Here is a 44,829-nt window from a genome sequence, read left to right as displayed (position 1 = left end):
TGTCATTGTGTTTACGGACAAGCAGGCTGTCGCCTGCAGTGAATTGGCCGTTTACACAAAATTCTGCACACCCTCCTTTCTCGCCCTTGGAGATACCGAGCCAGGTGCGTGGGGGCGTCGTGTCATTGCTCGTACACATGCGAAGCGCCGTGAAAATGACCCAAAGCTTGGTGCATTGAGCGAGCTCGACTACCTTTGTGCAGTTGATGACTTCAGCCGCATGGGAGCACTACGCTTGCGTAATGCTCGTGGCACTTACCTTGAGTCTGCAGCAGGCAGGCGAACAACGCCTCCAATGCTCGAGCTTGAAAAGATGCTCAGTGCTTCACGGGCTGTTGAACTCGGCAAGGAGACCCCCTAGGACTTGACCTACCTGTGGGGCAAGGGTACATCACTGGGAGGCATGCGCCCCAAATGCAGCATCCTGGACGAAGAGGGACAGCTCGCATTGGTCAAGTTCCCAAGTATCAAGGACGCGCGCAATGTGACCCGTGCGGAGGTGCTGGCACTCAAGCTAGCAGCTCTTGCGGGCATCACCGTCTCGAAGGCACATGTCGCGACGGTGCAAGGCACGCCTGTGGCGGTCATCCGGCGCTTTGACCGTACCCCTGAGGATGCACGCATCCCCTACATGTCAGGAGCCACCTTACTGCGGGAAAGTCGACAGGATGAGCACGCTTACACCCAGGTTCTTGATGCAATGAAGGGAGCCTGCGCCAACTACGTCGCGGATTCTCAAGAACTATGGCGTCGTCCGGTGTTTAACCACCTCATCACCAATGTCGACGACCACCTGCAAAACATTGGCTTCCTCTACATGAGCGATAACAAATGGCAACTCTCGCTAGCGTTCGACATCAACCCGATGCCGGACATGGACCGGGAGTCCAAGGCCTGGCTGAGCGAAGACACGGGACCTATCACCAGCGTGCAGCAGTTGATGGGGTAAGCACCGCGGTTTGCCCTGTCTCGTGAACAGGCTCGCGCAATTGTGCGTAAACAGGTGGAGGCAATTTTCCAGTGGCGCATGGTAGGACAGTCCCCTTACGCCGGCATGGCAAAGCAAGAGCTCGATGAGTTTGCGCCTGCGTTCGAACATCCAAGCTTTGACGACGCCAGGAAATTGGTGGGCCTCTAGGCAGTAACGGCGTGCCTAGCTCAGTAAAGAGACGCAAGCGAGAGAAGAACCTTTAACATGCGAAGTCGGGGTGCGCACTCTGGTTACGGCGATGGACCGACTTGGAAAAGTGCCGTCGCTATTTGCCTTAGATGAAGAAATGCCTCAGCCTCTAACCTTCATCAACAAATGCGGATACGCACCCTCCACATCTTGAAGTGTAGATAGGCCATTTTTCGCCAAAATCCTGGTTACGCGACGTGGCAGCAGACCAGCCAGTAGTATTTCAGAGGTTTGAGTTAGAAGTTTAAGCATGTCGAAGCCATCATGGGCCAGTGCATCGTTCTCCAATAAACCTATCAACGAAGAGGATTGTGGCTATTCCGCAAAGGCTGGGCAAAGGCAATCGGAACTGGCACTGCCCGCTGGAGATGATATATAGCGATGGCACTTCAATTTCTTGTTCATAGAGTTAATGGCATCGCCTCTTTAAGGTGTCTTACAATCAATGCTCAAATTAGAGGAGCATTAGAATTGGTTTCATCACGTCTTATTGCAAAAATTGAATCTGAAGAGCCTTCAATGCGCCTTGCGGTACTTATTGACGCGGACAATGCGCAGGCTGCGGTGATTGATGGTTTACTGGCGGAGATTGCACTCTTTGGTGAAGCAACTGTCAGGCGAATTTACGGTGATTTCACTGCACCGACAAGCGCGTCTTGGAAGAAAGTACTTCAGAAGCACGCCATCAAGCCTGTCCAGCAATTCGCCTACACAACGGGCAAGAATGCTACGGACAGCACCCTAATCATTGATGCGATGGATTTGCTGTATACGCGCAAGTTTGATGGATTCTGCCTTGTAACCAGTGATAGTGACTTCACCGGCCTCGCCACTCGTATTCGAGAAGAAGGACTTACGGTCTTAGGGTTTGGAGAGCAAAAGACGCCTGAGGCCTTTCGCAGCGCTTGCCACAAGTTTGTTCTCACTGAAGTGCTTCGCCCCGCTCTCACGACACACTCATCAGCCATAGAAGCTAAGGCTACCGATTTGAGTTCTGCGCAGAATAGTCCCTCGATTGCAGTTAAGGTTGACTCGCCATCTACCAATTCAACTGGTCAGCCTTTTCCACGTCACTTCGTTCTTCAGGCACTTGAACAATCAAGTAATGACTCTGGATGGGCCCATCTCGGTACTTTTGGCGGATACTTGACAAAACTGCAGCCTGATTTTGATTCGCGTATTTATGGATTTAAAAAACTTTCTGATTTAGTGCGAGCTAAGACGGATATTTTTGAAACCAAAGAAATTATGCCTTCAGGCCAATCACAATCAGTCTTATACATTCGAGCAAAAAGTTAGCTCGACCACTAACAGAATTCGAATTACATTTTTAATTCAAGGATTTAATCAAATGCGACTATCAAATATGCGCAAATGCATTTGAAATTGACTTTCAGTCCCTAAATATAAAATAATCTGACAAATTTTATTAACCTGCATCAAAAAAATGGGCCACATTTTTGGAGGAATGTGCCCCATTGAAAAGCCTGTTAGGACTTTGACATTGTCCTTATATCAGTAGCTGGGTCAAGACTAACGGCTCTTATAAGGATTTTAACTCGCTACATGTATGGCAGCTGTCGACGCGCAAGCCCCAACAGCTGCACCCGCCCCAGTAATGACTGCCGTACCTGCAGCCATCCCGCCTCCACCTGCAGCAAGCGCTCCGCCGCCAATAGCGGCCAAAGACGCGTTCGTGAGTGCTGCACCAGAAAGAGTGCTAATTGCAGTACCAGTACTGGCTGCACCCAAGACACCAATTCCTCCTGCAGCCGCGGCCAAAGTTGGAGCTGCAACCAGTGCTACCCCCCCGGTTGCCACGGTTGCTCCAACTGCAAGCAGTGTCTTGCCAGGGTTTTCAACTACCACATCAACAACGTCGCCAGCAATTTCAGCCGCGCCAGTAATTACATCGCCAGCAATATCAAATGCGCCGCTGACAACATCCCCGAAAAAATCAAAAAGCCCCATGTTAATACCCTCGTTACAGGTTAATGAATGTCGACATGCATTCTCACTGAAAAATGCCTGTCATTTTCAAGGTTCAAGACCTTCGCCAACCATAGCATAGATTGACATTCAATTCATGCTTAAATCGAAGTCCAATGCGCGACTCAATCAATCTTGGACAGTTCGCGACAATTGGATTTGAGTGCACTTGGAGTTTTTAAGGCTCAACACCCCGAGCGGTTTGGGCTTCTGGTCGCGGGGGCGATGACCTCTCCCGTGAACCGCACAGTCTGTACTGTCATGCAAAGGCGCTACTTTTCTCCTTTTTATCCGAGCGGCAAATGCTCGAGCTTGGAGAGTGCCACAAGCTGCGCTTATTACCGTCAGTGATGACAGGCTGCAACTTACTTTGCATGGGATATACCGCCAGTTCTTACGGGAGTGACGGAGCCATTTTCGAGTCAGCGACTACACCTGTATTCAGTCTTAGAAAGGCTGGTAGCATATGGTGTGGTCTCCTGGTAGATTGCCGGATTGGCGGATGATTGTTTGATACCCATCAACTTGGTTTTCGATGCACAGCAGGAAGTGCTGTACATCCCGCAGGCTGAAAGCGACGGAGACCTCATATGCCACGGAGACGCCGGGGCGCAATACGTCAGTATTCGTTACTCCAGACGACTGGCTGAAGCAAGCATAGAGCCTTGGAAGGGCTGCAAATACGACAGCTTTGCCAACGCGCCTTGGCCGAGACTATCAACGGCCTCCACTTGGACGAATTTATCCATCGCCAATGGATGCAGTTGCTAAAGTAGTTCCTCAACTCGATAGCCTTTTTATCGTGCGGATGCAGCACCTGTGTACGTCACAGGTGTTCCCTTGCTCAGTCGGAGCGAAGTCAGTCCCGGCGAATCTTAGCGGATGGACAAGCTTGAAACGCATGCGGAAAAATGCTGTACCTCGTTATCCGCAATATTTTGTGTTGCAATTCGGGTATGCTATCAATTGTCAGCATTATGCTTACAAGATGATATGAGCTCTATGAAGTCCCAGATGGTCAGTGTCCGAGTCCAACCACAGATTCGAGTCGCGCTCCAGTCCGCAGCCAACAGAGAAATGCGTAGCTTGGCTAACATGATAGAAGTCATGGTTGTTGCGTACTGCCGAGCACATGGCTACGCGCTGGAGGGTGTTTCTAACGAGACCTTGCCCAATTCCTTCACGTTGGAGCCTCAACGTGATTGATGCTCGTGAAGAGTTGCTTACGCAGCTCGGTTTTCGGTTTGGAGCGAATGGCCCGCATGCAGCCCGAACGATGATGCTGGATGACCTGTGTATCTTGCTGTCAAACACAGAGCGTCAGGCGACTCGGGAAGACTACATCGCAGCTATTCTTGGTGACAATGTGTTGGGCAAGCCCACTCGTAAATCTCGAGAGCTGGCTTTGAAACATATGACAACGCTGTATGGGCTAGACGAACAGAACGTCGTCTTGCGCGCTCTTCGTCATCTCTGGTTTTCCGATGACGCTGCCCAGCCTATGCTGGCCCTCATCGTTGCGCTTGCTCGAGACCCTCTTCTAAGAAGCACCCGACAGTTCATCCTGAACCAGTCTATTGGCTCACACGTCGCTCGGGAGCACATCCAGGATTGTCTCAGCGCGACCTTTCCGGAAGGGTTCAGTGTAGCCTCACGGAAGTCATTCGCCCAAAACGTAGGCGGAACGTGGACAGCAGCTGATTATCTCCACGGTCACAAGCGCAAATTGCGCGCTCGCCCCGCAATACATCCAGAATCCGTATCAATGTTGCTTTTCATGGAATTCTTGGAAGGACGAACTGGACAGCGCTTATTTTCCTCAGAGTGGGCAAATTTGCCAGGAGTTCCGGTAACTGAGCTTGAGGTGCTAGCTAGTTCCGCTTCTCACAAAGGCCTTTTGGTCTTCATGAATGCAGGTGGGGTGAAAGAGGTGCGGTTTCCCGACTTTGTTACAGCGGAAGAAGAAAAAATCCAGCAGAGGGTTTCCCATGTCATCTAAAGTTTCCAAGCTTATATCTACCTACCGCCAGCATCTCACCGTCCATGGCAAGGCGGGTTGGCCGCCATTCAACGTGTCATTCTTGCGGTCTATGACAAGACAGATGAACTCCGCCTGCGTGCAAATGTCGAGGAGTTCAGCTTGGTTGTTTGGCGGTGAGCGCATCAATGACCACCATTTGAAACGCGCGGTGAAGGATTCTGCAAGGGAGAGAAAAACATGAAGCTAAAAGAAATCAGGCTTGTCAATTTTCGCGGCATTGAGGACATGACATTGCCACTTACCAACAGAACTTCAGCAGTTTTGGGGGTGAACGGTGTGGGGAAATCATCTGTACTAGATGCTTTGGCTATTGCCTTGTCGAATATGACGGAGCGTATTGCAGGCCAAGCTCCCAAGGCTCGGGATATCTCGCCAGACGACATCAAAAATGATGCTGATTACGCGCGTATTCAAGTCACGGCCGACCTGGAAATCCATATGTCAGCCAGCCCAGTTGCGGCGAATGATGTTGGTAGCGCTGACGTTGTCGTGCCACTCACGAAAACAGTCACCACTTGGGCCATAGCGCGTAATAGAACAGCTGGCAAACGCACTGCGGAGCGTAGCAGCGACCTCGACCAACTGAACGAGCAGACCCGTTTGTTCAATGACCGCATGCTATATGCCGAAGCTAATCACAAGCCTACCCATTTACCGTTAGCAGTGTATTACGATGTACATCGAGCCGTGCTGGATGTTCCGTTGCGGGTGAAACAAAAGCTCAAGAACACTCCTCGTGAGGCTTACTACGACGCCTTGGGTCATGGAGGCGCCGATTTTCGAGGATTCTTCGCTTGGTTTCGTGACCGCGAAGATGCAGAAAATGAGCGCATTCGCGACGACCCTAAGTATGTAGACCGCGATTTGCATGCTGTGCGCGCCGCAGTAGAAGCCTTTACTCGCTTCACAGAATTGCGAATTCGACGCAAGCCTTCGCTGCGCATGACAGTAAAGAAGGATGGGGTGGAACTGAATGTGCTGCAGTTGTCGGACGGGGAAAAATGCCTGCTAGCGCTGGTGGGTGACTTGGCGCGCCGATTGAGCCTGCTCAACACAGACAAAGATAACCCATTATTGGGCGAAGGAGTAGTATTGATTGACGAAATTGACTTACACCTGCACCCTAAGTGGCAGCGTTCTGTCGTAGCATCTTTAGAGCGGACCTTTCCAAACTGTCAGTTCATTATTACCACTCACTCGCCGCAGGTGGTGGGGGAGTTACCGCCGGAAGCTTTGCTTCTGTTGCGCAATGGAGAGTTTCTAGGTCATGCGGAGCGCTCTTTGGGTCTACGTAGTGGAGAGGTGCTTGAGGAGTTGATGGAGGGTGCATCCCGTAATGAAGTGGTGAATAAACGGCTTCGTGACATTCGTGTCTTGCTAGATGCAGACAGGATTAATAGTTCCAAAAAATTCCTGAATTTGCTACACGAAAAAGTGGGCGACATTCCTGAAGTATTGGAATTGAAGGCAGCTATCCAGAGTCTGCAATGGCTGGAGGATGACGGCGAATGAAAACCATCCTAAAAGGACCACGGCCTCAGGAGTTGATTAATTGGGAGCTGGAAAACGCAGCTCTGCCTGAGAATTTGATTTATGGTGAAGGAGGGTTCCCGTCGGAGGCTGTACGTCAAAGCCTGTTAGCGGAGCAGTTCCATCTGTGTGCTTACTCTATGCGTTGTCTTCCAACAGCATCAGAGTGTGAAGCTCAAAAAAAGGACACGCGAAGCTCATGTCACATAGAACACCTGCTTCCTCAATGTCGCAATGTAGCTGGTGAGGATGTAGATTACGGGAACATGGTGGCTTGTTACCCGTCGAGTCAATCTAAGGTTGCTTGTGAGTTTGGTGCCCACGCTAAAGCGGATTTTGACCCCAGTAAGGGTGGGTTTGTGTCGCCACTTTCGAAGAATGCACAAGAACACTTCAGGTTTGATGAGTTTGGAAACATTCAGGGCAATACAAGCGATGGCTCTGCCACCATTAAAATCTTAAACCTTACCAGCAAAGCATTGGTCAACGACCGTGCAGCCGTTATCAAAGGCTTTTTGCAACCCAAAGGGAGGAAGCTGTCGGCACAGAGTGCACGTCGTTTGGCGCAGCATATCTTTAAACCTGATGCTCGGTCGTGTTTACCCGCCTACTGCGTCGCAATTGCCCAAGTCGCTGTGCAGCATGCCGAACGAGAAGAGCGCAGGGCAGCCCGTATGAAGAAAAAAGGAAGGGCATGATGTCGCATAGCCTCCAATCACCCACGTTGCAACAGCTTGCTCAGACTTTGGCTGATGCCTTGCAAACGGCGGCCAGGGTAAATTCACATACAGCAGTATCTTCTGCTGCTGTGCTGTGGCCCGACAAGGAGCGGCAATGGCAAGCAGCTATGCCATCGCTTAAGCAGCTGATGCCCTGGCTTTTCGAGCTCGGTAGCTACGCCCCGGAACTGCGAAAAGGAACCGCAGTCTGGCTCAAATGCGCGATTGCAGGCGTACTGCCGGAGGTTCAATTCCAGGGTGTGCCGGTCGTATAGGCGTTGTTGCAAAAATCAGGCTGTCGGCTGCGGTAGGCTCAGGAGATGAGTGAGACGAGCTGGGGTCGGGGCAAGTACCGCACAACAAACTGGAAGACGTACAACGCAGCGTTGAAAGAGCGAGGGGACCTGAGCATCTGGCTGGATAGGGAGATGCAGTGGCTGGCCGTGCCTAGCGGCAAGCGTGGGCGCAGTCAAAGTTTCTCAGATGCGGCCATCCAGTTTTGTCTGACCATCAAGTGCTTGTTTGGCCAGCCCTTGCGCCAGACGCTGGGCCTGGTGCAATCGCTATTGCGTATGGCAGGCCTGCCTTGGCCAGTGCCCGACTACAGCACGGTGTGTGGCAGGCAAAACAGCTTGAATGTGCAGGTGCACTACCGAGCAAGCGAGAAAGGCTTACACCGGCTGGCCGCCTCCACGGGCATCAAGTTCTTGGGCGAAGGTGAGTGGAAGACCAAAAAGCACGGTGCCGAGCGCCGCCGCCAGTGGCGCAAAGTGCATCTGGGTATTGATGCCCAGACGCTGCAGATTCGGGCCATCGCAGTCACAACCAATGAAGTGGGCGACTCGCCAATGGCAGCTGACCTGCTAGGCCAAATCCCAAGCAATGAAGAGATAGCTAGCTTTACCGGTGATGGGGCGTACGACACGCAGGATGTACATAAGGCGTGCTACCTGCGGGGAGCCATTCCAATCATCCCGCCACGCAAAGGAGCGAAGCTGCGCAAAGGGCTGGCATTTACTCACCGCAATGAAGCGGTCAAGGCGTGTAGGCTGTTGGGGCGGGCTATCTGGAAACGCTGGAGCGGCTACCACCGAAGGTCTCTGGTGGAGACCAAGATGAATTGCTTCAAGCGCCTGGGCGAGAAGGTGATGGCCAGGACGTTTGAGCGCCAGGTGACCGAGCTCCACATCCGAGCTTCAATCCTCAATCAATTTACCACTCTGGGCACACCCCAGACGGTCGCTGCTGCGTAAATCCGTCTGGGGCTTGGGGTGGCTCGACCTCCGGGGGATTTATGCAACAAAGCCCCTTGAGGGTATAGACCTGTTTACCTTGAGCATCCTGATAGGTAGCAATCACCTCGAAGGATGAGCCACTTGTGGTCTTTTTGGTTGGCGTTCCTTTCAATTCGGAGCCAATGAGCGTCAGTCCTGGAGGAATGGTTCCCGTTCCAAGTGCCCATGAAACGTCGGTGGGCTGAATAGTGTCAGCCCCATCCCCTGACGCGCCCAGCAGTGTTGAGAAATCCATGCTGTAGGCGCTACCCACCACGGCATCTCTGAGCTGCGCTTGTTGAAGCGTGAGCGTTAGTGGCTCTTTGGGCTCCGGCTCAGTTGTTTCACCTCCACTGCTGCCCGTGGTGGCCAGGGACGGGATAGGTATGTGAACTTTGTAGACGGTGGCTGCATTTGTGGAGGTCCCAAACAATGCAAGGACAGCAGAGGCGATGAGAGAGGCGGCAATCGGGCGCATTGAAACGGCAGGTTAGGTTAATGAACACCTGTCGTAAAGCAACATGGCTTATCGCAGTTCTGTTCTCACTCTCTATCCCTGAAGCTTCAGCAGTTGTGCTCAACCCTGCCTTGAAGCCATTGACTGTTGCGGGCCATAATACTCGCGGCTGCCAACCTCTGCCTGTCCTTGTTCAACCAGAAGGTCAGGCCGCTAAGGCAGTCAATGTCACACTGTACGCTTTCCTGTTTGGGATAGCGTAATGCACCTTTTTTGAGTATCGCTGAGGCTTGCAATTATCATTCGTATGTAACAAAAAACTAAAACGTCGTACATACATGCTTTCTTTTGCTCCAGGTGCCCGTGCTGTTATCCGTGATGAAGAGTGGTTGGTGCGGCGGGTTGACCCGTCAACGGATGGTGGGTGGCTCTTGACTTGCGATGGCATCTCTGAATTGGTCCGAGGACGTGAAGCACTGTTTTTGACAGAGCTTGAAGGCCCCATTGAGGTGCTGGACCCGGCGCAGACCAAGCTGGTGGCCGACACCAGCCCTACCTACAACGCCACCATGTTGTATTTGGAGAGCATGCGCCGGCGTAGCATTGCCAATGATGAGCGCATCCATTTGGGGCACAGAGGGGTGATGAACCTTGTTCCCTATCAGCTCGACCCTGCTTTGCAAGCGCTTCACCAGCCGCGTGCGCGTATCTTGATTGCCGATGCGGTGGGCTTGGGTAAGACGCTGGAAGCGGGCGTGCTGGCGACCGAGCTCATTCAGCGCGGCCGTGGCAAGCGCATCTTGGTGGTCACCCAAAAAGCTATGCTCACGCAGTTTCAAAAGGAATGGTGGAGCCGTTTTTCGATTCCCTTGGTGCGACTGGACTCCTTGGGCTTGGCGCGTGTACGCAACCGCATCCCGGCCAATCACAACCCTTTCAACTATTTCGACCGCAGCATCATCTCCATGGACACACTCAAGAGCAATCTTGAGTACCGCAACTACCTGGAAAACGCATGGTGGGACATCATCGTCATTGACGAATGCCACAACGTGGCTGCGCGGGCGGGTGAATCAGGCCTGTCTCGGCGCGCTCGCTTGGCGCTTTTGCTCTCTAGTCGTTCAGACACATTGATGCTGCTGTCGGCAACGCCCCACGATGGTTCAGCGCGCAGCTTCGCGTCGCTGATGAGCTTGCTCGACCCCACGGCCATCTCTGACCCTGACCACTACACGCCGCAAGACTTCCGCAGCAAGGGCTTGGTGATTCGGCGCTTCAAAAAAGACATTCGTGACCAAGTCTCCTCGGACTTCCAAGAGCGCATCACCACCTGCTTACGCCAAAGCGCCTCCGCTAAAGAAGAGGCCGCCTACCGCGCCTTGCTGGACATTCGCTTCACCCAAGGCGGCAATCACAAAGCGGGCCGCCAGCAAGAGCTGCAGCGCATAGGCATGCAAAAAGCGCTGTTCTCCAGCCCCAAGGCCGCCTTGGAATCCACGCAGCGACGCATTGCCTTGCTGGAAGGTCGCCCAGCCATCTCGGATGACGAACGCATTGAAGTCATTGGCCTGCAAGAGTTTCGGGAAACCTTGCTTACCCTGGTCAACGACACCAGCGCCAAAAGCTTTAGCCGCTACCAAAAGCTGTTGGAGCAGCTGCAATCTAGTGAATTCGGCTGGAGCAAAGACGATGCAGGCGACCGCTTGGTGATTTTCTCGGAGCGCATTGAAACCCTGAATTGGCTCCAAGAGCAGCTCATGCGGGATTTGAAGCTCAAACCCAAGCAATTGGAAGTGCTGCACGGCAGCATGAGCGACATTGAGCAGCAAGAGCTGGTCGAGCGCTTTGGCCGCAAAGACGACCCCATCCGAGTGCTGGTCTGCTCAGACGTGGCCAGTGAAGGCTTGAACCTGCACTACTTCTGCCACCGCTTGGTGCACTTTGACCTGCCTTGGTCCTTGATGACCTTCCAGCAGCGTAATGGTCGTGTGGACCGCTACGGTCAGCAGCATCAGCCGCACATCGTCTACCTGTTCACAGAAACCGTTAACGAGAAGATTCGCGGCGACCTGCGCATTCTGGAAATTCTGGAGCGCAAGGACGAGCAGGCCAATCTCAATTTGGGCGACCCATCGGCCTTCTTGAATGTTTACGACCCTGAAAAGGAAGTCGAAAAAGTCAGTGACTACATGGCCCAAGGGGCTACGCCAGAGCAAGTAGAGGCCGAGCTTGACCACGTAGCCACCACCACCAGCGACAACGATGCCGACTTCTTGATGGAGCTGTTTGGCGGCGGTACCGATGCAGCCCCAGACCCAGACACCACCGCCACATCCGCCCAGCCATCGGCCCAGCACCCCGGCAGCAGCATCGACCACATTGACGAGCCCGCCTCGCTGTTTGACAGCGACTACCACTACGCCAAGGCCGCGCTTACGCAGCTCAATAAAGAGGCCAACTTGTGCCAATGGCAGCCTGCCGATGAAACCCAGATGATTGCTTTGACGGCCCCGCGTGACCTGCAAGAGCGCCTCAAGCTATTACCCAAAGAAGTCCAGGCAGACAACGACTACTACACCCTCACGGCAGACCGGCAACGCATGGCCCAAGCCATTGAAACCGCACGCCAAGCCCGGGCAGAGGAAGAAAGCTGGCCCCAGCTGCATTACCTGTGGCCGCAACACCCCATCATGGAATGGTTGGGCGACCGTGTGCTTACCCAGTTTGGTCGCCACTGTGCCCCAGTGTTGGAGTGTTTGAAGCTGCAGCCCCAAGAGCAAGCCTTTATCTTGATGGGCTTGGTGCCCAACCGCAAAGGCCAGCCGCTGTTGGTGCAGTGGCAGGTAGCCTACCGTGTGCCCGATGCACAGGGGCAAGGCGCTTTTACCCTGCAATCGTTTGACGACTTTGTTGCGCATGCGGGGCTGAATGCTGGCAAGTTGCCCAATCGTGGATTGCTGCAAGCCGGGCACCCGGCTATGCAAACCCTGCAAGCCGCCTTGCCAGACGCCGTAGCCACCATGCACCAGCACATGGTGCAAGCGCAAAGCAGCTTTGCACAACAGCTATCCACCCGCCTGCAAGACACCTTGGCAGAGCTTGAGCGCTTGCAAGGCAAACAAGTGGAGCAGCTCACGCTCGAACTCGAAGGCCAGATTGAAACCATTAAGCGTGGCCGTTTAGAGCAGCGCACCCAACAAATCAACCGCGTTTTTGACGACTACCGCCTGTGGGTGCAAGACACCCTGACCACCGAACCCCAACCTTGGATTCAGGTCATCGCCGCAGTTTGCCACCTCGAAAGCGCCGGAGCGTAATTCCCCATGCGAGTTTTAGAAGCCGTTCAAACCTTCGCTGGCATTGCCAACGAAAACGAGTTTTACAGCCACCACTACCTGTCTGAAGTCTTCAAAGGCGACATCAAAGACCGCCTTGCCGCCTGGGATGCACAAGAAGCCCAGCACCCCAGTGATGCCCCTGACCACGAACAGCACCGCGCGCCCACCAAGCGCCTGCAAGGCTGGGCACAGCGCTGGTTCTCCCTGCGTAACCAAGTACAGCGCGGCAAAGATGAAAACGAGCGCTGGCACAGCTTTGTGCAAATGCAAACTGGCCTGCTGCAAGCATTGGGCTATGCACAGCCGCCGCATAGCAGCACGCTGCATGAGTTCAGCACCGGCCTGCCTGTGCCGCTGTGGCACTTGCAAGGCCAGCGCCTGGCCATCATCCCAGCCTACCAGCCCAGCCGTGAAGAAGATGACCTGCTAGACCACGAGCTCACCGCCTTTCACTACGGCGCAGAGCCTCTGCCCCAGCAAATCAAGGGCCAGTCTTGGGCCGAGCTGCTCTCAGACGCCGTTTTTGGTGACGAACAACCACCGCGTTATGTGCTGTTGCTGGGTTTGGATGAATGGCTGCTGCTGGACCGTTACAAGTGGCCCAACAACCGTGCATTGCGTTTTGCCTGGGCCGACATTCTGGACCGCAAAGACGCCGACACCCTCAAAGCCTGCGCAGCCCTGCTGCACAAAGACAGCCTTGCCCCCGGTGAAGGCAACAGCCTGCTGGAAAGCCTTGACGAGAACGCCCACAAGCACGCCTTTGGCGTGAGTGAAGACCTCAAATACGCCCTGCGCGAAGCCATTGAACTGCTGGGCAACGAAGCCGCCAGCCAGCTGGAAGCGCAAGCCATTGGCCACAAGAAAAGCGTGTACTCCGGCCAATACAAGCTCGACGCCGACCAGCTCAGCTTGGAATGCCTGCGCATGGTCTACCGCTTGCTGTTCATGTTCTACATCGAAGCGCGGCCAGAGCTGGGCTATGTGCCTATCACCAAGAGCGAGGTCTACCTCAAAGGCTACAGCCTTGAAAGCCTGCGCGACTTGGAGCTGCAGCCCCTGCCTACCCCGCAGGCGCAAGAAGGCACTTACTTTGACCAAACCCTGCGCCGCTTGTTCAGCTTGGTGGCCCATGGATGCGGCTTGGCAGGCGAGCAGGCCGAGCTGCGCGATGTGCGCGATACCCACCTGCCCGGACTGCAAGGTGCAAAAGACACTTTCGCACTGGCACCACTCGACAGCCGTTTGTTTGACGACAGCGCCGTGCCCCTGCTGGCCAAGGTGCACTTCCCCAATGTGGTGTGGCAGCGCGTCATCAAGCTGCTGTCTCTCAGCAAAGGCAGTGGCAGAGGCCGCCGCTCGGGCCGCGTCAGCTACCAGTTGCTCTCCATCAACCAGTTGGGCGCGGTGTATGAAGCACTGCTCAGCTACCGCGGCTTCTTTGCGCAGGAAGACCTGTACGAAGTCAAACCCGCGCCCAAAAAAGCCAGCGCCGCTGCCAGCGATGATGGGGGCGAAGAGGGTGACGACAGCGACGAAGCCGAAGCCACCAACACCCGCAAAGCGCATGACACCGACAGCAGTGCCGACCTGCTAGAAAACGCCTGGTTCGTCCCCCGCAGCCGCATCGACGACTACAAAGACGACGAAAAGGTGTACGACGTGGAAGACGGCCGCCGCCGCCTGCGCATGCACCCCAAGGGCAGCTTTATCTACCGCCTGGCGGGCCGCGACCGGCAAAAAAGCGCCAGCTACTACACCCCCCAGGTGCTCACGCAATGCCTGGTGAAGTACGCCCTGAAAGAACTGCTGGCTGAAAGCAATGGCCGCGTGCGCTGCGCCGACGACATCCTCACCCTGACGGTGTGCGAGCCCGCCATGGGCAGCGCCGCCTTCTTGAACGAAGCCGTCAACCAATTGGCAGAAAGCTACCTAGAGCGCAAGCAGGCCGAGCTCAAAACCCGCATCCCCCACGACCAGTACCCGCAAGAGCTGCAAAAAGTGCGCATGTACCTGGCCGACCGCAACGTGTTTGGCGTGGACTTAAACCCCGTGGCCGTGGAACTGGCCGAGGTATCCCTGTGGCTCAACGCCATTTATGGGGAAGAGGAAAACGGCCAACCCTTGCCTGCCCGTGTGCCCTGGTTTGGCTACCAACTGTTTGCCGGCAACAGCCTGATTGGTGCCCGCCATCAGGTCTACAACGCCGCTGCCCTGAAAAAAGGCGCCAAACCCGCCTGGCATGACGAGCCCCCGCGCCGCGCCAGTGCCAGCGCACCGCGCCGCGCCGATGAAATCTGGCACTTCTTGCTGCCCGACCCCGGCATGGCCAACTATGGCGACAAAGACGCCAAAAAACTCTACCCCGCCGACTTTGACCGCCTCAAATCTTGGCGCAAAGCCTTCTGCGCCCCCTTGGCAGAGCACGAAATCGCCCGCCTGCAGCAACTGAGCCAGTGCGTGCAAAAGCTATGGGAAGAGCACATCCAAGCCCTAGCACGCGACCGCGCCCGCACCGAAGACGCGGTGACCGTCTGGCCAGAGACTGCGCAAAAATCACAAGAAAAATCGGCCTCTGACCTAGATGCAGCAAGCGTAAGCAGCTATCAAAACCGAATCAGTCGTGCAGAAAAAGAGCAGATACGCCAGCAAGGCCTGCTCAATGAAGATGGGGACTTGGCTACGCCGTTTCGCCGCCTCAAACTGGTGATGGACTATTGGTGCGCCCTGTGGTTCTGGCCCATCACCTGCAGTGAAGACCTGCCCAGCCGAGAGCAGTGGTGGATGGAAGTGGGTGCCATTCTGGAAGGTAATGTGATTGACGTCACGCCCCAGGCTCATTTGGTGTTCAGTCAGCCCGCCAACCAGACATCCGGTGGCGGTGTCAATTTGCTGTTTGGCGATAAAAGTGCCCCAGTCTTCCAGAAGGTCCAGCCGAGCTTGGAAGGTTTTGACAATCAGCCCGAGTTGCAAGCGGCTAGCAATACCCCTGCCATTGCCGCCGCGCTGTACGACAAGCTGGGCCAATTGCGCATCAGCAAACTGCGCGAGCATTTCCCCAATATCAAGCAGGTGGAAGACATTGCCGAACAGCGCCGCTTTATGCACTGGGAGCTGTGCTTTGCCGACGTTTTGCTGCAGCGTGGCGGCTTTGATTTGATTTTGGGGAATCCACCATGGCTCAAGGTGGAGTGGAACGAGGCAGGGATTTTGGGTGAGCGCAACCCGGTGTTCGCTATTCGGAAAATCAGTGCGGCAGACCTTGCGAGGTTGCGCGCAGATGCTTTTGCACAGTTCCCCAGCCTGCAAACTGACTGGACAGATGAACTCCAAGAGGCTGAAGGTACGCAAAACTTTCTCAATGCCGTGCAGAACTACCCGCTGCTGCAAGGCATGAAAGCCAATCTCTACAAATGTTTTATGCCGCTGGCTTGGAGCTTGGCTAGCACGCAAGGCGTGACCGGGCTGTTAACGCCTGAAGGCCCGTATGACGACCCTGAAGGAGGTGCGTTGCGCGAGGCGCTGTACCAGCGGCTTGCTGCCCATTTCCAGTTTCAAAACGAGTTCAAGCTGTTCCCGATTGGCAACCGCAATAAGTTCGGCATCAACATTTATGGCCCAGTGAAGCGTGCACCTGGCTTTGACCTGATTGCCAACCTTTACAGTCCTAACACCATCGAAGCCTGCTACCGGCACGACGGGGAGGGCTTGCCGGACGGCATCAAAAACGCAGACGACCAGTGGAACACCAGCGGCCACCGCGACCGCATCGTGCGCGTCGATGAAGCCGGGCTGGCCACCTTTGCCCAGCTTTACGACGAACCCGGTACCCCGGCACGCCGCGCCCGCCTGCCTGCGCTACACGCGGGTGCCTTGAACAGCGTACTGGCCAAGCTGGCCGCCTACCCGCGCCGCTTGGCCGATGTGGGCGAGGGCTACTTTTCCACTCAGCACTGGAACGAAAAACTGGCGCAGGACGATAAAACCATCACCCGCCGCCCCAGTACGGACCCCGGCTTTGCTGCCACGCCGCACGACTGGGTGCTGTCTGGTCCGCATTTCTTTGTTGGCAACCCGTTCCACCAAACCCCGATGCGGGTGTGCAATACACACCGGGCTTACGAAAAGCCCGACCTTGAAACCCTGCCCGACGATTACCTGCCGCGCACCAACTACCGCCCTATGCCCGACCGCGCCGAATACCTGCGCCGTACGCCGCGCGTTAGTTGGCAGGAGCCGGGCGAAAAACAGGGTAGGCCGGTGACGGAGTTTTTTAGGTTGGTGAACCGAGAGATGATTGGGTCATCGTCAGAACGCACGCTCACCGCCACATTGATGCCACCTGGCGCAGCACAAGTCCACACCGTCTTGGCATCAGTATTTCAATCATCCCAAGAGCTAGTGTCATTTTTGGCCATGACACTGTCCATCGTCTTAGATTTTCATGTCAAAAGCACGGGGGCCGGGCATGCCAATATCTCCTTGCTGGAGCAATTACCGACCATTGGGCCAACTGTTCGCACAGACATGGCTGCAGCCCTTCGTGCACGGGCTACAGTTCTCAACTGCCTCACCACCCACTACGCCCCGCTATGGGAAGAAGTCTATGACCTGGACTTCGCCGACCAAAGCTGGAGCCAGCCCAGCAATCCACGCTTGCCGCAGGACTTCTGGTCATCACTCACCAGTACCTGGACGCGCGATTGCGCCTTGCGCAGCGACTACGCCCGCCGCATGGCCTTGGTGGAAATTGATGTGCTGGTGGCGCAAGCACTGGGCCTGACGCTGGAAGAATTGCTGCTGATTTACCGCGTGCAATTCCCCGTCATGCAAGGCTATGAGCGCGACACCTGGTACGACATCCACGGCCGCATCGTCTTTACCAACAGCAAGGGCTTGGTCGGCGTGGGCTTGCCCCGCAAAGGCGGCCCCAAAACCTCGCGCACCCGCATGACCACGCCCGATGGCAAGGTCTACACCCAGCAATTGGGCTGGGACGACCTGTGGACCTACGCCAATGCCGAAGCAGGCGACAGCCCCGAGGTGCTGCACGCCGGTGGCAAACCCCAAGTGCCCGATGGCACGGTGATTACCCAATGGGTGATGGACGACACCCTGCCCGGTGGCCCCCGTGAGGTAGAGCGCAAATACGTGGCGCCCTTTGTACGCGCCAATCGTGAAGACGACTACCGCATGGCGTGGGCGTTTTTTGACTCTACGTTGCCTAACTAACAGCAGCAGAAAGAAGCCTATGCCTTTACCGTTTATTGCTATCGCCGCTGGCGTTGTCACCCTGGTTGGAGCTGGCGCAACAGCCGTTTATTCCTACCTCAAAAAGGATGACGAGTTATCAACAAATAAAGCTCATTCATTAGGGACTTTCGTCATATGGGGACGCCCCAATGTCGGGAAAACTACCTTTATTGCACGCCTACGCGGAGAACCTCCTAAATCAAAGCAAAAAACGGCCACTACATCAAGAGTTGAATACAAAGATGTTCATTTGAGGGTAATCGATGGTGTGCCAATGGTTATCAATAGAATAATAGACATGCCGGGGACTGATGATAGGTTAAATGATTGGCTGGCATTAGCTGTAGCCAACGAACATATTTTCTATTTGGTAGATTTGTCAAGATTGAGAGCTAGAGAGTACGCCTCAGTTGTCAGAAGGGATTTGGAAGCAACGGTTGGAAAACTACGCGAGCTAAGAAAATCTAAGCGTATAAACATTATTTGCTCGCATGTAGATGAGTCTGATTGGAAGAGTTTGAAAAATGACCCAAATTTAGGAAATATTATTCAAAGTGATGATGGAATTCGGTATGTTTATGAATCTTTGAATCGAGAAGGGGTGGCTGGATATTTTTATTTTTCAGACTTAACTGACAATGATAGTTTTAAGCATCTATTAAAAAGCATTGTGAATGATTGCCATGCTTGACTTAAGCCGTGAAGCTTATTTTTATGCGCAGGCTCTGGACAATCAAGGCGGCACTGAATATTGGCGCATAACGGAAGGAGGCACGGTTAGCGAAAAGCTCTTACCTGAGGACCCTAGTTTGAGTGCCGTTCGTAGTTTAATCGATACCGTGCAAAGTCATGGCCGAGTGTGGCATATTGCCAATAGCGGTTTGCCTTGTCGTTTTATTAACGGAGGAAATTGTGTGCTTACCGTAACCCCGGAAACCAGAGACTCTGGCGGGCGTCTTTCTCCTGTTTTACTATTATTTAATGCACTTGGCCCTTCACGTCAACAAGCTGCAGTCGCGTTCATGTCAATCCCCTCAACAATGGAGCGTGAAGTATCAAATGATTACGAAAAAATAGCACGCCACCTAAAACGGATAATTGCTTTGCCGCGCTGGATAATTTATTTGCATATGGCAATATTTAGTGAAAAACATACTCATGATTGAATCACATATTCAAAAAATTATTTTTGTCGACGAACCATTTTTGGTTGAGCTTAAACAGGATTCTGTAACTGATTTTCGCGCATTTGAACAAGAGGAATTAGATACGCAGGTTATTCAGCTACCGATTCCTGCAAATCAAATTCGCGAACTCACGCAGTTAGTCCACGTCTCAGATGTTCGTGTAGGCACGGTTTTGGTCAAGCCGGATTACAGCGACCGTTTTATCAGTATTGACACATTTGCCGATGGACATGCTGAGCGTAAATACCGACTCTGGGTGCTGCTTTGCATGGCCTTGGGTGCGAAGAAAGTCAGTGTGAAGAATATTGAAGAGGTGAGCGTTGAGTCTGATGAGACAAGTTCATTTTCAGCTAACGTAGGTGGAGGGGTTGATAAGGTCGGTAAAGCTGAGGCCAGTATAAAAATGGATGGCAGCAAGAGTCATGATGAGGCACGCAGCTCTATAATGGGTATTAATGCTGAAGCGGCTGGGGGAGCGCCTGACTTAAACAAGGCTATGCAGATTCTGCGAGACAATGGTTTGGAGCGCGACGATATGTTTAAAAGAATGTATGAAATGCGCAGCATCACGTCCAATGCCTTACTACGGCATGAGTTTTCACTTGATACTTCTTCTGATTTCAAACGTGTTCTGGATTCGTCTTTGAAAGCGAAGGTGGAGTTAATGGGGAAAATATACGGAGGAAAGGCTGAATTTACAAAAACACGCAAATCACTGGAGAGGGCCTCGACCGCGCTGAAATTAACTATATTAGTTGATTTTTAATTTTTGAATGCTGCGAGTTTACTAAAAATATATTTCGCCAATTATCTGGTTGATATTATTGATTATAATAACGGGTGACCGGAGAATTATTTTCATAAATTTCAAAAAAATAAGATAAATAAAAATACATTAAATATGCTGCCATCACTGCTTGCACGTGACATTCAGACGGGACTCAAGCAATTCTTGGTGTCTAGCTATGAGCCGGCCGATGCGTTTATGTATGGGCTGATGCGCCGCTTTATTGATGATGAGGTCGCGTGGCTCAAAGGGCCTTATGTGCAAATGGGGCTGCCGTTTGCAGTTGGCACTGCGGGTAGGTCATTTTTCTCATCATTTGAAACTGAGTTCCCAGGCTACCTACACCAAGAGATGGCTTGGAAGCGCCTATCGAGTCAGCGTATGGCGGCAAGCACCTTGGTGGCCACGGGGACTGGCTCGGGTAAGACGGAGTGTTTTTTATTTCCGGTCTTAGACCATTGCGTGCGAAGCAAAAAAGCGGGAGAGTCCGGCATCAAAGCCTTGGTCATCTATCCCATGAATGCGCTTGCCACCGACCAAGCGCGCCGCATTGCGGACCTGATTGCCAAGGTGCCCGCGTTCGCAGGCTTGCGTGTGGGCCTGTATGTGGGCGGTGCTGCGGGTGCGCTTGGCTCGGGTATGGTAATGACGTCCACATCGGTGATTACCGACCGTGACACCCTGCGCAAGAACCCGCCAGATATCTTGCTGACCAACTACAAGATGCTGGACTACCTGATGTTGCGCCCAAAAGACCGCAAGCTGTGGGCGCACAACGGGCCGACGACCTTGCGCTATGTGGTGGTGGATGAGCTGCACACTTTTGACGGTGCCCAAGGCACGGACTTGGCCCTGCTGCTGCGCCGCTTGCGGGCGCGGTTAAAAACACCAGAGGAGCATCTGATTTGTGCGGGGACCTCGGCAACGCTGGGTGGCTCATCCGGCACCGCGCCGTTGCGTGAATATGCACGCCAGGTATTTGGTGTGCCTTTTGCAGAAGACGCGGTGGTAACGGAAAACCGCTTGTCTGTGGACGATTTTCTGGGCGATGCCATGGTGAGTTATATGTTCATGTGGACGCCCGCAGTAGATGCTGCCTTAGACCCAGAGCGCTACGCATCGCCTGAGCAGGCGGTGCAGGCGTGGTTTGAGGTTTTCTTCCCTGGGGTGCAGCAGCCCACCAGTGTGAAAGAAGTCAACAGCCCACAGTGGCGCCAAGCATTGGGGCTACACCTCAAACAGCACCAATTGTTTGTGAATTTGCTTCGCCTGATGAAAAGCGGTGTGGCACGCTACGACGCGCTGGAAGATGCGTTTGCGCGCAATATGCCAGCTGCCAGCCGCACCCAAGTAACACGGGTATTGGATGCGTTATTGGTGCTCGTGGCGTGGGCCTTGCGCGATGGCAAACAGCCCTTGGTAACGCTGCGTGTGCAACTGTGGGTGCGCGAACTGCGCCGCATGGTGGGCAAGTTGGCCATCAACCCAGAAGACGTTTGCTTGCGCAGTGAGCGCGATTTGCCTGCCGAGCGCGAAGGTGTCTACCTGCCCATGGTGCAGTGCAGCCAGTGCCGCACCACGGGCTGGATTTCGCGCATGGTGCCGGGCAGCAGCAAGCTGTCCACCAAGCTCGATGAGATTTACAACACGTGGTTTGCAGGACGCCCAGAAGCTGCCAGGCTGTATGCAGCAGTAAGCGTAGGCAGCAGGCCGGAGGTACAAGGCCTGCACCAATTTGCCTGCGTAGCCTGCGGCAACCTGCAAGCGGGTGACAAGGAGTGTTTGGCGTGTGGCCACCAAGAGTTGCTGCAAATATTCCAAGTGACAGCTCAGCGCTCGCAAGTGTCGGGCAATGTGCATTACACACGGCATGACGATACCTGCCCCTGCTGCGGCGAGCGCGGTGAATTGCTCTTGCTGGGTGCACGTAATGCTACCTTGGGCTCTCAAGTGGTGGATGCGAGTTGGGCCAGTCGCTTTAACGATGACAAAAAGCTGATGGCGTTCTCCGACTCCGTACAAGATGCCGCCCACCGTGCAGGCTTTTTTGGAGCGCGCACTTGGCAAAACAATGTACGTACCGCATGGGCCCATGTGCTGGACGAGCTGGGGGCTGTCAGCATGCCGTGGTCGCAGTTGCTGGAGCAGGCTGAACAACGATTTGCGCAAGAGGGTTCCGTACTGCACTGTCCACCTGCTGAGTTCGTTGCCGAGTTTTTGGCGCCTAATATGGTATGGCAACACGACTGGTCGGTGGAGTTGCTGGAAAAAGGCAGCTTACCCGCGAATTCGCGCCTACCGCAAAAGGTGCGCAAGCGCATGCTGTGGCAACTGTTCAGCGACCTGACCTACCAAAGCCAGCGTGGTCGCACGTTAGAGCGCATTGGCAAAGTGACGATGGCGGTACCCCTGTCGCGACTGAGCGAGGTTGTTGACGACCTTCTGCCTGTGCTACGCGAGAGCTTTGGCATGCAAGAGGTTAATAAGAGCTTGCTGTGCCAATGGCTTTGGGGCGCATTGACCCACATGCGCCGCCGCGGTGGCGTGATGCATGCAGAGATACAGGAGTATGCGGAGACAGCCAATGTATGGCGCTTGGCCAAAGGTGCCGGACGTGCAGAGTGGATGCCCAAAATGGGCGAGTACACCCCTAAGCCAGTTTTGCTGACGTTGGGCCAACACAAGCATTTCGACAAACTAGCGGGAAGTACCAAACCAACTTGGTATGAGCGTTGGACTGAGGCAGTACTGAGCCAGCAGACCCTGTTGTCCAAAGGAATGGCTACGGACTTGTGCAGAGCGGCTTTTAAGATGCTGGTAGAGCATGGCGTGCTGCTCCGGACCATGAGCCAGCAGGGTGATACCTTGGCGTTAAACCCTGAGGCCTTGGAAGTGAGCACGGAGGTGGCTTTTCTTTCCACCTCTGCCAACAAGCGCAAGCTGGCGGTAGCGCGTGCGGATGCCGAGCAATTGCTGGGCATGCCTTGCCTCAACGCTGTGGAGTACCGCTATGACCAGTTGATACCTGAGGCAGCGGATTGGTGGGTCAAGCGCTTTAGCCAAGGGGACTTGCGCCGCGTTATTGCAGCTGAGCACACGGGCTTGCTGGAACGCACGGCACGCGAGGCCTTGGAGCTGCGGTTTAAGGACAAAAAACCGCAACCTTGGTTTGAGAACTTGCTCTCAGCCACGCCCACTTTGGAGATGGGGGTGGACATTGGGGACTTGTCTTCCGTGCTGCTGTGCTCGGTGCCTCCCAACCAAGCAGGCTTTTTGCAGCGTATTGGCCGAGCCGGTCGCCGCGATGGCAATGCCATGACCACCACCCTGGCGGATGGCAATAGCCCGCATGACCTGTATTTCTTTGAAGAAACCGAAGAAATGATTGCTGGTGAAGTCGCTCCGCCCGGCGTATTTCTGAAAGCTGCAGAGGTGTTGCGTAGACAGTTGTTTGCCTTTTGCATGGATGACTGGGTATCCACCCTCAAAAATGACAGTGCACTGCCGGACAAAACTTCGCAAGCACTGGATGCGATGGAGCAGGCCAAGCAAGACCGCTTTCCATACATTTTCTGCGAGCATGTGGTCGAGCATGAGCAACGTCTGTTTGACGGCTTTATGGCTTTGCTGGGGCAGGATGTCGATGCAGTAGTCAGCAGTCGGTTGTGGGACTTCATGCAAGGGCAGGGCGAAAGCGATGGCCTACGCACCCGTTTGACCAAGACGTTAGAAGAGCTGGTGGAAGAGCGCAAAACTTACAAGAAGCGCCAGAAGGAGTTGGACGCCAGCAAGAAGCATTTACAGCAAAAGCCACAAGACGAAGCCACCCAGGACGAGCTGGATGTTCTCTTGCGAGAGCGTGACAAGATGCTGGAGCTCATCAAGGAAATTAACGGGCGCGACTTGCTCAATACCTTGACTGATGCGGGATTGATTCCGAACTATGCCTTCCCTGAGTCTGGCATTCAACTGAAGTCCGTGCTGTGGCGTAAACGCGGTGAGGATGAGCCTGGCCAAGGAAACTATGTGGCACTGGCCACACAAAAATTTGAGCGACCCGCGCAATCTGCCTTGGCAGAATTTGCACCGGAAAATCGCTTCTATGCGAACCAACGCCGGGTGGAAATCGACCAAATCAATATGAGTTTGGCCGATACGGACGACTGGCGTTTTTGCCCCAGTTGCCATCACATGCAGAACCTGAGCATCGAGCCCGATGTGCATGCGGTATGTCCGAACTGTGGTGACGCAATGTGGTCGGATGGCGGGCAAAAGCGAACTCTGCTGCGCTTTAGGCAAGCCATTGCCAACAGCAATGACACCGAGGTTCGTATTGACGACAGTGCGGAAGACCGCGAGCCAAAGTACTACGTGCGCCAATTGCTGGCTGACTTTAAGCCTGTAGATATCAAAGAGGCATGGCAAATACCGACAGGTGGAACACCTTTTGGCTTCGAATTTATTGGCCGCGTCACGTTCAGGGATGTGAACTTTGGTGAGTTGGCCAAGCCTGGAGAGGCGTTCAAGGTTGCTGACAAGGAGACGCAACGCCCTGGCTTTAAGTTGTGCAAGCACTGCGGCAAGGTGCAGAAAATTACCCGAAAACGCACGCTTACTGAAGAACAAGACCATAGCTTTGATTGCGTCAAACACGGCAGCAATGAACCAAGCAATCTGCTCGATTGCCTGTATCTGTACCGTGAGTTCGAGTCAGAGGCACTGCGTATCTTGGTGCCCTATACGAAAAATGGCGTGGACGACACCGTGGTGCAGTCGTTTATGGCGGCAGTGCAGTTGGGCCTTAAGCGCCGCTTTGGTGGGAAAGTCGACCATCTGCGCATGGTGCTGCAAGATGAGCCTGGCAAAGATGGAGGTCCGCGCAAACACTTTGTCATGCTTTATGACTCAGTACCTGGCGGAACAGGCTATTTGCACCAGCTGCTTGCCAAGGATGCGAAGACATTGGCAGAGGTACTGCACCTTGCGCTAGATGCGCTGCACACCTGCGCGTGCAACCATGACCCCGAAAAAGATGGCTGCTACCGCTGCCTCTACCAATACCGGCTGGGGCGCAATATGGAGCAGGTGTCCCGCGACAGTGCCAAGGCAGTACTAGCGGATTTGCTGGACTCCTTGCCTGCTTTGCAGCGGGTTGAGACCATCTCTGATATCTATATCAACCCCAATTTCGACTCCGTCTTAGAGGCTCGATTTATCGAAAGCCTCAAGAAGATGGGCGGGGTGGCAGGCATACCCACTGTGAAGCTCGTGCAAGACGTAGTCTATGGCAAGTCAGGCTATGTGCTGGAGCTCAATGGGCAGCGTTATCGCATTGAACCTCAACGTCAATGTCACAGCGATGATGGGGTGGCTGTCCCCAGTCAGCCGGACTTTGTGATTTGGCCATGGTCCACAAACTCTAAGCGCCGTCCCATCGCGGTGTTCTGTGACGGCTGGAGCTATCACAAACAAAGCATCCGAGCAGATGCTCTCAAACGCAGTGCTTTGGTGGCCAGTGGGAAGTTTTGGGTTTGGTCCGTGACCCACCAAGATGTAGCCGCAGCCCTGGACAAGACTGCTGACACTGATTTGGAAGCGCTGACGGTTGCTTTGAGCCGCCATGACGGCAGTAGAGCTCCTGTGACAGTGCCGAGAGCACAAGCCAAGGCATTCACCCAGCACGCGGTCGCCAAGCTGTTGCAGTGGCTGGCCAGCTCTGAAGGTACAGCTGAGCAAGACGCGGCGATGGATACCCAGCAGCGCAATGCGTCTTGGCTGCAGTTTTTGATGGTTCCATCCACACCTGCAGACAAGGACGTGGCAACGCATCAGCGTGCTCATTGGCAAGAGCATCTGCCTTTGCATTTGAAGCAGCCAGGCGGCTGTGGGTTGGCGCCCGTTATGTCGAAGAAGTCAGGTGCCACGAATGTTGTCGGGTGGTGGCCCATGCTTATCGCTAAGGGGTGGCCGGAGCAGGTGACCTGGACCGCACCCTGCGTAGTGCTGTTTGATGCCGCCGCGGCTGATGGTGAAGAGGCTCTACACCACGCATGGCGTATGTGGCTGCATGCGTTTAACGCGCTGCAGTTCATGCCGGGCACATGGCTGGTGGAACGAGAAGGTTTGTATGCACACGATTACGACGTGCTGAGCGCTAGCTATAAGTCGGTGAAACCAGCCCAAAGTGAAGCACAAGCTGCATTTAACGGCATTTGGCAGGCCGTGGTTGAGCAAGTGTTGGAGCCCATGGCGTCTGGAATTAAAGCCTTGGCACATGCGGGTGTGTCACCGCCCGAGGTGGGTTTAGAACTGGCGGACACTAAAGGCTATGCATTGGCAGACTGTGAGTTGGCTTGGAGCGATGCCAAACTTGCCGTTTTGCGAGCAGACCAAGAAGACCTGCAGGAATATTGGGTGGCTGAGGGCTGGAAATGCTTGGTGCTCGATGAAGGAATGGCCACAACCCAAGGCAGGCCATGGGCTGCGGTTGCAGCTGAATATTTAGGTGTTGAACTCAAGATAAATGAAGGAGTGGCTGCATGAGCCTCAAACCCAAAGTTGCCCTTTCACAAGATTTTCTGCTCCAGCTTTCCAAGCTGCCAAAAAACGTGCAATCCAAGGTCATGCAATGGGCTATCAAGTTCCAGGTAGACCCGAAGAGCCCAGGGATAAATTACGAAAACATTCTTGGGGCACGCGATGCCAATCTGAAATCGGTACGGCTAGATAGCGACTGGCGCGGTATCGTTTTCAAACCCAGTAGCGGCGATGTGTATGTGCTGCTCTATGTCGCTCATCACGACGAAGCATATCGATGGGCGGAAAACCGTAAGCTTGCGGTAAACCCCGTGACCGGGGCGATGCAACTGGTGCTGATACAAAGTGCCGAGGCAGCAGCGCCTGCTGCCGAAACAGCTGGACAGGTCAAGTCGGAGTCTGCACATTCATCCACCTTGTTTGAGACGCTGCAAGACCGCGAGTTGCTCAGTTTAGGAGTGCCGCAGGAAATGTTGGATGTCGTCCGTGCCATCGCTTCCGACAACCAACTGGATGCATTACAGGCCCGATTGCCGGTAGAAGCCTATGAAGGATTGTTTCTGGTTGCTGCCGGTGACACCGTGAGCCAAGTTCTCAGTGCCCGTGAGACGCGGGTGGACCGAGACATCGATACCGAAAACTTTGCTGCAGCTTTGGAGACGGCCGAGTCTCAATCGCGTTTTGTGATTGTGGATGACGACGAAGCCATGCTCGCCATCATGAATGCACCTTTGGCACAGTGGCGCGTCTTCTTACATCCGACCCAAAAGAAGCTCGCTGATGGTGACCGCACTGGGGCGGTGCGTGTATTAGGTGGCGCTGGTACAGGTAAAACGGTGCTGGCCATGCATCGTGCCAAGTGGTTGGCGGAGAATGGCACGCCCGCAGGTCAAAAGGTACTGTTCACCACATTCACCAAGAACCTTGCCAGTGATATTGAGCAAAACCTGCGCACCTTGTGCAGCAAATCCACGCTCGAAAAAATTGAGGTCCGTAACTTTGATGCTTGGGTGCATGGATTCATGCGCAGCCACAAGCTAGAGCACCGCATTGTTTATGACCGTAAGCAAGACGGTGCGCTGCAAGCTTGGGAATCGGCGATGGCCGTACGGGATACGACCTTAGATTTGTCCAAGGACTTCTACGAAAAAGAACTGGAACAAGTCATTCTTGCCCAAGGCGTAACGACGCGCGATGAATACCGAGTTGCCCGTCGAACAGGCCGTGAAGGCATCTTGAGCAGAGGTAAGCGGGACGCTATCTGGCCAGTGTTTGAGGAGTATCGAGGCCAGCTCAGCTCACGCAAACTCAAAGAAGTAAATGATGCTTACCGTGAAGTTGCTGCCATGCTTTCTTCAGGTGAAGCACAACGTCCTGCGTACAGTGCCATCCTGATAGATGAGACACAGGATTTTGGCGAGCAGGCACTGAAACTTCTGCGAGCCATGATTGAGCCTGGAACCAATGACTTGTTCTTTGTAGGTGATGGCCACCAGCGCATCTACAGCCGCAATAAAGCTGCAATGAGTAAATGTGGCATCGATATCCGCGGCCGAGCACGTAAGCTGTACCTGAACTACCGCACGACCGATGAAATTCGCAGACAGGCTGTAGCTTTACTAGAGGGCTGCGAAGTTGATGACTTGGATGGAGGTCAAGATGAGACGCGACGGTATAAATCGTTATCACACGGGCCAGCCCCAATTGTTTATCCGGTCGAAGGGTTAGAGGCGGCCGCAACGCAAGCCATTACTTTCCTCAAAGATGGACAGCAGGCGCAAAGTGCGCAAGATGCATGGTCTGTGTGCGTGATAGCTCCCTCGGAAAAACTTCGTGAGACGCTTGCTCAACAGGTCACGGCAGCAGGTTTTTCATGTGTGACCATTACTGCTCATACGAACCATGCTGATAGCCGAGGTGTTGTGCATTTTGCGACGATGCACCGTGCCAAGGGCTTGGAGTTTGATTCCGTTGTGGTTGTTGCCCCTGAGGCTTACTTCGGAGACCCAGAGGCAACGGCTAACCAACGCAAATTGATGTATGTAGCGCTGACGCGCGCGAAGCGCACTGCTGCGCTAATTTGTCTTGCGTAGGTGATTTTTCAATTTCGAAGATTGAGGCGTGGAATTCCCAAGTTTTCCTAGACCGAATTGGAGGGACTGCACAAATCCGGTGCGCAGCCGGGAGTTGGTAGATTGGAATCAGTGATACAAAAGTAAAAACAACAAAAGATAACCAGAGAGAGAAAAATCGATGTCTTTATTTAATGCCAAGATTGAAGGTGTGCCGCAGTTTGTCAGTTACTTTGATGCTCTACTGCGTGCGCTGCATCGTTTGGGTGGAACGGCAAAGCCTAAAGAAGCATTTTCTGATATTGCTAAGAATGAGGGTGTCACTGGGCAAGAGCTGGCGCAGATAACAAAGGATGGGTTTTCCAAGTTTGAGGTTGGCGTTTCCTGGGCTCGCTTCTATCTGATTAAGGCTGGTTGGATGTACGCACCCAAACGCGGTGTGTGGGCGCTCACGGATAAAGGCAAGGAGGCTACCACCCTGACACAAGAACAAGCCATCGCGATTTTTAAAGGCGTGCAAACTAAATTCAAAGGGGACGAGGAGGCAGCAGCACCAGAAGATGTGCAACCCGAAACTGCGAAGTATTGGTTTGTGGGGGCGATGTGGGGTGACGATGACCTCACCGACAGCTTTCTGAAAGAAGGCATTTGGCAAAACGGTTACCACGACAAGTTCACAGACCAAGTACGCAGCATGAAGCCCGGTGACAGGATTGCTATCAAGTCAAGTTTTGTGCGCAAGTACGAATTGCCATTTGATAACAAAGGGCAGTCAGTCAGTGGCATGAAAATCAAAGCCATCGGCACAGTGACTCGCAACCATGGTGACGGACGCAAGGTGGACGTGGAGTGGGAAGAGTTACAGAGTAAACCTCGAGATTGGTATTTCTATACCTACCGCACTACAGTGAACCGTGCACGCGTGGAAGATGAGGTGCTTGCTCGAAAGTTGGTGGCCTTTGCTTTTGATGGCACTGAACAAGACTACGATTTTTTTATGTCGCAGCCCTATTGGCTAGAACGTTTTTTGAGCGCCGATTCAACAGCAGTGTTAAAGGTTGAAGCGGTAGACAGTGAGGGGTCGCAGGAAGAAGACGAGCAAACCCTGTTGGCTGCAGCCTATGGCGTAGTGGATATGGTGGCCGAGGGCTGCTTTGTGCCCGAGGCTGAGCTCAGCAGCATGCTCAAGCAATGGCAGAGCAAGAAGAACCTGATTTTGCAAGGGCCGCCCGGTACAGGTAAAACTTGGCTTGCAAAGCGTTTGGCCAAAGCCTTGATTGGCCAGAAAACAGTGTCTGATGAGCAACTGCGGGTGGTGCAGTTTCACCCTGCACTATCGTATGAGGACTTTGTGCGCGGCTACCGCCCCGGTGGTGATGGGCGTTTGACGCTGACCGACGGCGTGTTCCTGCAAGTGGTACAGGCTGCCATTGCCCAGCCAGATGTAGAGCATGTGCTGGTCATCGAAGAAATCAACCGTGGCAATCCAGCGCAGGTGCTCGGTGAGATGTTGACGTTGTTGGAGAGCAGCAAGCGTTCCCGTGTCGATGCGATGGAACTGGCGTATTCCAAATCACGCGGTGAGAAGGTGTATGTGCCAGAGAACCTGTATGTGATTGGTACTATGAATGTGGCAGACCGTTCACTGGCACTGGTGGACTTGGCCCTACGCCGCCGCTTTGCATTTGTGAATTTGGTGCCAAGTTTGAATGCAGCTTGGCAGCAGTGGTGTGAAAGCAAGGGCTTGGATGCTGCAGACATTGCCCATATTCAAACCCGTATGCAGGTGTTGAATGCTGAGATTGCTGCAGACCGTGCTTTGGGGGCACAGTTCCAAATTGGCCATTCATATGTGACTCCACATGAGGCGGTGCACGATGCACGGAGGTGGTTTGCGGAAGTGGTGCAGTCGGAAATTGGCCCATTGCTGCATGAATACTGGTTTGACACGACTGAGCGTGCCGATAAGGCCATTGCACAGTTGCTCACGCCGGCATAAGGCGTGCACAGAAATGGCCTCCCCCATACCTTTGCGCAATATTTGGCTGCTGTTTTTGTATGCGGCTGATTTGGTGCAATTCAAAGATGCCACGCAAGTTGAAGCAGAGAGTGCCCGCAATCTCCCAGAGTTACTAGCTCGGCTACTTACGCAGGTGGTACAGCAGCGTTTGCGTCGTAACTTAAGCCGTGGCTATCAACCCAGGAATGCGGTGCTTTCACGCGTGCGCGGGCGCATTGATGTGCTGACCACCGTATCGGGGCAGCTGCTGGAGCAAGGGCGGGTTGCTTGCCGGTTTGAAGCACACACGCTGGACACTCCACGTAACCGACTGGTGTGCGCTGCGCTGGGGCATTTAGCAGTGAGGTTGAAAGCTCCAGAGCTGGTGCATGAGTGCAAAGCACTTGCACAACTAATGGGGCGCATGGGCGTTGGTTGCCAAAAACCTTCGCGGGCGGAGCTTGCAACCGACCAAGTCAGCCGCAACGAGACTGCCGAATTGTTGATGGTGAGCTTGGCCAAGATGGTGTTTGAGGCGTTTATTCCCAGTGAAGAGATGGGAGGGGCACACTCGGTGGTGGCGAATGCCGATGCTTACTTGGTGCGCCGCTTGTTTGAAAAAGCGGTGGGCAATGCATTGCGTATCCAGCTACTGCCTCTGGGCTGGCAGGTGCTACCAGGGCGAAAATTAAGCTGGCCGGTTAAGCTAGGGTCAGAAGGTGTTCTGAACCACTTGCCAGGTATGGAGACGGATATCGAGCTTCTGCACCATAGCCGCAAACATAAGCTGGTTATTGATACCAAGTTCACGAGCATCTTCACCGCAACGCAATACAAGGAAGAGGTATTGCGCAGCGGCTACTTGTACCAACTCTACGCCTATCTGCGCACGCAAGAGGCAGCTACCTTAGGTCAAGGCTGGCGCAGTGAAGGCATGTTATTGCACCCACAATGCGGTGGGGTTGTAGACACCTATGTGGATATCCAAGGACATCGCATGCGGTTTAAGACCATTGATTTGATGGCCTCTTCGGAGGAGTTTGAGATAAATTTAAAAAATATATTGGATGTATTGTGAGTTCTGATATTTCAAAAGATGATATTGCAATTCATGAAAAAGCACTGAAAGCATTGAATCATTACTACGAGTATAAAGATTACACATTGCTTTTAAGACTAATTAAATCCATGCCAAACTCCAATAGGAGGATTGCATTGATAAAATGGGTTCATGAGTATTCCATTTTGCGTTGGGACTCTGGAAATAAAATAATAAAAAGGCAGCGGATGCCCGATATAAGAGAAATTGAATCCGCAGAAAAAAATCCATTTTGGAACTTTAAGGTTAAACAATTGCAAAGAAAGCATATTTCCGGTAATTTTTTTGACACTAAAGATTTTTTGGATAAGGTCATTTTGCAGATAGGGAATAATTTAAAAATCTTTTCCTCTGATGAGCTAGATAATTTCTGTAAAAGTATCAGAATACTTGCTGATAGGAAAAATGAATCTAGATAATTGAAGGGCGTTGCACAAAGCAGCCGGCAATTGCAGTAGGCTTGGGTGATGAGTGAGACAAGCTGGGGTCGACGAAAATATCGCACTACAAACTGGAAGGCATACAGCGCAGCGTTGAAGGCTCGAGGCGACTTGACTATCTGGCTGGATAAGGACATGCAATGGTTGACCCCGCCCACGTGCAAGCGCGGGCGTTGTCACACGTTCTCAGATACGGCCATCCAGTTCTGCCTGACCATCAAGTGCTTGTTTGGCCAGCCTTTGCGTCAACCGCTGGGTCTGGTGCAGTCGCTATTATGTATGGCAGGCCTAGCATGGGGAGCTCCCGACTACAGTATGGTGTGCCGCAGGCAAAGGAGCTTGGATGGCCGAAATCAATGTCCAAGTATCCATTCTCAATCAATTCACCGAGCTGGGCTCGCCCCAGACGGGGGCCGTGGCATAAATCCGTCTGGGGTTTGGTGTAGCTCGGCCTCGGGTCGATTTATGCAACAACGCCTTTCATTGCCACGAAAATTCCGTGAAGAGGTACTAGATGTCGAAGGTCAGCATTGAGCGTATAACGAAAATAGTGCGCCTCATCCGAAGGCAAGATTCGGTGTCGATGGCCACCTTCATCGCTGAGTTAGAGGTCTCGCAGGCCTCTGTAAAGCGTGACCTCGATTTCCTTCGCGACCGGCTCGGATGTCCCGTTGACTGGGACCGCAGCCGGCGCGGCTGGGTCATCCGCGATGAGCTGGCCGATGGCGGCCGGTTCGAACTTCCCGGAGTTTGGTTCAACGCATCAGAAGTCTTTGCGCTGCTGACGATGCTTCATCTGGTAGAGGGGGTTCAGCCAGGCCTGCTGGACGAACACGTTGGTCCGCTGAAATCCCGTTTCCGCAGCCTGCTCGCCGAAGGTACAAAATCGGCCAAGCCCATTGAGCGTAAGCTCAAACTCATCCATTTCGCGCCCAGGAGGGTTGAGTCCAAGCATTTCCAACTCATAGCGGGAGCCTTGCTGGACGGCAAGCGCTTGCATTTGCGGTATCTGAACCGTGACCGCAAGGAGCACACTGAACGCATCATTTCTCCTCAACAACTGGTGCACTATCGTGAAAACTGGATATTGGACGCGTGGTGCCACACCCGCAATGCTCTCAGGTCCTTTGCACTGGAAGCTGTTGACGAGGTCAGTGTCGTAGACGAGGCTGCCATGGAAGTCAGCCAAGAGGAAATGCAGGAGCATTTCCGCAATGGCTACGGCATCTTTGCCGGTCAAGCGGCCCATCGTGCTCGCTTGAAGTTCACACCGGCACGAGCCCAATGGGTCAGCAAGGAAATCTGGCACCACGACCAGTCAAGCGAGCTCCTTGAGGACGGTAGCTACATCCTTGAGATTCCATACTCTAACGACCAAGAGCTATTGATGGACCTCCTGCGCCACAGCCCAGAAGTGGAGATTCTGGAACCCCCGGAACTGCGGCAGCGCCTACACGCCGCATTGTGCGCCGCAGTATCGAAAAATCTTCCTGCAGCTGTTCAGTAGGTCGTTATTTGAACCAGTGCGCTTGCAACAATGCTTTCCATGCTCGACCTTTTCCGGGCTAGGAGTGCAAGATGAAAGTGAATTTCGCTCATATTCGGGAGCGTGCACAGAATGGCGGCTGGGTTAACTTTGTCGTCTTTGATGCTCGCTCGTCCTCGGGCACCCGGGATGACAACTCTCGGTTGCTGGCCCAGCTCACGGCTAAAGCACGGAATGCGAATCTGCGCATTGACCAAGCTGCTCTCGCCTTTATGTCTGGTGGGCGGTTGCAGTTCTTCGGAAGCCCGCCCCTGGTAGATTTCCTTTCTCGTAGTGGACTCCCTGGCTGGACCCACTCCTTCAACGCATAACAACACCGGAGACTGAAATGGCTAAAAACGACCCCGTTGGAAACAATGCCCGCCGCGGTGCTGTGCGCGACCGCTCGCAGGTGTTCAACCCTACCAACCAGACCTGGACCAAGCGCGACACCGGCAACGGCCGCTTCATGGACCAAAAGAAGGACGGCGAGCCCTTCAAGGGCGTTCGCAAGGAGCACAAGTAGTCAACACGCGGCTCGGGAGACCGGGCAACGTTCGATTTTCATCAGACCAGCCGGCTTGACACTCCGGGGAGTGGAATACGGAACTTGCTGATGTTGCCCTTTGCTTAGACCGCGCAGGTGCATCCCTTCCCGATGTGCTTGCGCTACTTGCTTTACGCGCTATGCATGTCACCTTCGGTTTTAATCTTGATGCCCGTCAGGGCCCTTCGCCGCAGAACTCCTTCAACACACCTGTTGTGGGGCGGCTCGGCTTTTTGTCATTGCTGGAAACCTACCTTGGCTTGTCTAGGCCGGAGGTGGCGGCAGCACAGCGCGTTGCAGTTTACATGGGGCACCTGCAGCGTCACGACAATGGCGCCCGTTTTTACAGCGCATCGATGAAAGTCGACAGCATTGGCACAGCGGCGAAGCTGTTGTCTTGGCGCGATGAGTGGTTTCTCGGGGGCTGGCAGGGAACTGCGCAGGCATCCCATCCTATTCGGCTTCAAGAACTAGCCTTGGTTGAGTCGACTGCCTCAGACATGCCGCCGGGTGAAGCCACCCGGCTGTTGTTGGTGGAAAAGGTGCTCCAGTCGACAGGCCCCAACCCGATTACCTCCGTTTCGCTTGTTGACCCGCAGGAGGATTTCCCTCTCTTGTGGCGCAGGGTGTTGGCCTGCTTGCCGGATGTTCAGTTCAGCCCCGGTATTCCTCACGGAGAGGGAGCACTGCGTGCCCTGCAAGAAAAAGCTGTTCTCGTCATGTCAGGAAAGGAAGCACCAAGCAAGATGCCTCCCATTGCTGACGGTAGCGTGCAGCTCGTTCACACACTGTCTTTTTCGACAGCTGAGCACTGGCTTGGCGCGCACGCTGCAGCCCACCCGGCCGACCGGCTGGTCCTCGCGGAAAACCATGGTGACTCCCTTGACACCACTTTAGTCGCCACAGGCGGAGTCAACTGCGGCTTTGAAAACCCTAGCCAGCTTCGCCCTGCCTTACAGGCGCTGGGTCTGGCCTTGGAGTTGTGTTGGGCACCTCTCGACGTTGGTCGCCTGGTCGACTTCCTGACCCATCCTGTGGGACCGTTTAGCCGAAAAGCGCGAGCCACGCTCGCGAAAGCCGTTGCAGAGCAACCGGGGATTGGCGGAGACGCGTGGAGAGAGGCCAAGAACAAGATTGCTGCCGGCAAAGATGGCGAGGCTCTGGTGCTTGATATCGAGTTGTGGCTTGAGGGCGAACGTTGGTCACGCCACCAGGGGGCGCCCTTGGACGTCCTGCTCGCGCGGGTCGACAAGCTCAAAGAAGCATTGCGCCGCAGGTTGTCCGGCGACCCTGCCATAGCGGCCACGTTCGCACCTGCGTATCGCCAGTGTGCAGCTGTTCTCGACAGCCTCTCCGAACTTTCCCGACAAGGCGTCACCACGCTGCTGCCCCGGCAAATTGAACAGCTGGTGGCTCATGCGACGCCCACAGGTGCGTCCAATCCTGGTGCCGTTTCTCAAGTTGGGTGCATGCGCTCTGCGAACAGTGCGTCAGCTTGCATCGAGCCAGCTGACGAGGTTATTTGGTGGATGCCTTCCACGCCAATGCTGGTACAGCAGCTCCCGTGGTCGAGTGCAGAAGTCCAAGCTTTGAAGGAACTGGGAGTCGACCTGCGGGACCCCGTGAAGCAGTTGTCAGCACTAGCCCTGCAATGGCTACGTCCTTTGTTGGCAGCTCGCAAGCGCTTTGTGATGGTCTTGCCCCCTCCTGGATGGGAAGTCCATCCTGTCCGACAACTCCTCCAACAACTCATTCCAGACTTTGAAGCACAGGCCCTGAACCTCGATGCTGCATGTGACAACCAGTTAGTAGGGAGTCTGACCGAACAGGTGGCGTCGCTCCCATTTCCGGAAGTGCAACGCCATATCCAGCTCCCCGGGCCGATGAAGCTGTCCTCCAATCCACAGTCTTACACGGCACTCAACGAGTTGTTCAACGCGCCCGCTCTCTTCGCGCTCAAGAGGATTGCCCGGTTGAACCCAACCTCTATTCTTGCTGTGGAAGAGGACAACCGTCTTCTCGGCATTCTTGCCCACCGCGTCTTCGAGAAACTCTTTGCGCATGCCGATGTCCTTACCTGGACGAACCAGCAAGCCAAGGACTGGTTCCGAACTCAGACCGATGAGTTGCTCCGCACAGAAGGGGCTGTTCTCCTGATGCAAGGCGCTGGCATCAGCCTGCAGCGCTTCCAGATGACCTGCGAAGGCGCAATCTGCTCGCTCTTGGAACATCTGCGCGAAGCCAAAGCAGTACGCGTTCAGACCGAGGCCGAATTTGATGGCGTGCTCGGACCGGTCCCGTTGACCGGAAAGATTGACCTTCTGGTCGAGCTGCCTGACAACAAGGTTGTCGCGCTCGACATGAAGTGGCGCGGAGATAACCACTACGCACGGACGCTGCGCGAGGGTGGCCACCTTCAGTTAGCTCTGTATTCCAGCTTGGTCGAGCAGAAGACCGGAACTGCACCTGCGGCACTGGGATTCTTCATCCTGGAAAGCGGCGCGCTGTTCATCTCGCACCCGGGCTTCTTCCCTCAGGCTCAATTCACACCTCCACCCGAGGGAGTTACGGTCGCTGCGCTGCTTGACCGGGCAAAAGCGACCTGGTCCTGGAGAACGGGCCAGTTCGCCGCAGGGCAAATTGAAGTTGTCCCCAGCGGACCAACTGAAGACTACAACGGTCCCGAGGGGACGCTTCCGGTGAAGGGGCCCAGCCAATGGGACCGGGACTATCTCGTATTACTGGGAGGGTGGGAGTGATGAACAACATCGAATTTGTGAGCGCGGGTGCCGGTAGCGGCAAGACCTACAAGCTGACTGAGACCCTCGCTCGGGCCCTCGAGTCCGGCGCTGCCCGACCCCATGCCATTTTGGCAACGACGTTTACGGTGAAGGCCGCCACGGAGCTGCGTGAACGCGCCCGGTCGTGGTCGCTGGAGAAAGGCCGTGTTGACCTTGCCACGGCTATCGGACAAGCCAGGTTGGGAACAGTCAACAGTGTCTGCGGCCAGATGCTCAAGCAGTTTTGCTTTGAGTTGGGGCTGTCCCCCGACCAGACCGTTCTCAGCGAAGGGCAGACGAAACGGCTGCTCGAAACATCACTTGCTGAGACTCTCGACCCTGTGGGCCAGGCCGAGTTCGTGCAGCTCACGCGCAGATTTGGAATTGAACAGGAAGACTGGGCGAAGACCGTCAAGGATGTGGTCAAGGCGGCTCTGGACAACGACATTGAACCCGTCACATTGCGGACGATGGGGCCGCGCAACGCAGACCAAATGCTTGCGAATTGGCCAGCGCCGACCGCAGGCGGTGACCCGACGGCGGTTTTAGCCGCAGCAGTGATAACCGCGCGCCAAGAGGTCGCAGCTTATGTCGACGCGCAAAATGCGGCTGGCGCCAAAGGGGCCAAGAATCTTCAAGACGGGCTGGGTGATTTGCAGAAGTTCGAGCGTGCTTTCCGCGAAGACCGATGGTCGTGGCCCGACTGGATTGGTGCAGCGGGTATCGACGCCGGTGCTAAGGTCAAACACTTTCTAGAGCCCGTGAAAGCTGCGGCTCAGGCGCACGAATCGCATCCAGCCTTCCACGCCGACGTTCGGCGGTATCTTGAGCTGATATTCAATCTAGCGGCTGATGCCCTGGATGCCTATGCGGAGGCCAAGAAGACCTTGGGCGCCGTGGACTTCAGTGACCAGGAGGTGCTGTTGCTGCGGGCGGTTCGAGAAAACGCAAGCGTCCGTGAGGTGTTGGCCGACGAACTTGACCTGGTGATGGTCGATGAATTCCAGGACACAAGTCCTCTCCAGCTTGCGCTGTTCGTGGAGTTCGCCAAGCTGGCCAAGCGTTCAATCTGGGTTGGTGACCCCAAGCAAGCGATTTATGGCTTTCGCGGAACCGATGCCAGCCTTTTCGCTGGAATCATCGGAGCCATTCCTGGCTGGGGTGGCACTATTGGTCAGCCCCTGACCACATCGCGACGGTCCACCCCAGCCTTAGTCTCGCTCACGAATGCAGTGTTCGGAGGCGCCTTCCAACCCGAACTGGCACCACCGGATGTTCAGTTGCAGCCCGCTCGAAATGACCTTCCTAATCAGTCGTCGCTTTTGAACTGGAACTTTGAGAGCAGCAAGAATGGTACGGACTATCTGGCATTGGGCCAGGCCATATCGGAGCTACTTAACTCTGGGATGCAGGTAGAAGACAAGGCGACCAAAACCCTTCGGGCAATCCAACCCGGTGACATCGGAGTCCTCTGCCGGAAACACGACCAAGTGGATTTGGCCGTCACTTCGCTCACCCAGTGGGGCATTCCTTCTGCAAGTCCCCGCGCCGGCCTGCTGGGAACTGCGGAGGCCATCTTTGTCCTGGCTTGTCTGCGCCGCATGCACGATGTCAGCGACACTGTTGCATCCGCTCTGGTGCTGACGTTGGCAGATGGCATCCCGGTAGACGCATGGCTGGCGGACCGCCTTAATTACCTCGGGCAGCCCGATGTCAAAGCTCATGAGTGGAAGACGCACGGCGAATCTGCACATCCACTACTTGCACGTCTCGAAGAACTGCGCCCGGCCTTCACCTCCTTGACTCCTCTGGAAGCTCTACGCCTGGCCACCGCAGAATCGCATGTTGCCCAGCTTGTCGCCCAATGGTCCAACACTCCGCATGAGGAACGTAACCGGTTGGCCAACGTTGAAGCTCTGGTAGAACTGGGAAAGGCCTACGAGGACGAATGCATCGCAGCCAAGCGACCTGCAACGGTCAGTGGGATGCTCAGATGGCTCGATGCAACCGCGGAAGCGGAGGACGATGGCCGAGCTGCGTCAGCAGACAGCGCAGTCACGGTCCTCACCTACCATGGGTCAAAGGGCTTGGAATGGCCAGTCGTTGTCCTTTCTGCGCTTGGCGAAACTGCCAGAAGTGCGCTTTGGAATGTGCGGGCACGCACGGAAGGCGTCTTTGACCCGCAGATGCCGCTGGGCAATCGCTTCATTCACTGCTGGCCGAAGACCTGGGGTAAGCGCGCGGCCCCACAAGCCGCAGTCAACGCGGAAGCAAGTGCGACCGGGGTCTCCATGCAAAAAGATGCCGAGGCGGAAAACAAGCGCTTGCTCTATGTCGGGTTGACCCGCGCCAGAGATGTGAACATCCTGGTGTCATTCGCCAGGAAATCTGGGCCAGTACGCGGCTGGGTGGATGAGGTGCAGGGCGCAAGTCAGATTCTGTTTGGCCCTACCGAGGAGGTGGTCCTTGTTGATGGCCAGCGGTGTTCAAGAACATCCAAGGATTGGAGCAAAGACGAATGCGCAGCCGAGCCACCAGTGCGAGCACCGAAAGACCGTCATTGGTTCACCCGTCGACCTCTCGCATCGGCAGTGCCCTTGTGGCACCGACCAAGTAGTGCAGTTGGCGGGCAGTTCGCTATTGCTGAGACCGCAGACGTCGGCATTCGTATTGCGCTAACGGGAAAGCCGGACATGGCCGACCTAGGGACGGCAGTCCATCTCTGTATCGCTCGGGCTGGTGCACGTGGAGTGGTGGAGCAGGCCGATGTCAGCAGCATTCTCAGCAACTGGGGCATAGGCAACGCCGTTGACAGCGCTGCGGTTGTCGCGCAGCTATCGGCCTTCCATGCATGGTGCGGTGAGCGTTGGCCTGGATGTCCGACCTTTGTTGAAGTACCAATTGAGGCGAATCGTCCTGATGGAACGCGGGTCAGAGGAAGAATTGACTTCCTTGTGAAAACTCCTCAAGGTTGGATTCTTGTGGACCACAAATCCAACCCTGGAGGGAGTGAACGTGACGGGAGCTTGACTCTTCAACACGGACCGCAGCTTGCTGTGTATGCCGAAGCTTTGGCTGCGGCAACGGGCGTTTCGGTTGTTGAGAGGTGGATATATCTTCCAGTCGCTGCTCGAGTACTGAGGATTGCCTAGGTTGTTGTGCCTAAAAAGTTGTACTGCTGTGACTTTTTTTGCACACCCCTGTGCTTCATTGCTTTGCTAAAGAATCAGAGGAGGCGAGGATATGACTGCGTATGCATGGGCTGCATCTTCTATTTTCCTAAAGGGTTCTACTGGGAGGGGAGTAAGTTCGTTTGACGTGAATAAGCGAGGCGCACCATGAAGGCGCTTCGCGGCACCGCTGCGCTACGTAATCTTCGGGAGCAGCCTCTTTGGCGCCTGCTGGCTGCCAATAAGGCTCCCGTTGTGATTGGATTGCTGCAGTCCTTGTTTGTTGAATCCGAACAAACCCTCCCCAGCTCAGTACTTCATGAGCGTTTGGCACGTGACATTGAGGCGCTACGCGCTGTTGGGGAAGAGCTTCCGCAAACGCCGCAGGCATATGTCGCGGAGTGGCTCAGCCAGGGATGGTTGACTCGTCGATTTCCTGCGGGGGCGTCTGAGGAGGAGTACGAGCTGTCGGTTGACGCGCTGACGGCACTGCGCTTTTTGACAGGGCTTTTGAAGCCGCGTACCACTGCGACAGAGAGTCGGCTATCCGTTGTGATTCACCAACTGTCACGACTGGCAGAGGAGACCAATACCAATCCGCAATCGCGTCTGGCTGCGCTGCGCGCCGAGCGCGACCGCATTAACCGGGCGATTACTGATGTCGAACGTGGTGGAGTCAAAGCGCTTGCCCCAGACCGGGCTGTGGAACGGGCGCGCGAAGTCATCGCTTTGGCGCAAGAACTCGCGGCCGACTTCCGAAGCGTTCGTGATGAATTCGAGAGGTTGAACCGAGGTCTTCGTCAGAGCTTGATGGAGAACGAAGGGAGCCGTGGTGATGTGCTGGAGCAGCTCTTTGCCGGTGTTGACCTTATCGGCGAAAGCGATGCCGGCCGAACTTTCCATGCGTTCTGGCGGCTGCTGACAGATAGCGAGCAGGCCGCAACGCTGCGCGAGTCGTTGGATGAGGTGACTGGTCGGCCCTTCGCGCGACAGCTGGAATCGCAGGAGCGCAAATTCTTGCTGGGGCTGACTGGTGCCTTGTTGAACGAAGGACGAGGGGTGCACGATGTCCTGCAGAATTTCGCGCGTAGCCTCAAAAGCTTTGTCCAGAGCCGGGAATTCTTGGAGCACCGCCGGCTGCATAGCCTCCTCAAAGCAGCGACACAGGCTGCGTTGGGTGCCAAGGACGAGGTGCGGCCAAACGAGCAGCTGGGCTTCGAGCTCATGCAGTCCAGCAGCCGAATCAGGTCGGTGTCCCAGTGGGCGCTTTACGACCCGTCGGAGCGTGTAACCGACTCCTCGATGCAGGCGGCGGAGCCGTCAGAGCTGGACCTCGAAACGGTGAGCGAGCTGGTTCGGCAATCGGAAATCGACTTTCGAACGCTTAAGGCCCACGTGCGGGCCATCTTGGAGCGGCAATCTCAGGTTTCTATTGCGCAGGTGCTTGCTGAGTACCCCGCGGAGCAGGGATTGGGAAGTGTTGTTGGCTATGTCGCCCTGGGTTCCAAGCATGGGGATGTGACTGACGGGACAGAGCTTGTGGTCTGGGAGGGGGACGACGAGGTGCAGCGCCGCGCCAAGGTCCCTACCATCTATTTCATGAGGGAGCGCTATCTTGAACTCGTTGACTGACGCGATGGATGAGTCTTTCGTAGAAGATACGGCGGCAGATTCTACTGTTGCCGAAGCTGCAACCTTCCAAGGAGATACCGGGGCGCTGCCCATCGACACCCGGCGAGTCTTGGTTCAACTTCTTCTGGGACCCTCGGTGGACGCACGGCGTCAGTCGAGGCTCTGGCCGGTTCTGCTGCGCGATGAGGTTGTCATCCGTTCGCGCATGCATGACCTCTTTCTTGAAGTCGTCATCGACCATGAGCAGAAGGTCGCCTTCACAAGGCAAGTCGTTTCTGAAGACCTGGATGTCCCCATCTTGCTGCGCAAGGCTTCGCTCACTTTCCTGGAAACCGCATTGCTGCTTTTCCTGCGGCAGCGGCTGACCCAGGCCGATGCTCAGGGTGAGAGGGCGGTCGTTTCGCGCGAAGACATGCAAGAACATCTGGCGGTGTTCGAAAAAGAGAACAACCCCGACCACGCTAAGTTTGGGCGGCAGGTCATCAATGCTGTCGACAAGGCGAAGAAGCTGAGCCTGCTGCAGTCCATCCGTGGGTCAGGGGAACGCTACGAGGTCTCACCAACACTCAAGCTTCTGTTCTCTGCCGAGGAAATTCAGGAACTCACGCGCACGTATGCCTCGTTGGCTGCCTCCCCCGCAGGAGTCGGTTTCAATGGGGAATCTGATGGCGATGACGACGAACAGCCTACTGATGGAGAGGAGACCGAATGAATCCGTTTGCTCAAACCGACCTGCTTGGCGGCAGCAGTGACCAATTCCGTCTCGCACGGATTCAGACGTTCAACTGGGGGACGTTCTCGAATGTCTTCGACTTCCCCATCCCGAAAGAGGGCTACCTCTTCGTCGGTCCTTCGGGGTCTGGCAAGTCGACGGTCCTGGATGCGCATGCTGCACTGCTGACGCCTCCGAAATGGGTGGACTTCAACGTTGCGGCGCGCGAGGCCGAGCGCAATGGGCGGGACCGCAGCGTCATGACGTACCTTCGAGGGGCTTGGGCGCAGCAGACCGGCGAGGCCGGTGAATATGTGTCGCAGTTCCTGCGTAGCGGCACGACGTGGTCGGCCATCGCGGAAACCTACCGTGATGAATTGGGGCGTGTGGTGGTGCTTGCCCAAGTTCTGTGGGTGAAGGGAAATTCGACCGCCCCGGGTGATGCCAAGCGTGTGTACCTGACGCTTGAACGTGAGTTTGGTGTTCAGGAACTGGAGTTCTTCGCGAAGAACGAGTTCGATGCTCGACGCTTCAAGCACGACTTGCCTGATGCGAAGGTGCATACGGAGTTCAGCGCCTACCAAGAGCGATTCCGCCGGCTGCTGGGCATCGAGAACGAGCGTGCATTGCGCTTGCTGCACAAGACGCAGTCCGCCAAGAACTTGGGCGACCTCAATGTGTTCTTGCGGGACTTCATGTTGGATGAACCCGAAACCTTCGGCATCGCCGCGAGCCTGGTCAATGAATTCGGAGAGCTCAACGAGGCGCACCAGGAGGTTGTTGCTGCACGCAAGCAAATTCAGACGCTTGTACCGGCCCGTGACGAACATGGGGAACTGGACGGCGTAAAACTTGAGCGCAATGGCTTGCAGGCCATACAGACTGCCATTGACCAATATCGAGAACACCGGCGCAAGCTTCTTCTTGATGAGCGCATTGCTGAGCTCGAAGTGGACATGGAGGGGGCGAGGCAGGAGACGTTGCGTCTCGCTTCCATTGTTGAGAACGAGTATCAGAAGCTGACCGACCTCCAGAGGCAAAAGCTCAACATGGGGGCCGACGTTCTTGTCCGGCTCGAAGAGGACATTAAGGCCGCCGAAGCTGAAAAGCCCATCCGTATCGGCAAGCGGGACCTTGCCGCAGCAGCATGTGAAGCCATGGGGTGGGCTGTTCCTGATTCCGTGGTGTGGTTTGTCCAGCGTGTCGAAGCCGCCAAGCAACGGGTGTTGAAGGCGCGCGACTTGAAGAAAGAGGCTGAAGAGCGGAAGGACGGTGTCAAGGAAGAGCTGCGCCGGGCAAATGAGGGCTTCCAGAAGGTTGTCGCTGAGGTTAAGGCGCTCGAACGCCAGAAATCGAACTTGCCGGCACGACTGGTCGACCTGCGTGAGCGCATGGCTCGGGACCTTTCGATTCCCGAAGAGAAACTGCCGTTTGTCGGCGAACTGGTCGAGGTGCGAGCCGAGGAAACGGCTTGGCGTGGTGCCATCGAGCGTGTCCTGGGTGGCTTCGCTCGCTCCATCCTCGTGGACGAGAAGCACTACTCTGCGGTGTCGGCTTACCTGAATGAGCGAAACATCGGTGAGCGGCTGGTGTACTTCCGAACCATCCCCCAGACCTCGGGGCGGTCTCCGGGGCCCAATTCCTTGGTGCGCAAGCTCAACATGGCATCAGGTAGTTTCGGGGACTGGGTCCGGGAGGAGCTCAAACATTCTTTCGACTTCGAGTGCGCCGACACCCTGCAGGCGTTCCGCAATGCTTCGCGTGCGGTCACTCGCGAGGGGCAGGTCAAGCACAGCACGATGCGGCATGAGAAGAATGACCGCCACTCGGTCAACGACCGCAATCAATGGGTCCTGGGGTTCGACAATAAGGAAAAACTGGCACTCTTCAAACAGCAGGCCGTGGAAATCGGCGTTCGCATCAGTGAGCTGGAAGAGACCGTTCGCAAGATGGGGAAAGAGGAAGACGCCCAACAGGAGCAGATGTTGCACTGCCAAAACCTGTCGAATCTGACTTGGAACGATGTGGATGTTGGGTCGCTGCTGACGCGCATCAATGACTTGACCATCCGCTTAAAGGCCGAGCGGGAGGCGCGTCCGGACCTCGCAGCGTTGAACGACCGCATTCGGAAGCAAGAAGAGGTGCATTCCAAGGCGGTTAGTAAGAAGAACGCTGAAGACGGCAAAGGGCAGTCTATTTCTGCGGACATCAACCGCTTGAAAGGGAAGCTGGAAGAACTTTCCCAGTTGTGGCCGACTTCGGACCGTCCTCCTGCGTTCGCCACGCAGATTGCCGCCCGGTACGAGGCCACGGAGAAGGAGGCCACCTTGGAGAGCCTTGACCATGTGACCAATTTGGTTGAGCGCGGCCTGAATTTGGAGCTGCGGGCGCTCGAAAGCCGGTTGTCGGAACTTAGTAATTCCATCGTGCAGCGGTTTGCGGATTTCAACCGGCTGTGGCCTGCGCTTGCTGGCGGCCTTGATGCGACGCTTGCAAGCGCCGACGACTATCTGGCGAAGCTCAAGCGACTGGAGGACGACAACCTGCCTGCGTTCGAGGAC

The 44,829-nt window shown here is 55.0% G+C and carries 27 protein-coding genes and 3 pseudogenes (1 of these 30 only partly in view); 28 read left to right on the top strand and 2 right to left on the bottom strand.

Features of this window, described 5'->3' with window-relative positions; translation table 11 throughout:
* From WH303_RS12265 to WH303_RS12255, 3 genes and pseudogenes are all read left to right on the top strand, one after another.
* Positions 1–361 (top strand): annotated as a pseudogene (locus WH303_RS12265) (hypothetical protein); the annotation flags it as partial.
* Positions 362–364: 3 nt separating this feature from the next.
* On the top strand, positions 365–949 hold the full coding sequence (locus tag WH303_RS12260; protein WP_339518772.1) for a type II toxin-antitoxin system HipA family toxin: 585 nt from the start codon (positions 365–367) through the stop codon (positions 947–949).
* A 612-nt stretch (positions 950–1,561) separates the two neighbouring features.
* The gene (locus WH303_RS12255) at positions 1,562–2,479 is read left to right on the top strand and encodes an NYN domain-containing protein (RefSeq protein ID WP_339518770.1); all 918 of its coding nucleotides are present in this window, start codon (positions 1,562–1,564) and stop codon (positions 2,477–2,479) included.
* A 255-nt stretch (positions 2,480–2,734) separates the two neighbouring features.
* On the opposite strand, the gene WH303_RS12250 is transcribed toward WH303_RS12255, so the two are convergent.
* A complete protein-coding gene (locus tag WH303_RS12250) occupies positions 2,735–3,151 on the bottom strand; it encodes a hypothetical protein (protein ID WP_339518767.1) in 417 nt (138 codons plus the stop codon).
* A gap of 540 nt (positions 3,152–3,691) precedes the next feature.
* Between WH303_RS12250 and WH303_RS12245 the strand changes: the two are divergent.
* The 6 genes and pseudogenes from WH303_RS12245 to WH303_RS12220 all read left to right on the top strand — a co-directional run.
* A pseudogene (locus WH303_RS12245) lies at positions 3,692–3,924 on the top strand (IS3 family transposase); the annotation flags it as partial.
* A 443-nt stretch (positions 3,925–4,367) separates the two neighbouring features.
* Entirely contained in the window at positions 4,368–5,168 is an 801-nt protein-coding gene (locus WH303_RS12240; RefSeq protein ID WP_339518765.1) for a hypothetical protein, read from the top strand.
* A 219-nt stretch (positions 5,169–5,387) separates the two neighbouring features.
* Positions 5,388–6,722, top strand: a complete 1,335-nt coding sequence (locus WH303_RS12235; RefSeq protein WP_339518764.1) for an AAA family ATPase — start codon at positions 5,388–5,390, stop codon at positions 6,720–6,722.
* Positions 6,719–7,438: a hypothetical protein gene (locus WH303_RS12230; protein WP_339518763.1), complete on the top strand. Its 720-nt coding sequence runs from the start codon at positions 6,719–6,721 to the stop codon at positions 7,436–7,438. The genes WH303_RS12235 and WH303_RS12230 overlap by 4 nt, the downstream gene beginning before the upstream one ends.
* Positions 7,438–7,734, top strand: a complete 297-nt coding sequence (locus WH303_RS12225) for a hypothetical protein (RefSeq protein ID WP_339518762.1) — start codon at positions 7,438–7,440, stop codon at positions 7,732–7,734. Before WH303_RS12230 ends, WH303_RS12225 begins: the two co-directional genes overlap by 1 nt.
* Positions 7,735–7,779: 45 nt before the next feature.
* On the top strand, positions 7,780–8,712 hold the full coding sequence (locus WH303_RS12220) for an IS5 family transposase (RefSeq protein ID WP_339518761.1): 933 nt from the start codon (positions 7,780–7,782) through the stop codon (positions 8,710–8,712).
* Here WH303_RS12220 and WH303_RS12215 read toward each other — a convergent pair.
* A complete protein-coding gene (locus WH303_RS12215) occupies positions 8,672–9,211 on the bottom strand; it encodes a putative Ig domain-containing protein (protein WP_339518760.1) in 540 nt (179 codons plus the stop codon). The two genes, WH303_RS12220 and WH303_RS12215, sit on opposite strands and share 41 nt — an antisense overlap.
* A gap of 269 nt (positions 9,212–9,480) precedes the next feature.
* Between WH303_RS12215 and WH303_RS12210 the strand changes: the two genes are divergently transcribed.
* The 19 genes and pseudogenes from WH303_RS12210 to WH303_RS12120 all read left to right on the top strand — a co-directional run.
* Positions 9,481–12,507: a DEAD/DEAH box helicase gene (locus tag WH303_RS12210; RefSeq protein WP_339518758.1), complete on the top strand. Its 3,027-nt coding sequence runs from the start codon at positions 9,481–9,483 to the stop codon at positions 12,505–12,507.
* A 6-nt stretch (positions 12,508–12,513) separates the two neighbouring features.
* Positions 12,514–17,760, top strand: coding sequence for a class I SAM-dependent DNA methyltransferase (locus tag WH303_RS12205; RefSeq protein WP_339518756.1), 5,247 nt, complete (start codon positions 12,514–12,516; stop codon positions 17,758–17,760).
* 19 nt (positions 17,761–17,779) lie between these two features.
* The gene (locus tag WH303_RS12200; RefSeq protein WP_339518754.1) at positions 17,780–18,472 is read left to right on the top strand and encodes a GTPase; all 693 of its coding nucleotides are present in this window, start codon (positions 17,780–17,782) and stop codon (positions 18,470–18,472) included.
* Positions 18,456–18,947 carry a hypothetical protein gene (locus WH303_RS12195; protein ID WP_339518753.1) on the top strand — a complete coding sequence of 164 codons (492 nt, stop codon included), beginning with the start codon at positions 18,456–18,458 and terminating at the stop codon, positions 18,945–18,947. Before WH303_RS12200 ends, WH303_RS12195 begins: the two co-directional genes overlap by 17 nt.
* Positions 18,940–19,734 (top strand): hypothetical protein, encoded by a 795-nt coding sequence (locus WH303_RS12190; protein WP_339518752.1) that lies wholly within the window; start codon positions 18,940–18,942, stop codon positions 19,732–19,734. Before WH303_RS12195 ends, WH303_RS12190 begins: the two co-directional genes overlap by 8 nt.
* 135 nt (positions 19,735–19,869) lie before the next feature.
* Positions 19,870–26,298, top strand: a complete 6,429-nt coding sequence (locus WH303_RS12185) for a DEAD/DEAH box helicase (protein ID WP_339518751.1) — start codon at positions 19,870–19,872, stop codon at positions 26,296–26,298.
* Complete coding sequence (locus WH303_RS12180; RefSeq protein ID WP_339518749.1) at positions 26,295–28,385, top strand: UvrD-helicase domain-containing protein; 2,091 nt, start codon at positions 26,295–26,297, stop codon at positions 28,383–28,385. Before WH303_RS12185 ends, WH303_RS12180 begins: the two co-directional genes overlap by 4 nt.
* Before the next feature lie 160 nt (positions 28,386–28,545).
* Entirely contained in the window at positions 28,546–30,363 is a 1,818-nt protein-coding gene (locus tag WH303_RS12175; RefSeq protein WP_339518747.1) for an AAA family ATPase, read from the top strand.
* A 13-nt stretch (positions 30,364–30,376) separates the two neighbouring features.
* On the top strand, positions 30,377–31,441 hold the full coding sequence (locus tag WH303_RS12170) for a 5-methylcytosine restriction system specificity protein McrC (protein WP_339518746.1): 1,065 nt from the start codon (positions 30,377–30,379) through the stop codon (positions 31,439–31,441).
* On the top strand, positions 31,438–31,881 hold the full coding sequence (locus tag WH303_RS12165) for a hypothetical protein (RefSeq protein WP_339518745.1): 444 nt from the start codon (positions 31,438–31,440) through the stop codon (positions 31,879–31,881). Before WH303_RS12170 ends, WH303_RS12165 begins: the two co-directional genes overlap by 4 nt.
* A 48-nt stretch (positions 31,882–31,929) precedes the next feature.
* Positions 31,930–32,244 (top strand): annotated as a pseudogene (locus WH303_RS12160) (transposase); the annotation flags it as partial.
* Positions 32,245–32,416: 172 nt separating this feature from the next.
* Complete coding sequence (locus WH303_RS12155) at positions 32,417–33,409, top strand: helix-turn-helix transcriptional regulator (protein ID WP_339518743.1); 993 nt, start codon at positions 32,417–32,419, stop codon at positions 33,407–33,409.
* Between the two features lie 71 nt (positions 33,410–33,480).
* On the top strand, positions 33,481–33,759 hold the full coding sequence (locus tag WH303_RS12150) for a hypothetical protein (protein ID WP_339518742.1): 279 nt from the start codon (positions 33,481–33,483) through the stop codon (positions 33,757–33,759).
* Positions 33,760–33,776: 17 nt separating this feature from the next.
* Positions 33,777–33,953, top strand: coding sequence for a hypothetical protein (locus tag WH303_RS12145; protein ID WP_339518741.1), 177 nt, complete (start codon positions 33,777–33,779; stop codon positions 33,951–33,953).
* A 161-nt stretch (positions 33,954–34,114) separates the two neighbouring features.
* Positions 34,115–36,733, top strand: a complete 2,619-nt coding sequence (locus WH303_RS12140; protein ID WP_339518739.1) for a PD-(D/E)XK nuclease family protein — start codon at positions 34,115–34,117, stop codon at positions 36,731–36,733.
* Positions 36,733–39,906, top strand: a complete 3,174-nt coding sequence (locus WH303_RS12135) for a UvrD-helicase domain-containing protein (protein ID WP_339518737.1) — start codon at positions 36,733–36,735, stop codon at positions 39,904–39,906. Before WH303_RS12140 ends, WH303_RS12135 begins: the two co-directional genes overlap by 1 nt.
* Before the next feature lie 186 nt (positions 39,907–40,092).
* Positions 40,093–41,556: a DUF3375 domain-containing protein gene (locus WH303_RS12130; protein ID WP_339518736.1), complete on the top strand. Its 1,464-nt coding sequence runs from the start codon at positions 40,093–40,095 to the stop codon at positions 41,554–41,556.
* A 4-nt stretch (positions 41,557–41,560) separates the two neighbouring features.
* Positions 41,561–42,268, top strand: coding sequence for a DUF4194 domain-containing protein (locus tag WH303_RS12125; RefSeq protein ID WP_339518734.1), 708 nt, complete (start codon positions 41,561–41,563; stop codon positions 42,266–42,268).
* Positions 42,265–44,829, top strand: the 5' portion of a protein-coding gene (locus WH303_RS12120; protein WP_339518733.1) for an ATP-binding protein. The gene runs 792 nt beyond the window's last position; the window shows 2,565 of its 3,357 coding nt (coding positions 1–2,565); its start codon is at positions 42,265–42,267; its stop codon lies off the right edge, out of view. The genes WH303_RS12125 and WH303_RS12120 overlap by 4 nt, the downstream gene beginning before the upstream one ends.

Source organism: Comamonas sp. MYb69 (assembly GCF_037479315.1).
In the GTDB taxonomy this organism is placed as follows: domain Bacteria; phylum Pseudomonadota; class Gammaproteobacteria; order Burkholderiales; family Burkholderiaceae_C; genus Comamonas.
The sequence above is the reverse complement of the archived record's forward strand: the minus strand, read 5'-3'. Positions and strand labels throughout refer to the sequence as shown.

Excerpts from the sequence above, each read along its gene's own strand:
- WH303_RS12230 (WP_339518763.1), top strand. The coding sequence starts at position 6,719 with ATGAAAACCATCCTAAAAGGACCACGGCCTCAGGAGTTGATTAATTGG.
- WH303_RS12235 (WP_339518764.1), top strand. The coding sequence starts at position 5,388 with ATGAAGCTAAAAGAAATCAGGCTTGTCAATTTTCGCGGCATTGAGGAC.
- WH303_RS12135 (WP_339518737.1), top strand. The coding sequence starts at position 36,733 with ATGAACAACATCGAATTTGTGAGCGCGGGTGCCGGTAGCGGCAAGACC.
- WH303_RS12140 (WP_339518739.1), top strand. The coding sequence starts at position 34,115 with ATGCATGTCACCTTCGGTTTTAATCTTGATGCCCGTCAGGGCCCTTCG.
- WH303_RS12155 (WP_339518743.1), top strand. The coding sequence starts at position 32,417 with ATGTCGAAGGTCAGCATTGAGCGTATAACGAAAATAGTGCGCCTCATC.
- WH303_RS12220 (WP_339518761.1), top strand. The coding sequence starts at position 7,780 with ATGAGTGAGACGAGCTGGGGTCGGGGCAAGTACCGCACAACAAACTGG.
- WH303_RS12250 (WP_339518767.1), bottom strand. The coding sequence starts at position 3,151 with ATGGGGCTTTTTGATTTTTTCGGGGATGTTGTCAGCGGCGCATTTGAT.
- WH303_RS12145 (WP_339518741.1), top strand. The coding sequence starts at position 33,777 with ATGGCTAAAAACGACCCCGTTGGAAACAATGCCCGCCGCGGTGCTGTG.
- WH303_RS12195 (WP_339518753.1), top strand. The coding sequence starts at position 18,456 with ATGATTGCCATGCTTGACTTAAGCCGTGAAGCTTATTTTTATGCGCAG.
- WH303_RS12190 (WP_339518752.1), top strand. The coding sequence starts at position 18,940 with ATGATTGAATCACATATTCAAAAAATTATTTTTGTCGACGAACCATTT.
- WH303_RS12200 (WP_339518754.1), top strand. The coding sequence starts at position 17,780 with ATGCCTTTACCGTTTATTGCTATCGCCGCTGGCGTTGTCACCCTGGTT.
- WH303_RS12130 (WP_339518736.1), top strand. The coding sequence starts at position 40,093 with ATGAAGGCGCTTCGCGGCACCGCTGCGCTACGTAATCTTCGGGAGCAG.
- WH303_RS12205 (WP_339518756.1), top strand. The coding sequence starts at position 12,514 with ATGCGAGTTTTAGAAGCCGTTCAAACCTTCGCTGGCATTGCCAACGAA.
- WH303_RS12180 (WP_339518749.1), top strand. The coding sequence starts at position 26,295 with ATGAGCCTCAAACCCAAAGTTGCCCTTTCACAAGATTTTCTGCTCCAG.
- WH303_RS12170 (WP_339518746.1), top strand. The coding sequence starts at position 30,377 with ATGGCCTCCCCCATACCTTTGCGCAATATTTGGCTGCTGTTTTTGTAT.
- WH303_RS12125 (WP_339518734.1), top strand. The coding sequence starts at position 41,561 with ATGGATGAGTCTTTCGTAGAAGATACGGCGGCAGATTCTACTGTTGCC.
- WH303_RS12215 (WP_339518760.1), bottom strand. The coding sequence starts at position 9,211 with ATGCGCCCGATTGCCGCCTCTCTCATCGCCTCTGCTGTCCTTGCATTG.
- WH303_RS12225 (WP_339518762.1), top strand. The coding sequence starts at position 7,438 with ATGTCGCATAGCCTCCAATCACCCACGTTGCAACAGCTTGCTCAGACT.
- WH303_RS12255 (WP_339518770.1), top strand. The coding sequence starts at position 1,562 with ATGGCACTTCAATTTCTTGTTCATAGAGTTAATGGCATCGCCTCTTTA.
- WH303_RS12175 (WP_339518747.1), top strand. The coding sequence starts at position 28,546 with ATGTCTTTATTTAATGCCAAGATTGAAGGTGTGCCGCAGTTTGTCAGT.
- WH303_RS12150 (WP_339518742.1), top strand. The coding sequence starts at position 33,481 with ATGAAAGTGAATTTCGCTCATATTCGGGAGCGTGCACAGAATGGCGGC.
- WH303_RS12185 (WP_339518751.1), top strand. The coding sequence starts at position 19,870 with ATGCTGCCATCACTGCTTGCACGTGACATTCAGACGGGACTCAAGCAA.